The 57,130-nt window shown below is 57.5% G+C and carries 51 protein-coding genes (2 of these 51 only partly in view); 32 read left to right on the top strand and 19 right to left on the bottom strand.

The window, feature by feature from the left end; genetic code table 11:
• The 5 genes from ACYVIT_RS21155 to ACYVIT_RS21135 all read left to right on the top strand — a co-directional run.
• A protein-coding gene (locus ACYVIT_RS21155) for an HpcH/HpaI aldolase/citrate lyase family protein (protein ID WP_415804450.1) crosses the window boundary here: on the top strand, positions 1-307 show its end. The gene continues 563 nt to the left of window position 1, outside the view; only the last 307 of its 870 coding nucleotides appear in the window; the start codon falls outside the window, past its left edge; it ends in the stop codon at positions 305-307.
• A 42-nt stretch (positions 308-349) separates the two neighbouring features.
• Complete coding sequence (locus tag ACYVIT_RS21150; RefSeq protein WP_415804449.1) at positions 350-1,525, top strand: CaiB/BaiF CoA transferase family protein; 1,176 nt, start codon at positions 350-352, stop codon at positions 1,523-1,525.
• 86 nt (positions 1,526-1,611) lie between these two features.
• The gene (locus ACYVIT_RS21145) at positions 1,612-2,604 is read left to right on the top strand and encodes a Bug family tripartite tricarboxylate transporter substrate binding protein (RefSeq protein ID WP_415804448.1); all 993 of its coding nucleotides are present in this window, start codon (positions 1,612-1,614) and stop codon (positions 2,602-2,604) included.
• 185 nt (positions 2,605-2,789) lie between these two features.
• Entirely contained in the window at positions 2,790-4,337 is a 1,548-nt protein-coding gene (locus ACYVIT_RS21140; protein ID WP_415804447.1) for an amidase, read from the top strand.
• Between the two features lie 42 nt (positions 4,338-4,379).
• Positions 4,380-5,075 (top strand): isochorismatase family protein, encoded by a 696-nt coding sequence (locus tag ACYVIT_RS21135; protein WP_415804446.1) that lies wholly within the window; start codon positions 4,380-4,382, stop codon positions 5,073-5,075.
• Positions 5,076-5,094: 19 nt separating this feature from the next.
• Here the strand turns inward: ACYVIT_RS21135 and ACYVIT_RS21130 are convergent, their stop codons facing one another.
• The gene (locus tag ACYVIT_RS21130; protein ID WP_415804825.1) at positions 5,095-6,009 is read right to left on the bottom strand and encodes a tripartite tricarboxylate transporter substrate binding protein; all 915 of its coding nucleotides are present in this window, start codon (positions 6,007-6,009) and stop codon (positions 5,095-5,097) included.
• A 174-nt stretch (positions 6,010-6,183) separates the two neighbouring features.
• Positions 6,184-7,161: a LysR substrate-binding domain-containing protein gene (locus tag ACYVIT_RS21125; protein ID WP_415804445.1), complete on the bottom strand. Its 978-nt coding sequence runs from the start codon at positions 7,159-7,161 to the stop codon at positions 6,184-6,186.
• A gap of 94 nt (positions 7,162-7,255) precedes the next feature.
• Between ACYVIT_RS21125 and ACYVIT_RS21120 the strand changes: the two genes are divergently transcribed.
• From ACYVIT_RS21120 to ACYVIT_RS21105, 4 genes are all read left to right on the top strand, one after another.
• Positions 7,256-8,101 carry a fumarylacetoacetate hydrolase family protein gene (locus ACYVIT_RS21120; RefSeq protein ID WP_415804444.1) on the top strand — a complete coding sequence of 282 codons (846 nt, stop codon included), beginning with the start codon at positions 7,256-7,258 and terminating at the stop codon, positions 8,099-8,101.
• Between the two features lie 105 nt (positions 8,102-8,206).
• Positions 8,207-8,959, top strand: a complete 753-nt coding sequence (locus ACYVIT_RS21115) for an SDR family NAD(P)-dependent oxidoreductase (RefSeq protein ID WP_415804443.1) — start codon at positions 8,207-8,209, stop codon at positions 8,957-8,959.
• Positions 8,960-8,990: 31 nt separating this feature from the next.
• The gene (locus ACYVIT_RS21110) at positions 8,991-10,328 is read left to right on the top strand and encodes an MFS transporter (protein WP_415804442.1); all 1,338 of its coding nucleotides are present in this window, start codon (positions 8,991-8,993) and stop codon (positions 10,326-10,328) included.
• A 191-nt stretch (positions 10,329-10,519) separates the two neighbouring features.
• Entirely contained in the window at positions 10,520-11,545 is a 1,026-nt protein-coding gene (locus ACYVIT_RS21105; RefSeq protein WP_415804441.1) for a Bug family tripartite tricarboxylate transporter substrate binding protein, read from the top strand.
• A 75-nt stretch (positions 11,546-11,620) separates the two neighbouring features.
• On the opposite strand, the gene ACYVIT_RS21100 is transcribed toward ACYVIT_RS21105, so the two are convergent.
• A complete protein-coding gene (locus ACYVIT_RS21100) occupies positions 11,621-12,535 on the bottom strand; it encodes a LysR family transcriptional regulator (protein WP_415804440.1) in 915 nt (304 codons plus the stop codon).
• 115 nt (positions 12,536-12,650) lie between these two features.
• On the opposite strand from ACYVIT_RS21100, the gene ACYVIT_RS21095 reads away from it, so the two are divergent.
• The 6 genes from ACYVIT_RS21095 (at position 12,651) to ACYVIT_RS21070 (ending at position 19,083) form a co-directional block, all read left to right on the top strand.
• Positions 12,651-13,334, top strand: a complete 684-nt coding sequence (locus tag ACYVIT_RS21095; protein WP_415804439.1) for an RraA family protein — start codon at positions 12,651-12,653, stop codon at positions 13,332-13,334.
• Between the two features lie 11 nt (positions 13,335-13,345).
• Positions 13,346-14,728: an amidase gene (locus ACYVIT_RS21090; protein ID WP_415804438.1), complete on the top strand. Its 1,383-nt coding sequence runs from the start codon at positions 13,346-13,348 to the stop codon at positions 14,726-14,728.
• Positions 14,729-14,758: 30 nt separating this feature from the next.
• On the top strand, positions 14,759-15,793 hold the full coding sequence (locus ACYVIT_RS21085; RefSeq protein WP_415804437.1) for a TRAP transporter substrate-binding protein: 1,035 nt from the start codon (positions 14,759-14,761) through the stop codon (positions 15,791-15,793).
• A 23-nt stretch (positions 15,794-15,816) separates the two neighbouring features.
• On the top strand, positions 15,817-16,467 hold the full coding sequence (locus tag ACYVIT_RS21080) for a TRAP transporter small permease subunit (RefSeq protein WP_415804436.1): 651 nt from the start codon (positions 15,817-15,819) through the stop codon (positions 16,465-16,467).
• Positions 16,468-16,476: 9 nt separating this feature from the next.
• Entirely contained in the window at positions 16,477-17,766 is a 1,290-nt protein-coding gene (locus ACYVIT_RS21075) for a TRAP transporter large permease (RefSeq protein ID WP_415804435.1), read from the top strand.
• 135 nt (positions 17,767-17,901) lie between these two features.
• Positions 17,902-19,083: an MFS transporter gene (locus ACYVIT_RS21070; RefSeq protein ID WP_415804434.1), complete on the top strand. Its 1,182-nt coding sequence runs from the start codon at positions 17,902-17,904 to the stop codon at positions 19,081-19,083.
• Positions 19,084-19,087: 4 nt separating this feature from the next.
• On the opposite strand, the gene ACYVIT_RS21065 is transcribed toward ACYVIT_RS21070, so the two are convergent.
• Both ACYVIT_RS21065 and ACYVIT_RS21060 read right to left on the bottom strand, forming a co-directional pair.
• The gene (locus tag ACYVIT_RS21065; RefSeq protein ID WP_415804433.1) at positions 19,088-20,323 is read right to left on the bottom strand and encodes a type II toxin-antitoxin system HipA family toxin; all 1,236 of its coding nucleotides are present in this window, start codon (positions 20,321-20,323) and stop codon (positions 19,088-19,090) included.
• Entirely contained in the window at positions 20,323-20,628 is a 306-nt protein-coding gene (locus ACYVIT_RS21060; RefSeq protein WP_415804432.1) for a helix-turn-helix domain-containing protein, read from the bottom strand. The genes ACYVIT_RS21065 and ACYVIT_RS21060 overlap by 1 nt, the downstream gene beginning before the upstream one ends.
• 145 nt (positions 20,629-20,773) lie before the next feature.
• Here ACYVIT_RS21060 and ACYVIT_RS21055 point away from each other — a divergent pair, with 145 nt between their 5' ends.
• Both ACYVIT_RS21055 and ACYVIT_RS21050 read left to right on the top strand, forming a co-directional pair.
• Positions 20,774-21,583 (top strand): helix-turn-helix domain-containing protein, encoded by an 810-nt coding sequence (locus ACYVIT_RS21055; RefSeq protein WP_415804431.1) that lies wholly within the window; start codon positions 20,774-20,776, stop codon positions 21,581-21,583.
• Between the two features lie 88 nt (positions 21,584-21,671).
• Positions 21,672-22,022 (top strand): DUF1330 domain-containing protein, encoded by a 351-nt coding sequence (locus ACYVIT_RS21050; protein ID WP_415804430.1) that lies wholly within the window; start codon positions 21,672-21,674, stop codon positions 22,020-22,022.
• A 30-nt stretch (positions 22,023-22,052) separates the two neighbouring features.
• Here the strand turns inward: ACYVIT_RS21050 and ACYVIT_RS21045 are convergent, their stop codons facing one another.
• The gene (locus ACYVIT_RS21045) at positions 22,053-22,949 is read right to left on the bottom strand and encodes a LysR family transcriptional regulator (RefSeq protein ID WP_415804429.1); all 897 of its coding nucleotides are present in this window, start codon (positions 22,947-22,949) and stop codon (positions 22,053-22,055) included.
• Positions 22,950-23,052: 103 nt separating this feature from the next.
• On the opposite strand from ACYVIT_RS21045, the gene ACYVIT_RS21040 reads away from it, so the two are divergent.
• Positions 23,053-24,474 (top strand): CoA transferase, encoded by a 1,422-nt coding sequence (locus ACYVIT_RS21040; protein WP_415804428.1) that lies wholly within the window; start codon positions 23,053-23,055, stop codon positions 24,472-24,474.
• Between the two features lie 45 nt (positions 24,475-24,519).
• Positions 24,520-25,506, top strand: coding sequence for a Bug family tripartite tricarboxylate transporter substrate binding protein (locus tag ACYVIT_RS21035; RefSeq protein ID WP_415804427.1), 987 nt, complete (start codon positions 24,520-24,522; stop codon positions 25,504-25,506).
• 38 nt (positions 25,507-25,544) lie between these two features.
• On the opposite strand, the gene ACYVIT_RS21030 is transcribed toward ACYVIT_RS21035, so the two are convergent.
• Positions 25,545-26,621: a tartrate dehydrogenase gene (locus ACYVIT_RS21030; RefSeq protein ID WP_415804426.1), complete on the bottom strand. Its 1,077-nt coding sequence runs from the start codon at positions 26,619-26,621 to the stop codon at positions 25,545-25,547.
• A 97-nt stretch (positions 26,622-26,718) separates the two neighbouring features.
• Between ACYVIT_RS21030 and ACYVIT_RS21025 the strand changes: the two genes are divergently transcribed.
• From ACYVIT_RS21025 to ACYVIT_RS21015, 3 genes are all read left to right on the top strand, one after another.
• The gene (locus tag ACYVIT_RS21025) at positions 26,719-27,630 is read left to right on the top strand and encodes a LysR substrate-binding domain-containing protein (protein WP_415804425.1); all 912 of its coding nucleotides are present in this window, start codon (positions 26,719-26,721) and stop codon (positions 27,628-27,630) included.
• Between the two features lie 138 nt (positions 27,631-27,768).
• Complete coding sequence (locus tag ACYVIT_RS21020; RefSeq protein WP_415804424.1) at positions 27,769-28,755, top strand: ketopantoate reductase family protein; 987 nt, start codon at positions 27,769-27,771, stop codon at positions 28,753-28,755.
• 287 nt (positions 28,756-29,042) lie between these two features.
• Positions 29,043-30,071: a glycosyltransferase family 9 protein gene (locus tag ACYVIT_RS21015; protein ID WP_415804423.1), complete on the top strand. Its 1,029-nt coding sequence runs from the start codon at positions 29,043-29,045 to the stop codon at positions 30,069-30,071.
• On the opposite strand, the gene ACYVIT_RS21010 is transcribed toward ACYVIT_RS21015, so the two are convergent.
• The 4 genes from ACYVIT_RS21010 to ACYVIT_RS20995 all read right to left on the bottom strand — a co-directional run bounded on the left by ACYVIT_RS21010 (position 30,042) and on the right by ACYVIT_RS20995 (position 34,541).
• A complete protein-coding gene (locus ACYVIT_RS21010) occupies positions 30,042-31,559 on the bottom strand; it encodes a tripartite tricarboxylate transporter permease (RefSeq protein ID WP_415804422.1) in 1,518 nt (505 codons plus the stop codon). The genes ACYVIT_RS21015 and ACYVIT_RS21010 overlap by 30 nt on opposite strands.
• 22 nt (positions 31,560-31,581) lie before the next feature.
• Entirely contained in the window at positions 31,582-32,097 is a 516-nt protein-coding gene (locus ACYVIT_RS21005; protein WP_415804421.1) for a tripartite tricarboxylate transporter TctB family protein, read from the bottom strand.
• 15 nt (positions 32,098-32,112) lie between these two features.
• Positions 32,113-33,186: a Bug family tripartite tricarboxylate transporter substrate binding protein gene (locus ACYVIT_RS21000; RefSeq protein ID WP_415804420.1), complete on the bottom strand. Its 1,074-nt coding sequence runs from the start codon at positions 33,184-33,186 to the stop codon at positions 32,113-32,115.
• A gap of 158 nt (positions 33,187-33,344) precedes the next feature.
• Positions 33,345-34,541 carry a pyridoxal-phosphate-dependent aminotransferase family protein gene (locus ACYVIT_RS20995; protein ID WP_415804419.1) on the bottom strand — a complete coding sequence of 399 codons (1,197 nt, stop codon included), beginning with the start codon at positions 34,539-34,541 and terminating at the stop codon, positions 33,345-33,347.
• A 206-nt stretch (positions 34,542-34,747) separates the two neighbouring features.
• Between ACYVIT_RS20995 and ACYVIT_RS20990 the strand changes: the two genes are divergently transcribed.
• From ACYVIT_RS20990 to ACYVIT_RS20970, 5 genes are all read left to right on the top strand, one after another.
• Positions 34,748-35,524 carry a GntR family transcriptional regulator gene (locus tag ACYVIT_RS20990; RefSeq protein WP_415804418.1) on the top strand — a complete coding sequence of 259 codons (777 nt, stop codon included), beginning with the start codon at positions 34,748-34,750 and terminating at the stop codon, positions 35,522-35,524.
• A gap of 31 nt (positions 35,525-35,555) precedes the next feature.
• Positions 35,556-38,585, top strand: coding sequence for an FAD-binding and (Fe-S)-binding domain-containing protein (locus tag ACYVIT_RS20985; protein WP_415804417.1), 3,030 nt, complete (start codon positions 35,556-35,558; stop codon positions 38,583-38,585).
• Entirely contained in the window at positions 38,552-39,136 is a 585-nt protein-coding gene (locus tag ACYVIT_RS20980) for a dihydrodipicolinate synthase family protein (RefSeq protein WP_415804416.1), read from the top strand. Before ACYVIT_RS20985 ends, ACYVIT_RS20980 begins: the two co-directional genes overlap by 34 nt.
• A gap of 15 nt (positions 39,137-39,151) precedes the next feature.
• The gene (locus tag ACYVIT_RS20975) at positions 39,152-39,502 is read left to right on the top strand and encodes a GFA family protein (RefSeq protein WP_415804415.1); all 351 of its coding nucleotides are present in this window, start codon (positions 39,152-39,154) and stop codon (positions 39,500-39,502) included.
• A gap of 84 nt (positions 39,503-39,586) precedes the next feature.
• Positions 39,587-41,260, top strand: coding sequence for an ABC-F family ATP-binding cassette domain-containing protein (locus ACYVIT_RS20970; protein ID WP_415804414.1), 1,674 nt, complete (start codon positions 39,587-39,589; stop codon positions 41,258-41,260).
• Between the two features lie 43 nt (positions 41,261-41,303).
• On the opposite strand, the gene ACYVIT_RS20965 is transcribed toward ACYVIT_RS20970, so the two are convergent.
• Positions 41,304-42,128 carry a TauD/TfdA dioxygenase family protein gene (locus tag ACYVIT_RS20965; RefSeq protein ID WP_415804413.1) on the bottom strand — a complete coding sequence of 275 codons (825 nt, stop codon included), beginning with the start codon at positions 42,126-42,128 and terminating at the stop codon, positions 41,304-41,306.
• Positions 42,129-42,217: 89 nt separating this feature from the next.
• On the opposite strand from ACYVIT_RS20965, the gene ACYVIT_RS20960 reads away from it, so the two are divergent.
• Positions 42,218-43,186: a Bug family tripartite tricarboxylate transporter substrate binding protein gene (locus ACYVIT_RS20960; RefSeq protein WP_415804412.1), complete on the top strand. Its 969-nt coding sequence runs from the start codon at positions 42,218-42,220 to the stop codon at positions 43,184-43,186.
• Positions 43,187-43,275: 89 nt separating this feature from the next.
• Here ACYVIT_RS20960 and ACYVIT_RS20955 read toward each other — a convergent pair whose 3' ends face one another.
• The 5 genes from ACYVIT_RS20955 to ACYVIT_RS20935 all read right to left on the bottom strand — a co-directional run bounded on the left by ACYVIT_RS20955 (position 43,276) and on the right by ACYVIT_RS20935 (position 52,006).
• On the bottom strand, positions 43,276-44,964 hold the full coding sequence (locus ACYVIT_RS20955; RefSeq protein ID WP_415804411.1) for an FAD-binding oxidoreductase: 1,689 nt from the start codon (positions 44,962-44,964) through the stop codon (positions 43,276-43,278).
• A 7-nt stretch (positions 44,965-44,971) separates the two neighbouring features.
• A complete protein-coding gene (locus ACYVIT_RS20950; RefSeq protein ID WP_415804410.1) occupies positions 44,972-48,175 on the bottom strand; it encodes an FHA domain-containing protein in 3,204 nt (1,067 codons plus the stop codon).
• A 29-nt stretch (positions 48,176-48,204) separates the two neighbouring features.
• Positions 48,205-49,185: a response regulator gene (locus ACYVIT_RS20945; protein WP_415804409.1), complete on the bottom strand. Its 981-nt coding sequence runs from the start codon at positions 49,183-49,185 to the stop codon at positions 48,205-48,207.
• Entirely contained in the window at positions 49,182-50,909 is a 1,728-nt protein-coding gene (locus ACYVIT_RS20940) for a DAHL domain-containing protein (protein WP_415804407.1), read from the bottom strand. Before ACYVIT_RS20940 ends, ACYVIT_RS20945 begins: the two co-directional genes overlap by 4 nt.
• A gap of 80 nt (positions 50,910-50,989) precedes the next feature.
• Positions 50,990-52,006, bottom strand: coding sequence for a cytochrome-c peroxidase (locus ACYVIT_RS20935; protein WP_415804406.1), 1,017 nt, complete (start codon positions 52,004-52,006; stop codon positions 50,990-50,992).
• A gap of 455 nt (positions 52,007-52,461) precedes the next feature.
• On the opposite strand from ACYVIT_RS20935, the gene ACYVIT_RS20930 reads away from it, so the two are divergent.
• From ACYVIT_RS20930 to ACYVIT_RS20915, 4 genes are all read left to right on the top strand, one after another.
• Positions 52,462-52,968 (top strand): DUF1097 domain-containing protein, encoded by a 507-nt coding sequence (locus ACYVIT_RS20930; protein WP_415804405.1) that lies wholly within the window; start codon positions 52,462-52,464, stop codon positions 52,966-52,968.
• Positions 52,969-52,977: 9 nt separating this feature from the next.
• Positions 52,978-53,490, top strand: coding sequence for a DoxX family protein (locus tag ACYVIT_RS20925; protein WP_415804404.1), 513 nt, complete (start codon positions 52,978-52,980; stop codon positions 53,488-53,490).
• 91 nt (positions 53,491-53,581) lie between these two features.
• On the top strand, positions 53,582-54,808 hold the full coding sequence (locus ACYVIT_RS20920) for an alpha/beta hydrolase (RefSeq protein WP_415804403.1): 1,227 nt from the start codon (positions 53,582-53,584) through the stop codon (positions 54,806-54,808).
• Positions 54,809-54,840: 32 nt separating this feature from the next.
• Positions 54,841-55,755, top strand: coding sequence for a LysR family transcriptional regulator (locus ACYVIT_RS20915; protein ID WP_415804402.1), 915 nt, complete (start codon positions 54,841-54,843; stop codon positions 55,753-55,755).
• Between the two features lie 20 nt (positions 55,756-55,775).
• On the opposite strand, the gene ACYVIT_RS20910 is transcribed toward ACYVIT_RS20915, so the two are convergent.
• Positions 55,776-56,744 carry a Bug family tripartite tricarboxylate transporter substrate binding protein gene (locus tag ACYVIT_RS20910; protein ID WP_415804401.1) on the bottom strand — a complete coding sequence of 323 codons (969 nt, stop codon included), beginning with the start codon at positions 56,742-56,744 and terminating at the stop codon, positions 55,776-55,778.
• 69 nt (positions 56,745-56,813) lie between these two features.
• Positions 56,814-57,130: the 3' portion of a fumarylacetoacetate hydrolase family protein gene (locus ACYVIT_RS20905; RefSeq protein WP_415804400.1), read on the bottom strand. Its footprint extends 559 nt past the window's final position; the window shows 317 of its 876 coding nt (coding positions 560-876); its start codon lies off the right edge, out of view — the gene reads right to left on this strand; it ends in the stop codon at positions 56,814-56,816.

The raw sequence follows: 57,130 nt of genomic DNA, 5'->3' as shown, positions 1-57,130 counted from the left end.
AGCCGCAGGCAAGATTGCCTACGACACGGCCTACACCAATGTCGCCAATGCCGAAGGTTATCGCCAAGAGGCCTGGCGGGCACGCCAAGCGGGATTTCTAGGCAAGACATGCATCCATCCCAATCAAGTCGCCATTGCCAACGACGTGTTCAGCCCTACGGAGGCGGAGATCCGCTGGGCCGCGAAAGTAGTGGAATCGGCCGAGCAGAACGACGTCAACGGCGCCTACATGTTGGAGGGCAAGATGATCGACGGCCCATTCATTGAACGTGCGCGGGCCATTCTCGCGCAATCGGCTGGCCAGTGAGCATGCATCAATTCGTTGTAGAAAACCGCTGCGAGTATGTCTATGAACAATAGCTTTCCCTTAGCCGGCTTCAAAGTGTTGGACCTCAGCGCGTATATCGCCGGCCCATACGGTTGCAATCTCCTGGCGGACATGGGGGCGGAGATCATCAAGGTCGAACCCCCCGAGGGCGATAATCTGCGCAAATATCCTTCGACCCTCTTGGGAGAAAGCCGCGCTTTCCTGGGTGTAAATAGAGGAAAGCGCGGCGTTTGTCTCGATCTGAAGAGCACATTCGGCTACGAAGTTTTTATCCGCCTGGTCAAGCAAGCAGATGTGGTCGTTCATAATTTTCGGCCTTCTGTTCCCGCGCGCTTGCGTATCGATTACGGCACGCTGCGCGCCCACAATCCAAAGCTGATCTACTGCTCGCTGACAGGCTATGGCCAGAGCGGGCCGTTGGCGAACCGGGCGGGATATGACCAGGTGCTGCAGGCCCGAACAGGTATTTGTTCGTCGCAGGGGACGACGGATGATCCAAAGATCGTTTATGGCTCAGTCGTGGACTACTACGGGGCTGCGATGTTGGCCAACGGTGTGACGGCAGCCTTGTTGCAACGTGAACGTACCGGAGAAGGCCAACACGTTTCAGTCTCCCTGTTGGGCAGCGCATTGGCCATGCAGGCGGCCAGATTGGTCGTGGCCGAGAACGAGCCACGCAGTATCAACCGCGATATGAGATCGGGCGGTGTTACGGGAATTCATCCAACTCGCGCCGGACATCTATATATTTCCGCGAACACGCCGCATTTCTGGCGATCACTGTGCACCTTGGTCGGCCGGCCGGCACTGGCGGACGACGAGCGCTACGACTCTGTCAAGAAGCGTGCAGTCCATGTGGACGAATTATTGCCCATACTGCGCGAAGCCTTGTTGAAGCGGACGGCCGAGGAATGGGAAGTGCTTTTCGGCGATCAGGTGCCATGCTCTGTCGTGCGGAATGTCGAGGACGTTTTTGAGGATGCTCAAGTTCTGGAGCAGGGGTTTATCGGTGAGCATGAGCATCCCGCTCTGGGGCCGTATAAGACCATTGCCAATCCGATTTCGTTCGGGGCAGCACCGAGCCAGCGCGAACTCCGTAGTGCTCCTGGTTTGGGCGAGCACACGAGTGCAATTCTGCGAGAGCTGGGATACTCAGATAGCGAGATCGAGGCGGGCCATGGCAATAAGCCTGCCTGACCTTAGATGAGATAACTCACGCGATGTAAACGGAGCAGTACTTACTTCAATCCTTGTTGTTGGTATTACCTTGCTAGGAGTCCAGCATGTCCAAGCGCCGTACCCTGAAGATACTATCGAGTTTTGTGTTGACCGGCACCTTGGGTGCAACAGCTGGGCTGCCGGTCAGCAGTGTGGCGGCCGCTGCCGATTGGCCGCAACGGCCAGTCCGGCTGATTGTTCCGTTTGCACCGGGCGGCAGTAACGATGTGATTGCCCGCAAGCTGGCCGACAGTATGAGCAAAAATACCGGCCAGTCGTTCATTGTCGAGAACAAGGGCGGCGCGGGCGGCGTGGTGGGATCGGGTTACGTGGCGACGTCTGCGCCCGACGGCTATACATTCCTGTTTGTTTCCGGCTCCCTGGCAACCTCGGCGGCAGTTCAAAAGACACCGTACGATCCCAAGACTGCATTTGATGCCGTCTCCATGGTGGCGAGCGCGCCGTTCGTGGTGCTGACGCGGAAGGACTTTCCGGCACAGGACATGAAAGGGCTGCTGGCCTACGCCAAGGAACACCCTGGCCAGATCAATTTTGGCAGCGCGGGCCTGGGGGATAGCTCCCAGATGGCGACAGAGTTGCTCGCCAATAAAGCAGGCGTAAAAATGCAGACCGTGGGCTACAAGGGTATCTCGCCTGCACAACTAGACCTGGTCGCCGGCCGGCTGGACATGATCATTACCACTATGGCGTCGATCAACGGGACGCCTACGGATCAGCTTCCCAAGCTGGCTTTCACCGGAGCAGAGCGCGAACCTGACTATCCCAATATTCCGACCGTAAAAGAGGCAACGGGACTGGATTACGTGGTGAATGTGTGGTGGGGGGTCTTTGCTCCGAAAGGGGTCGATGGCGCGATCCGTGATCGGCTGAACGCGGAAATCAAAGAAGCCATCTCGACCGAGGAATTTGCCAAATTTCTTCATACTGCAGGCGCTCGTCCGCAAGCCTCGACACCTGAGGAACTGCAAAAATTGCTTGAATCCGATGTGGATCAGTGGACGGAAACGGCGCAAGCCGCAGGCATACGTCCGCAGTAAATCTGCCTTTTGCATATTCCGACTTTATTGGAGCGGTGATGACTACAGTATCAAGGGGCGGGGAGAAGCCAGGGATGCAGAGCGTCAAGCAAGCTATCACACAGTACCTGGCGACTAGTACTGCGCACATGCATGGAACTCCCTCCCGCACCGACCCGGCAATAGTCGCGTCGGAAGTAGAGCGCTTGAACTCCTCGGTCCGAGCGAGTGTGGGCGAGGGTATCAGTCCTTATGGTCAACCGGCAGACTTCCAGGTAGCTCAGCTGCGGGCGAGCGATTCCAGCAATGCGCTACAGCCCAGAGCGGATCGTCATGGATCCAGGTCACCTCAGGCAATCGACAGTTCGCGGCGTTTATCGGCGGGTCAGGAGTTGACCTTGGCGCAAGCGGTACAGAAAATGCAAAACGGCGAACTTAACGCCGAGACATTGACTGCGCAGAGTATCGCCCGCGCCATTGAGAGCCAGCCATCGCTTAACGCTTTCATCGAAATCTGGGCCGATGGCGCGATGGCTCAAGCCCGTGCCGCCGACGTAGAGCGTGCGCAGGGGAAAACCCGCGGCCTGTTGCACGGAATCCCGCTGGCACACAAAGACTGTTTTGAAATTGAAGGGCATGCTGCGACCATAGGCTCCCGAGCACGCCCCGCCGTCACGGCCTCGCGTGACGCCCATGTCATCCAGTGCTTAAAGGCGGCGGGGGCTGTCACAATAGGCGCATTGAATTTGAACGAGATGGTTGCAGGTCCGACGGGCCAGAATCCCTCGTTCGGCGACTGCTGCAATGCCCTGGATCCAGCGCGGATCTCCGGCGGCTCGTCCAGCGGGTCAGGGTCGGCCGTCGCGTCGGGTGCGGTTTTCGCTTCTCTGGGTAGCGATACCGGAGGCTCGATAAGGTTGCCTGCATCCGTGCAAGGGTTGTTCGGATTGAAACCGACGTACGGCCGTATCTCGCGCAGCGGATGTTTTCCCCGAGCCTATTCATTGGACTGCGTCGGTCCATTGACGCGGACCGCAGAAGACTGCGCCATCGTTCTACAGGCAGTGGCTGGACATGATCAAGATGATCCATCTTCCTTGGGGGCGGCGGTGCCCGATTATCCTGCTTTGCTGGACGTTGCAGCAGAAAAGAGCCGAGTCGCCGTCTTGAATCTCCATGGCGCCGAGGCATGCGATCCAGAGATCGAATCGGTCTTCCAGGCTTTCGCCGGCCAGGTCGAACGCCTCTTTGGCAATGTGAGTGCCGTGGATTTTCCGCAACTCTCCGCCTGCTATGCCATGGGTGACGTCATCTCCAAGGTCGAGGCAGCGACATTGCACGGCCAATGGATGCGAAGCCATGCCGACGCCTATTCTCAAGCGGTGTATTCGCGTACAGAGCCAGGACTGCATGTGCCCGCTGTGCGGTATCTGGAAGCCATGATGGTTCGCGCGCGGATACTGCGGGAATTCTTGGACGGTCCGATGGCGAACGTGGATCTGATCCTGTGTCCGACTGTCCCTATTCCTGTCCCGTTGCGTGTCGACGCAGATATGGAGAAAGCGGGCAGTGTCTTCAATGTCGTGAGCGCCATCACTCGGCTAACTCGACCGTTCAGTTATTTAGGCGTGCCGGTACTGACCATGCCTGTGGGGCGAGACGCGAACGGTATGCCGGTTGGCGTCCAGGTCATCGGCAGGCCGCTGGCCGAGGCCAGGTTGTTATCGTTTGCGCATCAGATGTCTGTTGCCTGAGACAACGTCTGGGCTCAATTTACTTCATATGGCGTGAGATCAATGAACAGCAAACCGTGGGAAAAGTATCTGGTTGACAGTGACAGGGCCGTTCTGGAGCGTGGCCGCTTCGCCCGCCGCATGGGCTACGGAGAAAAGCCGGCTGTCGTCGTCATTGACGCGCAACGCTACATGGTCGGCGAAGAAGGGAACGACTCGGCATGGCCTTCCAGCTGCGGCGCTATTGGCCGTGCGGCAGTACGTCAGATTCAGCGAGTGGTCGAGCAGGCACAGAAAAGCGATGTGCCGTGCTTTTTCACTACCTTTGAGCTCGACCCTAATGGGAATGACATAGGCGTCTATGGCCGTAAGCGCGACTTGCTCGACAGTGAGCATTGGTGCTTGGCCGGTACGTTAGGCGCAGAGCTCGTTCCCGAGCTGAAACCCGGAAAAAGCGACGTCACGTTTGTCAAAAAGAAGCCCAGCGGGTTCCATGGGACGCCGCTGCTGGGCTATCTCGTCGAACGAAAAATCGACACGGTGATTGTCGTGGGCGGCGCCACCAGCAACTGCATTCGGGCAACCGTGTTCGATTCGTCTTCCTACAATTTTCGTACCATCGTTCCCCAAGAAGCCGTCTTTGATCGAATCGCGATTTCGCATGCAATCAGCCTCTTTGATATGGACAGACAATTCGCGGATGTCGTGTCCGTCGACGACCTCATCCAGTATTTACAAGGGGCTGGTTGCTCACGCTAAATGGACGTTGCGTACCGTATCAATCGGGCTGCATATGCGCAGCCCTCACCACCTTGCCCAATCTTGTACGCTCGTCTTGAGTAAATTTGGTGAACTCAGCGCGGTCCATCGTGCCGGGTACGATGCTGCTCGCGTTCAATGTATCCAAAACCTCCTTGGATTGCGATGCCTTGCGAACGGCGGCATTCACTTTATCCAGGATATCTGGCGATGTGCCTGCACGGGCATACAGGCCCTCCCAATGGCCGATGCGTATATTGGGGAACCCTAATTCCGCAGTGGATTTGATCTCGGGCGCCGAGGGCATTTTGTCCCAGGTGGTGGCCAGCGCTTTAAGTTTTCCCGCTTTGATCAGTGGCAACGTCACGATGCTGGCTTCGGACGTCATATCAGTCTGCCCGCCGACGACAGCGGTGACACCTTCCGATCCACTCTTGTATGGGATCTGCTGCACGTTGAGGCCGGTTTCCAGCTTGACCATGGCGCCGACAAAGTCAGGCGTACTGCCCATGCCTGCTGTGGAGAAGGTGATACGTTGATTCCCCGCTTTCTTCGCGCGTTCGACCAGATCCTTCAGATCGGTCGCCGGGTTGGACGGGTTTGCAACGATGACGGAGGGTACGATAGACAACAAGGCTACCGGCTCGATTTCCTCGTCTTTATATGGTTGGTCCGAGCGTATCAGACTGTTGGTGACCGTGCCGTTGGAGGCCGCCAAAAACGTATAGCCATCAGGCGGTGTACGCGCTACATAGGCTGCACCCACGATGCCGCCTGCGCCCGCGCGGTTCTCGACGATGACATTGGCGTTGAGATCGTTGGCAATCTGCTTGGCATATAGCCGGGCTACCAAATCGTTGGCGCCTCCTGGGGAGAAGGGAACAACGATGGTGATCGGCTTGCTGGGCCACGCGTCTGCGGCGTGCGCATTCATTGCGCATAGGGCTAACGCGGATAGGGCGAATGTGCCAAGAATTTTCCTGGGCATGGTGTCTCCTTGGTGTTCAGGGCGATGTTGCACCTGCCTAGGATGCCTAGAAATGCTGAACACAAGCTGATAGTGCAAATTCCGAGCCGGGTTTCCCCTGCGGAATCGTGGTGCCCCGGATCAGTCCCGAGCAGACCGCGGCGCGTGCATCCGGATGAATTCACACAATCGATGCACGGTCGGTGTTTGCGTAAAGCCCGCACGCATCACAATGCCGTAAGGTTCGGCCGTTGACTTGATCTTCAGTTTGAGCCGCCGCAATGTCTTGGATTGTTCGAAAAAATCGATGGTTTCGCCCGAGAACAGCGCAATGATCTCGTTGCTCTTATGTAGCAGCAATGCGGTCGCGAACGTAGACGATGTTTCGATGAAGCTGCGTATGGCTACATTCTGGCTGGCCGCTTCTCGCTCCAGCAGCGTACGCAGGGGCATATGGCCAGGAAACAGGATCCATGGGTATTGCGCGGCTTGTGCCAGCGTGACGGTTTGCGCATCGGCCAGTGGATGAGAGGGGGACGCCGCGACTCCCACGACCTCGTCGCACAGCCACTCAAAATGAAACGACCCCGGATGCGTCGCAACGGATGTCCGGCACAGTGCCATATCGATTGCACCGCTCTGTAATTGTTCCAGCAGGTGTGCGCTCGTATCCTCATACAGATCAATGCGCACCGTCGGATAGGCTCGACGAAAGGCGACCAGGGCATCGGCCAACACGGCAGCTAACGCACCTGCCACTGTTCCGACGGCGATACGCAGGCCGCCGCCGCGCGAGAGCGAGCCCAGTTCATCATGCATGTGCGCGAGGCTGGCATACATCAAACGCGCATGACGAATCGCACAGCGGCCCATATCGGTTGCCAGCAGCCCCTGAGGGGAACGGGCAAACAGCGTCGCGCCTATTGCATCTTCGATTTCCTTCAGCGCCTTGCTTACCCCTGGCTGAGACATGTGCAGCAACTCTGCCGCCCGATGGACAGAGCCCATGTCTTCGATGGCGATCAAGAGCTTCAGTTGTCGAAATTTCAGCCGGGAGCCGATTTCATGCAAGCTCGCTAATTCGGGTAAACACTGATGGGGTTTGTCCGGAGATTCCATTTTGTATTCTGAGTCCACCAACTCGCATAACGATAGCGCACCGCAGAGGGATAGACTCCTGCAAGTTCAAATTTGCATCAACCAGGAGACAAGAATGAAGCTGTTGCGCTATGGTCAGCCGGGCCGCGAGGCCCCCGGTGTGTTGGACGCCCAAGGGCAGATCCGTGATATTTCCAGTCTGACCCAGGACGTAGACGGCGCTTTTCTCGCCAGCGACGCTTTCCGCACGCTGCAGAAAACTGATCTGAGCCAATTGCCCTTGGTCTCCGGCCAGCCTCGTCTGGGTCCTTGCGTGGGCGCGATCGGCAAGTTTGTCTGCATTGGCCTGAATTATGCGGACCACGCCGCGGAATCCGGCATGCCCATTCCTGCTGAGCCGGTCGTATTCAACAAATGGACTTCAGCTATTGTCGGTCCGAACGACGACGTCAAGATTCCGCGCGGATCAGAAAAGACCGATTGGGAGGTTGAACTGGGCGTGGTGATCGGCAAAACTGCTTCCTATATCGAGGAAGCCGACGCCTACGACTATGTGGCGGGCTACTGCGTTGTGAACGATGTGTCCGAGCGGGCCTATCAGATCGAGCGTGGCGGCACCTGGGACAAGGGCAAGGGTTGCGACACATTCGGCCCCACCGGCCCTTGGCTCGTGACCAAGGACGAAGTGCCAGACCCCCACAATCTGAAACTTTGGCTCGAAGTCGATGGCAAACGGTACCAGGACGGCAATACCTCGACCATGATTTTCAATGTTCCTCAGATCGTCGCGTATCTCAGCCGGTTCATGACCTTGAATCCTGGCGATGTGATTTCCACCGGCACGCCTCCCGGTGTAGGCATGGGCATCAAACCGCAACCGGTGTATCTGCGCGCTGGGCAAACCATGCGTCTGGGCATTGACGGTCTGGGCGAACAACAGCAGAAAGTCGTCGCGGCCTGACGCACGCGGCAGAGACATCCCCGCGATAGACGTGGCAGGCAGGCCCGGCAGGGCAAGCCTGCTCGTATGCAGGGAACGGTCCAGCAAGAAAAACGGAGACTCAGAATGAATCAGTACGATTTGAAAGGGCGTGTAGCCGTGGTCACCGGCGGCGCACAAGGCATTGGCTATGCAGTTACCCAACGGCTGTTGGCCGGCGGCGCCAAAGTCGCGATCTGGGACATCGACGATGCAGTATTGAACCAGGCAAAGCAGACCCTGGCAGCGGACGATAATGTGCAGACCGTCAAGGTCGATATCGCGGATCTGGAAGCCGTGCAGTCGGCCGTCGAAACGACCACTACCTCGCTGGGCGCTGTCGATATCCTCGTCAACAGCGCTGGCATTGCCGGCGCCAACGCGACCGTTGTTGACTATCCCGAGGCCGAATGGCATCGGGTGATGAACATCAATTTGAACGGGACCTTTAATGTCAACAAGGCATTGCTGCCCGGCATGATTGCCCGCAATTATGGGCGCATCGTGAACGTCGCATCGATCGCGGGTAAAGAAGGCAACCCCAATGCGTCTGCCTACAGCGCGTCCAAGGCCGGTGTGATTGCACTGACAAAGAGTCTGGGCAAGGAAACCGCTGGCAAGAATATCGCCGTCAACGCGGTGACGCCCGCTGCGGCAAGAACCCGGATTTTCGAGCAGATGTCGCAGGAGCATATCGACTACATGCTGTCGAAAATCCCCCGCAATCGATTCGTCGAAGTCAACGAGATCGCATCCATGATTGCATGGCTGGTCAGCGAGGAAAACTCCTTTACTACCGGCGCCGTGTTCGATCTATCGGGTGGCCGGGCCACGTACTGATCGCGATAAATAAGAATAAAGGAGACATTTGATGAGCTACACCGCGCCTGTCGGTGGTATGCCGGCGCCCGCGTCTTTGCCTGCGACGACAGCCGAGAGCATTTATAGCAAGGTCTTTTGGCGGTTCATCCCGCTGCTGGTGATCTGCTGGGTCATTGCCTATCTGGATCGAGTCAATATCAGTTTTGCCAAGCTGCAGATGCAAAGCGAGCTGGGTCTATCCGATGCGGCCTATGGTCTGGGTGCCAGTATTTTCTTCATTGGGTATTTCTTATTTGAAGTGCCCAGCAACATGATTCTGCATCGAGTCGGCGCACGCATATGGATCATGCGCATCATGGTGACGTGGGGGTTGGCATCTGCCAGTGCCATGTTCGTGACAACGGAATTCGGGTTCTACGTGACTCGCTTTCTAGTCGGTGCATTAGAGGCGGGTTTCGTCCCGGGAGCACTGTATTTCTTTACCAAGTGGTTCCCGGCGGACCGGCGTGCACGTATCAATACGATCTTCATGTCCGGCATCGCCTTTTGCGGCATCATCGGCGGCCCGATTTCGGGCGGCATCATGAAGTTCACCGACGGCAGCCTGGGCCTGTCCGGATGGCAATGGCTGTTCCTGCTGGAGGGGCTGCCTGCGGTCGTCCTGGGTTTGATCGTGTGGAAATACCTGGATGACGAGGTACACGATGCCAAATGGTTGACCGACGCAGAGAAAACCACGTGGAAAGCTCTGATCGAGCGCGATGCCAAAGCCGCGGAAACGCATAATTTCGGCGCAGCGTTGCGTGAGCCGGCGACGTATGTGCTGTCAGTGGTGTATCTCTGCCTGGCAGGCGCGATTTATGGCCTGGTGTTCTGGATTCCCCAGTTGATCAAAACGGCTGGTACGCAAGACCCCTTCGTCATTGGCATGATTTCGTCGATCCCCTATATCGTTGCCGGGATCTCCATGATCCTGCTGGGCAAAAGCTCCGATCGCACTGGTGAGCGGCGTTGGCACCTGGCACTGACGACCTTGGCAGGAGGCATAGGGTACTTTATCAGCGGGCTATATAGCGATAACACGGTAGCGTTGCTGATCGGATTGACCATCGCCGCAACGGGCATTATTTCGGCCATCGGTCTTTTCTGGGTGTTCCCGCAACGTTTCCTGGGTGGGATGGCTGCCGCAGGCGGTATTGCCTTGATCAACTCGATTGGCCAATTAGGTGGCGTGATCACGCCGTACATGGTTGGCAAAATCAAAGACGTGACAGGCCAGACGACCTGGGGGTTGTACGCGATTGCTACGGCATGTGTGGTGGCCACCGTCATCATCGCCTGGGGACTGCCGAAGCGTTTCTATCAGCGTTCGGTTACGCATCAATAGGCAGATTTGCTCACGCCTTGGACTGACCCACGAGGCTGCATGAGACCGGCTTTCGTTGGAACGCCGCATCACGCATGATAAGAAAAATCTCTCAATACCCGGACCATTTGTGATTACTTCGTCCGGGTGAGCGCGTGCTAATTTTCCCTTGCAGTTCAACGACTAATTCTTAATGCAAGGGAATCACATTCATGAGCGCTGTTCACAGCAAGCGGCATTTCTTGTCATCGACCAAGCGCCGCCAGATTCTTCTGGCGGCGTCCGTATCCGTATTATGTGCTGGCTTGTTCGGGCAGGGGCAGGTTCACGCTGCAAGTGATTTCCCGGCCGATAAGCCGATCAACCTGGTGGTGCCTTTTCCTGCGGGCGGTGGCACGGACTTTATTGGCCGTTTGCTCGCATCCGAGCTTGGGAAAATCCTGCAGACCACGGTGGTGGTGGAAAACAAGGGCGGCGCCAATAGCAACATCGGCACCGCCTATGTGGCGCAGGCCAAGCCCGATGGCTACACATTATTGCTGTCGGGTGTAGGGATAGCCACCAATCAGTCCTTGTATAGCAAACTGCCATATAGGCTGGACCAACTCGATCAGGTCGCGATCCTGGCCTACGGGGCGGACGTGCTCGTGACCGCGCCTGACTTTCCGGCGAAAACGTTTGCCGAGTTTCTGGAAATGGTGCGGAAGGAACCAGGCAAGTATTCCTATGCTTCGTCAGGGAACGGCACCTCGGGTCACCTGGGTATGGAGATGCTCAAGATGCGTGCCAACCTGGATATGATGCATGTGCCCTACAACGGTGGCTCTGCGGCGATCAACGATGTGTTGGCGGGGCGAGTGGATACTTTGTTCTTGAACCAGGACACCGTGCTGCCACACGTGCGAGCTGGCAAGCTGCGCGCGTTGGCTATCGGCAGCACCGAGCGCAATCCTGTTTACCCGGACACGCCCACATTGGCCGAAAGCGGGCTGCCAGAATTCTCGTCAGAGTATTGGTTCGGCCTGAGTGCGCCGGCGGGTTTGCCAGATGACGTTTTTCAGAAACTATTCGAGGCGACGCGTACGGCGATGCAGTCCCCTGAAATCAAAGAAAAGCTCGGCGCTGTCGGTTTGGTGATTCCGACGTTAACGGACCGGGATCAGTACACCAAGCTGGTCAATAGCGAGGTTGAGAAATGGGGCGAAGTCGTTCGCGCTTCGGGCGCGAGGATTGATTGAACGGTACTGCTTGCTGCAGGAATCACACATTGCTCCACGGTAAATTGACACGGCGGAGCAATGTGGTCGGCCGTTTTAATTCGAATCGTGGTCTGGCGTCAGGAAATTCAATCGCGTTAGCGTGTCCCGCGTGATATCGACCACAGAATCGATGTGTGCCCCATGCGAGGCCGTCAGGTACGAAATATAAAAACGCGCTGGCGGAATCGGCGGGTCGCAGGGCAAGGCTTGCAACATGCCCATGGCCAACATGTCGTGCAATAGTGGCACCGGCAGGATGCCAATGGCGTGGCCCGCACCGATCAGACGAGAGATGAGGGCCAGCGAATTCGTCGTGCTGAGCCCCGCCATATCCACACCACCGGAGGACAGCCATCCCTCTACCACGGTATACAACGTAGAGGGCGGCGAATGCGTCGCGATATGGTGACCGCGCACATGTTCCGGGCGGAAAGGTTCGGCATTGATACGCAGAGAGGGTGACGCCACCCAATAAAAAGGCATCCAGCCTATGAAAATGTCGCTGACGTCGTCTCCTGTCGCGGGATTTGTGAGCAGCGCCATGTCCAGCTCGCCGGCGTTGAGCTTGCTGTTCAGCACTGAGCCAACATCCACGGTCATTTCCAGCGCCAGCGAAGGATAGTGTTCTTTGAGTTGTGCGATGACGGCGGTCAGGCCGACATTTGCGGAACACTCATCGGCCCCCAAGCGCAATTTTCCACCGAGCGTGCGGTCCTTTCCGAAATGCTCCAACTGCCGGCTGCTGTGCAGCGTGGTTTCGGCATGGCGCAGGGCGGACTGTCCCACATCGGTCAACGTGATGCGTTGGCGTGACCGATCGAACAACTGCACGTCCAGGGTGTTTTCCAGTTCTCGGATGCGCGCGGAGACGGCCGGCTGAGTGACGTGCAGGTGCCGCGCGGCAGCATGAATGCTCCCGAGTTTGGCTGCCCAGTAGAACGCCTCGATCTGGCTAAGGGTTATCCGCATGATAAGAATTTGTTGTCAAAATAGGCCGAAATTTTGATTATTTGGTGCTGATAGCCACGTGCTACCTTTTTATTCGTCGGGTTTTCGCCCTTTTTCATTGTAGTGAAACAAGTCGATGTATCAGATCAATCCGTTGCCCGAACAGGTGGCGCCCGAGGATTTGGCGCTATTGCTGCAGGCCGAGCCGGCCACGATTGGGCACTTTCAGGCTAGTGGTATTTTGCGCGCGGATATCCGCGCGCATCAGCAGGACACGCGTGTAGCAGGGACAGCCGTGACGGTGCGTATGCCCGGTGTCGACGGCGGCATTTTGCACTACGCAATGGGGTGCGTGCGTCCTGGGGATGTGTTGGTGATTGATCGTTGCGGTGAGTCCGTGACGGCGGCACTCGGAGGTGCCATGGCGTTTGCGGCACGTCAGGCTGGTGTGGCGGCGATCATCGTCGACGGATTGGTCACGGATCTGGGAGAGCTACGTCAACACGGGGTGCCCGTGTGGTCAAAAGGCCCTTCGGCCGTGACGACCCGTGTGCTGGGGATAGAGGGCGCATTCTGCGACACGATCAGCTGCGGAGGTGTCACTACGCAGCCGGGCGACGCGGTACTGGCAGATGAAAACGGCGTCCTGATCCTGCGTCCGCATGCCTTGCGCGCTGCTGCCCAGCGCGCCATTGCGTTTCAGTTGCAAGAGCAGGCCACTCTGACTCGTCTGCGTAGTGGCGAGAAATTTCCCGATATCGTGGGCTCGCGCGCCGTGCTGGATCAAGCCATTGCCGCAGCCACTGCCGCACAACATTAACGAGATCAGTCATGAGTATTGACTTGAATGTAGCCAAACTGGCGCAGCGTATTGAACGTCGCGAGATCAGCGTCGAATCGGTGGTGCGAGCCTATCTGTCGCGCATCGATGCATTAGACGGCTGGTTGCACGCGTATGTCGATGTCTATGCCGACGAGGCACTGGATGCTGCTCGCGCGGCAGACTTGCAGTTGCGCGCGGGCGTCTATCTGGGGCCTCTGCACGGTGTGCCGATCGCGCTCAAGGACATCATCGACATTGCTGGCCAGCCTACTACGATAGGCTCGCCGATTCATGCACAGAATGTCGCGCAAAAGTCCGCGCGATTGGTCGAGCAACTGCGCCGAGCGGGCGCCATTGTGTTGGGAAAAACACATATGGTGCAGTTCGCGATGGGCGCTTGGGGGCCCAACGAGCACATGGGCACGCCGCGTAATCCTTGGGATGACGAGGTGCATCGTATTCCCGGCGGCTCGAGCAGTGGCTCGGCCGTGGCGGTCGCAGGCTGTCTGGCACCTGTGGCGATCGGCACGGATACTGGCGGCTCGGTGCGCGTGCCGGCCAGCTATTGCGGCATTACGGGATTCAAACCCACCGTGGGTCGTGTTGCGACCGATGGTGTCGTGACCTTGAGTCATACCCTGGATAGCGTGGGCGTGTTTGCACATAGCGCAGCCGATGCGCGTGTTGTGTTTGACTGTTTGGCTTCGGTACGGCCTGGGGAATGGGTTGAGCCCCTGGCCGCGTTACGGGTAGGTGTGGAGGGTTTGACATTGGGTCGCTTGCCCGACGCTTTTCTGGCGGACGTTCAGCCTAGCGTCCGTCAGGCCTACGAAGACGCGCTAGGCGTGTTTCAGTCATTAGGGGCAAAAATTGTCGTCGTGACGCCGCCCGCCAACCTCGATCAATTCAAGGCTGTCACAGGCGACATCATGATGACGGAGGGTGTTTTCTCGTTTGAACGCGAGATCACGGGCCTCGATTTACCGGTAGACAGTTCGGTCCGCCCGCGCTTGCTCGCTGGGCTGGAGGTGCCTGCTGTACGTTATCTCGCGGCATTGCGCGAACGTGATCGGCTCCAGGCCGACATGTTGCAGCGACTGCATGGTATTGCGGGGTTACTCACGCCCACCACGCTGACCACTGCCGTACCCCTGACGTCTGTCGATCACGGCCAGGCGCCTGTACAGTACACGCGCATCGGCAACTTGCTGCAGCTGTGCGGCGTCTCCGTGCCCAATGGCCGTGACGAGGCCGGCTTGCCCACCGGTTTGCAGATATTGTGTCCCGGCGGTGATGACCGATTGGCATTGTTCCTGGCCGAGACTTATCAACATCACACCGATTGGCATTTAGCAAGAGCAGAGCCGCAGCCTCCGGAGACGGCTCGCTGATCTGGCGTACGCAACCAACAAGGGGAAAACATGAAACGGATATTCATGGCGGCGCTGATGGCGGCCGTGGCGACTGCTGCTGTCTCGGCGGACCTGCCCGCGACGCATTTCAGGGTCATCGGCGGTGGCAGCCACAACTACACGTATTCAGCGGTCGAAAAGCCATTCTGGGAAAAGACCTTGCCCGAGGCTTCGCAGGGGCAGGTCACCGCGGAGCTGGCGGGCCTCTCCGAGAGTGGGCTGAAGGGGCCCGAGATCATTCGTCTGATGCGTGCGAACGCGTTGGACATCGGCATGGGTGTGTTCGCCTTTGTGAGCGGTGACGATGCCATGTTCGAGGGCGTCGACCTGCCGGGCATGGCGCCTGATATCGCCACGGCGCGCAAGATGGTACAAGCCTATCGTCCCGTGCTCGAGCAGCGTATGCGAGAGCGTCATGGCGTGCATCTGTTAGCGACGGTGCCCTATACCGCGCAGGTATTTTTCTGCCGTGAGCCTGTGAAGAGCCTCGCAGATCTCAAGGGACGCAAAGTGCGCACCCGAGGCAGCAACATGGCCGAACTTGTCAGTGCATTGGGGGCGGCGCCTGTGATGATCGCGTTTGCCGAGGTGATTCCCGCGCTGCAGACTGGCGTCGTGGATTGTGCCGTCACGGGCATCGGTTCCGGTAACGCGGCCAAGTGGTATGACGTTGCCAAGTATCTCTACAACCTGCCTATCGATTGGTCCATCGGTTTCTACGCCATCGGCGAAAAACGCTGGCAGCAGTTGGATCCGGCAGTACGGCAGCTGTTACAGGATCAAGCCTCGATACTCGAAAATCGGTTGTGGGAGCAGACTGCACTGGAAAACGATTACGCGATGGCGTGCAACACCGGCCAGGGCGAATGCCGCATACATTCACCCGCCGATATGCAGTCGAGCAGTCCCGTAGGGCCGGAGCGTGAGGCACTGCGCGCAGTCGCCTCTCAGGTGGCGGGTCAATGGGGCAAACGCTGCGGGCCAGATTGTGCAAAGGCCTGGAGCGACTCAGTAGGACACGCTTTGGGCGTCACGTTGCCTTGATGTCCGTCAAACAGGGAAATTCCATGTCATCTTCATCTCATGCTTCGGTGCGCTTGCTAGAGTGCATCGCCCGCGGTGGTGCCTGGATCAGCGGGCTGGGTCTGTTGGGCGCTTCGTGGTTGATTGTGGTCGATTTGATTGCGCGCAAACTATTGGGCGTATCGCTGGGCGGTGCTGACGAGATCGCCGGCTATGTGCTGGCTGTGGCGAGCGCCTGGGCCTTTCCGATTACGCTGCTGCGGCGCTCTCATATACGGGTCGACGTGCTCTATACCCATCTGTCATCCAAGGCACGTGTGGCGATCGACTTTTTCGCGTTGGCTTGCTTGAGCGTATTCGTCGGCGTGTTGACGTTTCACGCGTGGACGGTGCTGTCCGACTCGATCAGCTTTCACTCCGTTTCCAATACGCCATTGCGAATCCCTCAGTGGATTCCGCAATCTTTATGGTTCGCCGGCTATGCCTTTTTCTCGCTGACGGTAGTCGTTTTGGGAGCTTGCGCGTTGGCACGTGCCTTGGCTGGGCGTTGGCAAGACGTCAATGGACTGATTGGTATTCATTCGCTGGACGAGGAAATCGAAGCCGAAATGAAATCATCCGATCTGCACGTTATTCCCGCGGCCACCACCGCGGTCAGCGACGAACGCGCTATCCCCTTACAACCCCAACGCTAAGAACCTGCCATGTTGACTGTGACGATTTCGATGTTGTTAGGCCTGCTGGCGCTGAGCGTGACCGCCGCGGCTACGGTCGCCTTGTTGGGCCTGACATTGGCCGAGGCCTACTCTCCGCTGTCGCTCGCCAATGCCATGGGCGAACTGGCGTGGGGAACCAGTGCCGAGTTTCTGCTAGTCGCCATTCCCCTCTACGTACTGATGGGAGAGCTTTTGGTCAGCTCCGGCGTCGCCGGACGCATGTATGGCGCTGTCACGAAATGGGTCTCGTGGCTGCCCGGGGGATTAATGAACGCCAATATTGGCGCATCCGCGTTGTTTTCAGCGACCAGTGGATCCAGTGTTGCGACGGCGGCGACCATTTCGACATTAGCCCTGCCGGAGCAGCGTAAGGCTGGCTACAACGCGCCGCTTTTCCTTGGATCTATCGCGGCCGGCGGGACGTTGGGAATTCTGATACCGCCATCAATCAATATGATTGTGTACGCGCTGATCGCCAATGTCTCGGTACCGAAACTCTATCTGGCCGCCACGGTGCCCGGCGTTGTGCTGGTGATCCTGTTCATTGCGCTGATCGTCGGCCTATGCCTGTGGCGTCCCAGCTTGGCCGGCAGACGGCCATCAGTCAGCTGGGCAGAGCGGATTGCCGTATTGCCTCATTTGTTGCCGCCGCTGGCGATCTTTGCGTTGGTGATCGGCGTCATCTACGGCGGTGTCGCGACCGCCAGTGAATCCGCTGCACTGGGCGTGGTCGCCGCGACATTGTTGTGCTGGGCCAAAGGCGCCATGAGCTGGGAAATGCTGAGCCGCGCGTTTGAGGCCACATTGCGCACCACCGGCATGATCATCTTGATTACGTTGGCTGCCTTTTTTCTGAATTTTGTTCTGTCCTCTATCGGTCTCACCACGCTCCTGGTGGATCAGGTGACCGGGCTGGATCTGCCACCGCTGGGCATGATGTTGGCGATCATCGCGTTCTATATCTTGCTGGGTTGCTTCATGGATACCCTGGCGATGTTGGTGACGACTGCGCCGCTGACCGTTCCCATTGTGGTTGCGCTGGGCTATGACCCTGTCTGGTTCGGCGTCGTGTTGATTGTGTTGTGCGAAATGGGCCAGTTGACTCCTCCTTTTGGCATGAATCTGTTCGTGGTTCATAGTGTGCGAGGTGAGGGGAAGTTCATGGACGTGGTAGTGGGAGTGCTACCTTTTCTGCTGATGTTGCTGATGATGATTGCGCTGCTGCTGGCTGTTCCCGAGCTCGCGATGTGGTTGCCATCGGTGGTATCCGGCAAATAAGGACCGGGCTGGTCGATAGACCGGCCTTTTCTTTAAAGGACGCGTTCCTAAATCTCTACTGGTAATATGTATAGATTGAAAATGCATATTAGGTAATGCCCGGGCCATCTTCCGGGCATCGCTGCCTCCAGATCCATGAATCGCAATCTCTGGCTGTTATCCATCCTGCAGGGCTTGTTCCTGACCAATAACGTCACGTTCATGGCCATCAACGGCCTGGTGGGATTCTCATTGGCGCCCTACGGATGGTTGGCGACCTTGCCCGTGATGGGGTATGTCGTTGGGGGCGCGATCTGCACCGGCCCGGTGGCGTGGACGCAGCGGCGCTTCGGGCGCAAGACCAGTTTTGTGTTGGGACTGGTTGTGGCGGCAGGGTCCGCGTTGCTGTGTGCTTTTGCTGCCTACATCGAGAGTTTCTGGCTGTTGTGCACCGCTACGATGATCGCGGGTTATTACTCCGCCAATGGTCAGCTGTATCGTTTCGCATCTGCCGAGTTCGCAGCGCCAGAGGCGCGCGAGAAGGCTGTTTCGATGGTGATGGCCGGCGGTTTGCTGGGTGCTGTCTTGGGGCCTAACCTGGCCTCATATTCAAAAGCCTGGCTCGCGACCCCGTTCATGGGGGCGTATCTCGCGTTGGTGGTGGTCGCGTTGGTCGCGATGGTGCTGCTGTTCTGCATGGATTTTCCCGAGGCGCCCAAACGCGCGTCGGTATCCGGCGGGCGTCCTATGTCGGTGATCGCGCGGCAACCTACATTTCTCGTTGCGGCCGGGGCGGGTGCATTGAGCTATGGCGTCATGAACCTGTTGATGGCGGCGACGCCATTGGCCATGCAGCATCATGGCATGCCATTTGACGATGCGGCATTTGTGCTCGAATGGCACGTCATCGGGATGTTTGCGCCAGGCTTTTTCACGGGATATCTGATCAAACGATTCGGCGCGCTGTCCGTGATGGCCTGCGGCGGTTTGCTGAATCTCCTGTGCATTGCCGTAGCGCTCGCAGGTACTGACCTGCATCATTTCACCGCGTCGCTGTTCATGCTCGGTGTCGGTTGGAATTTCCTGTTCACTGGCAGCACGACTTTGTCCCTGTCGACCTACACAGCCGAGGAAAAAGACAGAGCGCAAGGCACGATGAATTTTTGCGTATTCGCAGTGATGGCCTTGAGTTCGTTGACGTCGGGAATGTTGGTCACCACGCAGGGGTGGACGATACTGAACGTCGGGTCCCTCGTTCCCATGCTTGCGATTTTGGTTGGGTTGGCGTGGTTGGGATATCGCCATAAAAAAGAGCCTAGAGCGGCGACCGTGGGCTGAGGGCTTATATCGCAGTAGAAAGTATCGGCAACGCTGCCAGATGCGTGTCTATGGTCGTTCTGACATGTTGGTCCATCGGAAGATGTTTTTTTTCCTTGCCCCAATGTTCTGTGAACAAGGCGATTGTCTCTTGTACGACATCCAAAACCAGCTTGCGCGGTAGGGCGGCTTTGGCTACGAAATGATTTAACTCGTCGATGGTGTAGCCTGAGAACTCTTTTGTTCGACTGAATTTGAGCGCAGATCTGTCTCCCGGGATATAAGCAATCGTGGAGACAAAGTCATAAGCCGGTGATAAACGCGCATGCCGTCGATCAGGATAGATGAGGGACCAGTTCTTTAAATGCATGTCGCCATTGCCGATCAGGACGTTGAACGTGATTCTGCGGATAAGCTCCGCTATGTCTTCAAGACCGGACTCGGCGGCGATCACAGTGGCCAAGTTACGGTAGTTGGCCTTGCTGTATTTTTCGGTGGGGTATACGTCGAATACCTGTGCAAAGTCTTCGATATGAACGGCGCCGTTATCTTCTTTCCGATCAAATCGTCTGATGACGAATGCTTTGCCCTCCAGGCGTTCAATACCTCGTGGCAGGTTGTCGATCGCGCGGACATCCACGAGATCTATGTCCGGCACATTGATTCCGATAGATTTGGCCAGGGTCATCATGGAAAACTCGTTCTCTGGCACATGGCTGAATTCTCGGGATGGCAGCTTTACGATCCAGTGTCCGCCGACGCCATGGGCTGGAATCGTCATGCCACCGCGTACATTCATCATCGCGGAAAATTTTAATTGCACACCCGCCAATGAGAAGTGCAACGCATGATCTTCTGTTGATTGTCGCGGCGTTCGGCTGGGAAGCGTGGTGGCCTCAGTGGGCCAGGGCTGCGTATCCGAGGGTACGACCGTGATGGCACCAGGCAAGTCCTGGCCCAATGCCCACAGCAGAGAAAACTCGCGTTCTGCGTGCACACCAACCGATGATGCAAGATACCGTCGTAGAGGACCTTCTGGTAGCAGATTGGAAAAGAACGGCATCAGCTTCATGCGATGCGGCTTGAAGTCGATCAGCAGTTGGTCAAAGGCGTCTTTGAAACGCAGCCCTAGCGTTGGCCTGTTTGAGTCATGAATGTATGACTCGTTGAATGAAAATAGTGTTTGATCATGGCCTACATGGCTTAGTGTGCCGATAGGTTGACCGTATAAGAGGACGGTTAGAAAAGAGATATCGTGCATCAGTCGTCATCCTCGTCCAAAGAGTAGGCAGGCTTTGGTTCGGAGAGCGATGATGCACTAGTCATCTGGCGTGCAATTGACTGCACCGCGGGAATGGCCTGCCGAGGGATGAGCATGACCTCCAGGCCTAACGTATTGGCGAGGGCCGCCAGGCTGGAGAGCCGCAGATCCACCTGCTTGTTTTCAATTTTGGATATGTGCGCTTGAGGCACGCCAGCGAGCTGACTGAGTTCACGTTGGCTCAGGTTTTGGGCTATGCGAACGCGCTGCAATTGCTCGGCGATCTGTTCTAGCTCGTAACGCATATTGATATCCAATAGCTAATAAAAAATCCTATATGATTAGCTAATATACATCAAAAGCTCGAAGGTGGCAGGGAGTTTGATGTTGTTTTATATATCAAATTGGGTGCTTGATGCATAAATACACATTAATAAGAGGGCTGCATAAATGGCCGATTCTTTTGCTTCGCCAGGCACTCAGCAGGTCGGTCAACTCATTCGCTTCTGGCGTCGTCGGCGTAATCTCAGTCAACTGGCGCTAGCGCTGGACGTAGGCGTTTCCACGCGTCATTTGAGCTTCGTTGAGACCGCTCGCTCCAGACCCAGCGCCGATATGCTGCTGGCCCTTACTGAGCGGTTGGATGTTCCTCTGCGAGAGCGCAATCAAATACTCGTGGCGGCCGGATATGCCCCGACGTTTACGCAACGCACGCTGCAATCCCGGGATATGCAGGCCGTGCAGGCCGCATTGAGCCGATTGCTGGATGCTCATCACCCCTATCCCGGGTTTGCGCTCGATCGGCAATGGAACGTGGTGCAAGCCAACCGCGCGGGCATGGCATTGGCTGAGTTGCTGCCGTCTTCGCTGCGAGAGCCATCGTTGAACGTCTATCGCGCGTCGCTACATCCGGAGGGGCTCGCACGGTTCACCGTCAATTTCTCTGACTGGGCTCGTCATCTGCTGCACAATCTGCGCACTGCAGTTGAAAGCAGCCACGATACGGGTTTACAGCAGTTGGAAGCCGACGTCCTCAGCTACCCCAATGTACAGGCCGTCCTGGCCTCGCGCAGCGAAAACAAAAGCACCGGTATCCACGCGCTCTTAGTTCCCTGTGTTCTCGACCTGCCCATGGGGCGTTTGTCTTTGTTTACTACGTTGACGACATTTGGCACGCCGCAGGATATTACGCTGCAGGAACTGTGTATTGAGTTGTTCTATCCGGCAGATGCCGAGACAGAGGCTCTGCTGCGTCCGTAGACCATTACCTGAGAGGTAATCGACCGCGCAATCAGGCTTCCGTATTCTGAGTATGTACTCAACATTCACGCTCACTACGGAGAATAGTATGCCTGCGTATGCCATAGGATTGCTCACCGATGTTGATTTCAACGCCGAAATCATCGAATACATCAGCACCATAGAAAGCACGATGAAGCCCTTCGATGGGCGATTTATCGTGCATGGCGCCCACGCCGAAGTCCTGGAAGGGGCCATGAACATGGATTGCATCATCATCGAGTTTCCGTCGATCGACCATGCTCGCCGATGGTATGCGTCGGACGCGTATGGCAAGTTGATCCCTTTGCGAGCACGCAATTCGAAAGGCGCGATTTTTCTGATCGACGGCGTGCCGGCAGATTATTCGTCGGTGACGCTGATCGAGAAAATGGCAGTGGGCACGGTTATTCCAACGTGACATGTCTGACGGCGACGCCGTTGCGAGCCCTTAGTGGCGCATTGCCTTCGCCACGCTCAAAAACGCCGCCAATGCCGGATTCGCATCATCGCGGCGCCATGCCAGGCCCACCTCTTGGCTCAGAAATTCGGTGGTATCCGATAAGGAGACATAACGGACTTTTGGGTGAATCAAGGATCGCAGGTTGCTGGGCACCAAAGCCACGGATAGTCCGGCAGCGACCAAACCAATGACGCTGCCGACTTGCGCACTTTCCTGATCGATGCGGGGATAAAACCCGGCGGTGGCGCAGGCCGATATCAACTGGGCGTGCGCTGCCGGTACGTGCTGCCGCGCAAACGCTACGAAAGATTCATGCTCCAAATCCCGCAATGAGATGGCTTTCCGTCGAGCCAGGCGATGATTGTGAGGCAGGGCCGCCATGAGCCGGTCATGTTGATAGGGCGTCGACGCGAGCAACGTTTCGTCGTTGGACAAAGGCGTGCGCAACATGCCCACATCCAGATATCGCCCTTTCAACCGTTCTAGTTGATCGCGTGTTGTCATCTCGAAAACGCGCAGTTTGACCTGCGGAAACTCGCGACGGAATCGCCCGATCAGTTCGGGCATGAATCCGTAGCCCGCACTGCCGATATATCCCATCGACAGCTGGCCAATCTCACCACTGGTGGCGTGTTGCGCACGCTCGATGGCCACGCGCTCGTATGCCAGCCATTGATAGGCTTCCTCCAGGAATACCTTGCCGGCCGGGGTGAGGGCCACGCTACGTTTATTGCGAATGAACAGCGGGGTGCCTACATGTGCCTCCAGTTTCTGTATGGCCTGGCTTAACGGCGATTGCGCGATGCCTGCGCGCAGCGCTGCACGGCCGTAGTGCAATTCCTCGGCCACGGCGATGAATTGGCGCAGTAATCGGCTATTCAGCATAAAGATATTTTTTGTCTCACAGAGTGCTGAATTATATGTTGGACATGAAGAAAACGTGTTCTTAGACTGAGTATCTGGATCAACACCCTAGTGGACAGACTCAATGAGCGAGACAGCTTCTTCAACCCAAGACACTTATCGCGCTATTGCTGCGTTGCTCGGAAATGATTGGGTCAAGCAGGACGCTCCGGAACGCCGGCTGCGTTTGCATGGGGTTTGTCCCACGTTCGATTCCCCGCACAAGCTGACAGTTGCGGCTGCTAGTGCCATCGGCGCCTATGCGCTCGCTGTCGAGCGTTGGCATCATTTGGCCACAGGTGTGCACCAGACCGTCGCCATTGATTGGATGCAGGCAGCCTGCTCATTGAATCCCGGGCATTTTCAGACGCAGAGTGGATTTGCCCTGCCTGCGTTGTCCTTGTTGACAGAGCTGAAGGCCGATTTCTATCAGACGGCCGACGATAAATGGTTTTTCCCCATCGGCTCGTATCCGCATTTGCGCGACGGCGTACTGGAACTGCTCGATTGCGCCAACACGGCGTCGGCACTGGCCAAGGCCATATCGCATTGGAAAGGCGACGACTTGGAGGACGCCTTCGCCGAACACAAGTTGCCGGGCATCTATGCCCGATCGCAGGATGATTGGCTAAGTCACCCTCAAGGCAGACGTCTGGCACAGTTGCCTGCCGTCGAGGTCATCAAGATCGATGATAGTGAGCCAGAGCCTGCGCGAGCGAGCCTTCGGCCCTTGGACCACTTGCGCGTGCTGGATCTAGGGCATGTGATTGCCGGACCTGTCGTGGCGCGCTCATTGGCCGAGCACGGTGCAGACGTGTTGCGCATCACCTCGCCGGCCATGCAAGACCCATTTCGTCAGACGGTCGATACCAATATTGGAAAACGGTCCGCGTTCCTCGATTTTGATACCCAACAGGGGTTGCAGACTGTGAGGGAATTAATGAGCGGCGCCGATGTTGTGGTGCAATCATGGAGGCCCGGCAGCATGAGCAGGCGCGGTCTGGGCCCGCAAGACGCAGCATTGATACGGCCTGGCATTATCTATGTGTCGGTGACAGCGTTCGGCGATGAGGGGCCGTGGGGCCAGCGTGGCGGATTCGAACAACTAGGCCAAGCGGTAAGCGGCGTCTCTGTGAGAGAAGGCGCGCAGGGAAAACCTCGCGTTGTGCCTCCCTATCTACTGAATGATTACCTGACCGGTTATCTAGGAGCTACCGGCGTGATGCAGGCATTGATCCGCCGCGCGCAAGAAGGAGGTAGCTATCACGTCAAAGTGTCATTGGCGCGCACATCGATGTGGGTGCAAGAGTTGGGGCTGTTAAGTGGCTTTGATCCCATGCAACCTCGCCGGCATTTTGCCCAAGCGTTGAATCCGGTGCTGGAAACACGGGAATCTGCTTACGGCACATTGCAGCAATTGCCGCCGGTTGCACAGTTTTCGCGTACACGTGCGCAGTGGTCGCTGCCACCTGCTCCCAATGGTGCGCACAATGCCGCATGGCAATAGCTTCCATGGTCTTGCTATACCAATAATCAGGGCGAAGGAGACATTATGAAGATCGGACGATGGGCGTGCGCACTCGCTGCCGCCACAACCACCAGCTTGGCCGGCGTGGCGTATGCCGAGTCAGCTTATCCCACCAAACCCATCACATTGATCATCGGCTTTGCCCCGGGAGGCCCGACTGATGCGATCGGGAGGGTGTTATTCAAGACCGTGTCGCAAAAGCTGAACGTTCCTATCATCATCGAAAACAAACCTGGTGCCGGCGGCAACATCGGGACGCAAGAATTGATGCGTGCCAAACCGGACGGCTATACCCTGTTGTATGGCACCTCGTCGATTACGACAGCCCCGCCTTTGTTTGGGCGGGATGATCTGAATCCCACGAAAGCGTTCGTGACAGCCAGCTGCTCAGTCAGCGTTCCGCTCATTCTTTTGACGAATAAAGCGATGAACATGACATCGGCGCCTCAGTTCTATGAGGCAATCAAAGAGAATCCCGGAAAATATTTCCAAGGTTCGTCCGGTAACGGATCGATCGATCACCTGGTGTCGATGGATATCGCGAATCGTCTGGGTCTGGATTTCCAGCATGTTCCTTATAAAGGCAATGGCCCTGCATTGACCGATCTCGTCAGTGGGAACGTGAATTTCATGTATTCGGGTTCCTTCAATAGTGCGATGCCATTCATCCAGAATGGCCAAGCCAAGGCGCTTGCCGTGACCTCGGAAAAACGATCCGTCAGTTTGACTGATGTGCCCAGCCTCAGTGAGGTCGTACCCGCGCTGAAAGGGTTCGACGCGGGTACGTGGCAAGTGCTGATCGCGCCCAAAGGCACGGATCCTGAGATACTGAAGAAACTGGACCTTGCATTGCAAGCAGCCTTGAAGGATCCTGATGTGCAGAAGAGCCTGCGGTTTCAGGGGGCGGAGCTGATGAACAAAGATCCGAAGGCCTGCCAGGATTATGTGGCGTCCGAGTATTCCCGATGGAGCGAGACGATCAAACGGCTCGGCTTGAAAGCGGGAGGCTAGCGATACCGTTGGCATCGTCAGCGCCCCGGCCAGCCAGATCAGGATCTGGCTGCAACATGCTCCGCAATCGCACGCCCGATGTCCTCGGTCCGCGCATCGCCGCCCAGGTCCGGTGTCCGCGGACCTGATTTCAAGCAGTCTTCGATCGCACGCAAAATGGCATCATGGGCGTCGTCGCTGCCCAGGAACTGCAACATCAATGCGCCCGACCAGATCATGGCGATGGGGTTGGCGATGCCTTTGCCATAGATGTCCGGCGCAGAGCCGTGCACGGGCTCGAACAGCGACGGAAACTTGCGCTCCGGGTTCAGGTTCGCCGACGGTGCGATACCGATCGTGCCTGCGCAGGCAGGGCCCAGATCCGACAAGATATCGCCAAACAGATTCGACGCCACCACCACATCAAAACGCTGTGGTTGCAACACAAAACGCGCTGCCAGGATATCGATGTGCTGCTTGTCCACCGTGATGTCGGGATAGTTTGCCGACATGGCGTTGGCGCGGCCATCCCACCAGGGCATGCTGACCGCGATGCCATTGCTCTTGGTCGCGACCGTCAGATGTTTGCGATCGCGGCTTTGGGCCAGATCGAACGCATAGCGCAGCACGCGATCCGTACCGTGGCGCGTGAATACCGATTCCTGGATCACAATCTCACGATCGGTGTCGGGGAACAGGCAGCCGCCCAGATTGGTGTATTCACCCTCGGTGTTTTCGCGCACGATATAGAAATCGATGTCGCCTGCCTTGCGGCCGGCCAAGGGGCAGGGCACACCGTCAAACAGGCGCACATGGCGCAGATTGATGTATTGATCGAACTCACGCCGGAATTTCAGCAGCGATCCCCACAGTGAGACATGATCGGGCACCGTTGCGGGCCAGCCCACCGCGCCAAAGAAAATCGCGTCAAACTCCTGCAACTGCGCTTTCCAGTCTGCCGGCATCATTTCGCCATGCTTTTCGTAATAGTCGCAGTTGGCCCAGTCGAAATGGACGATCTCCAGCGGCAGGCCGAAACGTTTCGCGGCGGCTTCGACGACGCGCAGGCCTTCGGGCAGGACTTCGTTGCCGATGCCGTCACCGGCAATGGCGGCAATTTTGAATGATTGGGTCATGGGGGCGTACTCGATAGAAGTGAAAAGCGAGCCCCATGGTAGAAGGTGCACGAAGTATCTACAATGGCCAATATTGTGAAATTAATATGCACGAATCATGAATAATGATGTTCTGCCCGCTGATCTGCGCGTATTCTGTGCGGTCGTGCGTTCGTCCAGTTTCTCCGCCGCCGCCGCAGGCCTGGGCATGTCACCGGCCTATGTCACCAAGCGGATCCGGGTGCTGGAGGAGGCGCTGGCGACTTCGCTGTTTCATCGCACCACCCGCCGCGTGGTGACGAGTGAGGCGGGCGAGCGCATCTACCACTGGGCGCAGCGCATTCTGGATGATGTCGACCATTTGATCGAAGAGGTGGGCGTGACGCGCGGCGAACCTCAAGGTTCGTTACGCGTGTGCAGCAGCTTCGGATTCGCGCGGCGCGTGGTCGCGCCTGCGTTATCCGCATTCTCGGCACAGCATCCCTCCGTCCAGGTACACCTGGAGGCATTCGACCGATTGATCGATGTCGCGGCAGAGGGCTATGACCTGGACGTTCGTGTGGGCGACGAGATCGCCCCGCATCTGATTGCGCGGCTGTTGGCTGACAACCATCGCGTGCTATGCGCATCGCCAGCGTATCTGCAGGCTCATGGTATGCCCAGGAATCTGGATGACTTGGCGGCACACGATTGTCTCGTGATCAAAGAGCGCGATCATCCCTTCGGAGTGTGGCGGCTGCAGCGTGGACGGCGCGAACACACAGTAAAGGTGCGTGGCCCTTTGTCGACCAACAATGGAGAGATGGCGGTGAACTGGGCTGTGGATGGGCGCGGCATCATCCTGCGTTCGACCTGGGATGTGAATCCGCTGATCGAGCAAGGGCGTTTAGTGCATGTGCTGCCGCAGTATCGGCAGCAAGCCAACATCTGGGCAGTGTATCCGTCGCGGTTGAACGCATCGGCCAAGGTGCGGGTATGTGTGGAATTTTTGGAGACCTATCTGCGAGAGCAGGGGATATCAGGCCGGTAGCGCTCGATAGATAGGGGTGATGCTGACGTCGGTGTGCAATCCGGCAATCGTCATGCAAGCGCGGCATCTCTACAATCGGAGATCGATTTCCCGCGACTGTAGGCGATTCCGCCATGCGGGCTTCAGCTTGAGGACGACATGAAGATTTGCGTATTCGGCGCCGGTGCGGTCGGCAGCAATGTGGCAGTGCGACTCGCTAGTGCAGGGGTGGGAGAGGTAAGTATCGTGGCGCGGGGCCCGCATTTGGCGGCTATCCGTTCGCATGGTTTGTCATTGCGCCATATCGATGGAGAGCAATGGCATGCCCATTTTGATCACGCCACTGATGACCCTGCGACGCTGCCGCCTCAGGATATCGTGCTCGTCGCGCTAAAGGCCGCGAGTGTGCCTGCACAGGCCGACGCATTGCGCCAGCTATTGACGCCTGATGGTGTCGTCGCCTTTCTGTCGAACGGCATTCCTTGGTGGTGGAACTATGGCTGGAACAAGGGGGACGGGGCGCTGCCTTTACTCGATCCCGACGGCGCGCTCTGGAATCGTCTTGGCCCAGAACGTGCGTTGGGGACCGTGATTTATTCGGCCAACGAGGTCGAGGCGCCGGGGCGTGCGCTGCATCGCGGCGTGAATCGCTATATTTTCGGCGAGCCGGATGGCCGTTTGCCGGGACGGGCGGGCAGGCTGGCCGAGTTGTTCAGCAGCGCTGGACTGGGTGGCGAGACGACTGCCGATATCCGCTACGAAATATGGCGAAAACTGCTGCGCAACGCGGTGGGCAGCCCGTTTTGTGCGTTGACGAGGCTGGCATCGGCTCATTGCTCTCAAATTCCAGGTCTACCCGACATTCAGCGCGGGCTGGCGCTTGAGGTAGCCAACATCGCGCGTACGCTCGGATCGCCAATTACCGATGAGCACGCTCTGGGGGCAGTCAATACCCAATTGGCATCCAACGGCCGGCCGTCGATGCTGCAAGACGTGCTGCTGGGCCGGCGGATCGAGGCGGAGGCGCTATTGGGGCAACCACAGCAGTTCGCCCGGGAACTAGGTATTGCGTCCCCATATCTGGATACCGTGGTGGGGCTGTTGCGCGGCCTGGATCAGGCGCTCGCATTGGGTGTGCAGAAATAGCAAAAAATCGCGAGGCGGTTATCGAACGCCGTTGCGTTCGTAACCGTCCTGCCCGATATCTTCCGTAGTGAACCCGCGATCTGGCAGAAATACATTACCGTTTGTTCATAATTGGTGCGGTGCGATCACTCGTAGATACTCAGTTCTCCTATGAAATTTCATATTTCATGCTTCGGGTAAGAACGTAAAAAATCTAACCATTTATTCATAATTCAGCAGACTTTCTGGGCTGCCCACAGCTAAAATCGGCCGCGTGATGTTCCCCGCACAGGGGTTATTCGGTACGTATGAAAGATATCGCTGTCTATATTCGCAGCCGGGCCAAGTTCGGTGATCAGATCGCCTCGTTCCCAGCGCTTTATCAACTAAAGCAATGGTGGCCGCAGGCCAGGCTGCGAGTGGTTGGACAGCATGCCGTGTCTGGCTACTATTTGCCTTTGCCCTGGGTGGACGAGTTTGTGCAGGTCGATAGCCTGTACGCCGCCGCGCGCGCAATGCCGTGGCGGGCGGACATCGCGGTGTGTCTGCACCATAGCAGCGAGCGCTACGCCATCGTCAATATGCTGCGCATGCCCAAAGTGCGGCTAGGGTTCCAAAATAACCGCCTGCTGGATTTCATCTGGACGCACGGCTGGCGCAAAGACATCAATGAATACATCGGTCTGGCTAATTTGTCCCTCCTAGGGACTTATCGGCCTGTGCAGCCCGAAATCACGGCGCGTGATTGTTTTGCGAGCATCGCCGCGCTGGCTCCGCAGCCTGGTGCCTCAGCGGATATCGTCCTGATCCCCGGTGGCGGCGATGGGGAGTTCAAGCGCTGGGGTGTAGCCAATTTCGTCGCCCTGGCCGACATGCTCAAGGCGACGTTAGGAAGCGATACCCGCTTCAGCTTTGTCCTAGGCCCTGCCGAGGCCGCCGAGCGGACTGCTCTTCAGGCATTGAATCGGCCGGATTTTGAACTCGTCGTTGGCCGTACCGTGCCGGAATTAGCCGCGCTGATGCTCAACGCACGGCTGATTGTCGCCAATGACTGCGGCCCGTCGCACATTGGGCAGGGCGTATGCGTGCCTTATGTCGGTGTGTTCAACGAAGCCAATCCCGAGTGGTTCTGGGCACGATCCTATACCGAGGCGGTGTGCCCTGAACCGGGGCGTGTCGACATTCAATTAGTCTCGCCGGGCCAAGTGGCCGCGGCGTGTTCTCGAGTGTTGCAGACGCCGCGCCCTCTTTGGCTAAGTGCCCAGGAGCGCTCCACGGAGGGACAAGCCGGCGCTTTGACGTCCGGGTCAATGCTGCGCGACCGTGTCGCGGCCTGATTTACGGACCACGCGCCACAGCAGGGATACCAACGGCCATAACAGCATGATCAGCGCCAGCGTGGTGATCGTTCCGACCAGGCCGTTGGACCAGAATACGTGCAGGCCAGTACCCGGGCCCAGCATGGATTGCCGGAAAGCGTCCTCCATGCGATCTCCCAGGACCAGCGCCAGGATCATGGGCGCCAGCGGGTACGACAGCTTTTTCAGCACATAGCCTATTACCCCGAACAGCAGCATGAACCACACATCGAGCATGGCGTTATTGACCGAATACGCGCCAATGGCGCATACGACGATGATGATGGGGGCAACGATGGCAAAGGGGATGCGCAGTATCGCGGCAAACAATGGGACAGTGCTCAGCACAATGATCAGGCCCACGAAATTGCCCAGATACATGCTGGCGATCAAGCCCCAGACGAAATCTTTTTGTTCGGTGAACAACAGCGGGCCGGGCTGCAGGCCCCAGATCATCAGACCGCCCAATAACACGGCTGCCGTGGCCGAGCCCGGGATACCCAATGCCAGCATGGGCAGCAAGGCAGATGTACCCGACGCGTGAGCGGCGGTCTCGGGTGCAATGACGCCCTCAATCTCGCCGGTGCCGAATTTATGGCCATTGCGCGAAAACCGCTGAGCCAATCCATAGCCCATGAATGACGCTGCCGTGGCGCCGCCGGGCGTCACGCCCATCCAGCAGCCGACTATCGTGCTGCGTATCAGCGTCATCCAGTATCTGGGCATTTCCTTCCAGGTTTGCAGCACCACTTTGAGATTGATGCGCCCGCTTTTGCCCTCGAATTTCAGGCCTTCTTCCATGCTGACCAGGATTTCGCCGATACCGAAAAGTCCGATCACGACGACCAGGAAATCCACGCCACGCAGCAATTCCGACCAGCCGAACGTCATGCGCAATTCGCCGCTGACAGTGTCCATGCCTATTGCCGCCAAACCAAAGCCCAACATCATGGAAATGATGGTCTTGAACGGCGTCTTTTTATCTGTGCCTACGAAACTGCAGAATGTCAGCAGAAATACGGCAAAGAATTCCGGCGGGCCAAAGCGCAAAGCGAACTTGGACACCAGGGGCGCCAGAAAAGTGATCAGCAACACGCCTGACAGCGCGCCCACAAACGAACCCGTGAACGACGCGGTCAGCGCGTTGCCGGCACGGCCCTGTTGCGCCAGCGGATAGCCATCGAAGGTGGTAGCCACCGAAGACGTTTCCCCTGGAATGTTGAAGAGAATCGATGTAATCGCGCCCGCGAATAACGATCCCCAATAGATACACGACAGCATGATGATGGCTGAGGTGGGCGGCATGGTAAAGGTCAGCGGCAGCAGGATCGCCACGCCGTTCGGGCCGCCCAGGCCGGGCAGCACGCCGATGATGACGCCTAGCACCAGGCCGATGAACATCATGCCCAGGTTGTACCAGCTGAGCACTGTAGAAAAGCCATGGAATAACGCGGTCAGTTCATCCACTTGAGGTCTCCTGTTCCTGGTTTCAGTAGCCGAACAAGGCTTCTAGCGGGCCTTTAGGCAGGGGAACCATGAACTGAACTTCGAACATCCAGAACAGCACCGCGTTTACACCAACGCTGACCAGTACCGTCTTGAGCCAGCTGATCTTGCCGAGCAGTCGCATGAAGGCAGCGATGAACAGCGCCGACGCTACGTAAATCCCCAACAATTGAATGAGCAGGATGTACAAGGCGGTAGGCAGGAGCACCAGCAGCACCAGGCGAAAGCGCGCCCAACTGACAAAAATTTCCTGATTACGATGCTTGCCGAACATTGCCTTCAGGAACACCGCAACACTGGCAATGCAGATGATGAGCCCGATGTGAAACGGGAAGTACCCAGACTCAGGTCCGTCAGCGGCCCAAGTGATGCCTATGCGGTAGTTATCCACCATCATGACTACGCCCACGGCAAAAAATACGACCGCGGTTATTGCGTCGACGGCACTATGCGACAGCCCGCCTCCCGACGGGCGTTCCTGTGTTTGCGGTTGATCCATCCTGATTCCTCGGGCTTATTTTTTGGCAGCCAGACCGGCCTCTTGCATCAAGGCTTTGTGCTTGGCCTCATCCTGCTGCAGGAACTTCACGAAATCTTCGCCGGTCCGGTAGTCACCCTTGAGCGCCTGTTTGGCCAGGTAGTCCTTCCATTCCGGTGTTTCGCTGACTTTCTTGAGCAGGTCGGCGTAGTACGCGGCCTGTTCGGCTGTGCTGTCCGGCGGCAGGAAGAACGCGCGCAGCATTTGATATTGCACGTCGTAACCGGCTTCTTTGCAGGTCGGGATGTCGGCCCAGGATTGGGTCTTGGTGACCTTTTCGGTGTAGACCATGCGCTTGTCCGAGAACACGCACAAGGCGTTGAGCTGATCCGCACGCCACTGCGCAATGTTTTCGCTGGGGTTGTTTACGTTGGACTCGGTATGCTTGCCCACGAGTTGCGTGGCGGCCTCACCGCCGCTTTTATAGGGCACGTAGGTGAATTTCACGCCAGCCGCTTTTTCCAGCGCTACGGTGATGATCTGGTCTTCGCGCTTGGCGCCTGTGCCGCCCATCTTGAACTGTCCGGGCGGCGCGGCTTTTACGGCTTTCAGATAATCGGCAGCGGTTTTGTAGGGCGCTTCGGCGTTGGTCCACAACAGAAACTCATCTTGCGCAATCATGGCCACGGGAGTCAGGTCGCGCCAATTGAACGGCAGATTCACCGCGAGAGGCAGTGTGTAGATCGCTGAAAACGCCACCATCAGCTTGTGTGGATTCTTGGGCGAAGCCTTGGTATCCATGATGCCTTCGGCTCCGCTGGCACCGCCTTTGTTCAGCACCAGCGTGGTCTGCTTCATCAGCTTATGCTTCAGGATGATGCTCTGAATCGTGCGCGCCATTTGATCGGACGCACCGCCCGCGCCTGCAGGCACGATGATCTCCACGGGACGTGTGGGTTCCCATGCGTGGGCTGGTAGCGCAGACAGGCCGGCCAGCGCACCCAGCGAGGCGATGAAAAGCGTTTTTTGGGCCAGCCGGCTCCGGGCGGTATCAGCCGCCGGTACGGTGTGAGAATGGGGCGTAGATGGTCTGTGAGTCAGGTGCTTCATGATGTCTCCTCCGGGTCATACCGCGGGAGCGTCCTGTATCGGTACGCTTAGTTTGTGAGCCTTCCTGTCTGTACAGCGAGTCCTGTTTTTATTCCCCTGTGTCGGACTTTGAATTCGATGGCGCTGCTTTATCTGTCGCCTTGCATGGCGGTCTCGGCCTACGCCGGGTACGGTTTGCTGGTTTGGGACAGATAATCCAGCGCTGCCTGCACACCGCCTGGTTTGTGCGGTACGCCGGCTTTGTTCAATCCCATTTCCACGCCCGACAGCGTGCCGCACAGCGTCAAATCATTGAAATCGCCCAAGTGGCCGATACGGAAAATCTTGTCCGAAACTTTGCTCAGGCCCTGACCCAACGACATGTTGAAGTGCGTCAGCACCGTCTTGCGGAATGCGTCCGCACTATGCCCCTCCGGCATCATCACGGCCGTCAATGCCGGACTGTATTCTTCGGGCTTGCGGCACAGAATCTCCAGCCCCCACGCTTGCACGGCGCGGCGGGTAGCTTCTCCATGCCGCTTGTGCCGCGCAAACACATTCTCCAGTCCCTCGGCGAACAGCATCTGCAATGCTTCGTACAAGCCATAAAGCAAGTTGGTCGCAGGGGTGTAGGGAAAATATCCGCTGGGATTGATTGCCAGCATTTCCTTCCAGTCCCAGTAGGAACGCAGCAGCGCGGCAGTCTCGGAGGCCTTCAAGGCCTTGGCGCTGATCGCGTTGAACGACAGTCCCGCTGGCAACATCAGGCCTTTTTGCGAGCCCGCTACGGTGACGTCGACACCCCATTCGTCGTGCCGGTAGTCGATCGATGCCAAGGAGGATATCGTGTCCACCATCAATAGTGCAGGATGCTTGGCGTCGTCGATAGCCTTGCGCACGGCGGCGACGTTGCTGACGACGCCAGTGGCCGTTTCGTTGTGCACTACGCATACCGCCTTGATCTCATGACCGCTGTCGGCAGCCAGCCGCTTGCCGATCTGTTCGGCGTCCGCGCCGTGCCGCCAATCGCCTTCCTGGAACTCCACGCGCAGCTTCAACCTTTCTGCGACCTTTTTCCACAACGTCGCAAAATGGCCGGTTTCTGCCATCAAGACTTTGTCGCCTGGCGACATCGTATTGACCAGCGCGGCTTCCCAACTGCCGGTGCCCGACGCCGGGTAGATGATCACATCCGACTCGGTCTGAAATACTTTTTTCATGCCTGCCAACACGGCTTTGCCCAGCTCACCGAATTCCGGGCCGCGATGATCGATGGTGGGATTATCGATGGCACGCAGCACACGATCAGGCACATTCGTCGGGCCCGGGATCTGCAGAAAATGACGACCGGAGGGGTGTGAATGCAATGGCAGCATGTGTAGAGCTCCTCAGGAACTTGTATACAAAATACAAATCTTGATGAAGAATACGCATCAAGGCTGCAATTTCGCAAGCAAAACTTATGCGGCACCACAGCATTTTCAGGAGGCATGAGGCCAGTAAAATAGGAAGCTCATCCGACCAGCTCCGTATGGCAACGGGCAACGCCGATGACATGCATGCCTTTTAAATTTGTATACAAATGAAAATCGACTCTGTGAGCCTACCTAATCATTCATCCTCGCCGACGGCGGAGCCCGCGCAGGCATCGGAAGCCGTGGACCGACGCACGCTGCCAGCGACCATCGCGGACCGGCTGCGCGAGATGATCATCGAGGGTGAACTGGCCGCAGGCGCGCGTCTGAATGAACGAGAACTATGTGATCGGCTGCAGGTGTCGCGTACGCCGTTACGCGAAGCTTTTCGCTTGCTATCGGCAGAGGGGCTGGTCCGCATTCAGCCTAATCGTGGCGCGCATGTGGTGGCCTTGTCGGAGAAAGACATCCGGGAAAGCTTTGAAGTTATGGGTGCGCTTGAGGCCTTGTCCGGCGAATTGGCCTGCCAACACATCACCGAGCAGGAAATTGCAGAGATCCGGGCGCTGACCTTTGAAATGCAGGCCTGCCATGCCAGGCAGAATCTCTCGTCGTACTACCACGTCAATCGAGCGATTCATGATCGCATCAATGCCGCCGGCCAGAATCATCTGCTGTCGCAGGTCTATCAGAACATAAACCTGCGCCTGCAGAACTTGCGGTTTCGCTCCAATCTGAACCACGAAAAATGGGACAGGGCCATGCGAGAGCATCTGGAAATGGTCGATGCGTTGGCGTCACGCGATGGCCCCCGGCTCGCGCAGATCATGCGCGACCATTTGCGACGCAAGGGCGAGGCCGTCCTCGAGAGTCTGAGGCTGCACGCCGATACCTTGAGCACTACCCATAACGCGGATATCCCTGACGACCCAGGCGAATCCTGATATTCCTCAATCGATCTGATGCAGGACAACCATGAACGCGCCGTTATCCTCACAAGCACAAGCCGAATTGAATCCATTGCATCTAGAGCTGGCCGCTCGCCTGCGTCGTGAAACGCAAGGTGAGGTGTTATTCGAGCGTGGCGCACGTGGACGTTATTCCACCGATGCATCCATTTATCAGATCGAACCTGTTGGGGTATTGATTCCCAGAACGAGCGCTGATGCTGCAACGGCGCTGAACGTGTGCCGTGAGCTGTCTGTGCCTGTGCTGGCGCGCGGTGCTGGTACCTCGCAATGTGGCCAGACTGTCGGGGCAGCGCTGGTCATCGACAACAGTAAATATCTCAATCGCGTCCTCGATTTCGATCTGGCGGCCATGACCGTCACAGTAGAGCCGGGCATCGTGTTGGATCATCTCAATGCATGGTTGAAGCCGCATGGCGTGTGGTTTCCGGTAGACGTCAGCACGTCGGCCCAATGCACACTGGGTGGCATGGCAGGCAACAATTCCTGTGGTTCGCGATCGATCGCCTACGGCAATATGGTGCATAACGTGCAGAGCATCGATGCATTGCTGTTGGACGGCACGGCTGCGACGTTTACTGAAGCCAGCCGCATGGGTAATGCGCCGCCACGCATACGGGCTCTCATGGAAATGCTGCAGGAGATCGCTGCACGCGAGCGCGACGAGATCGAGCGTATGGTGCCGAATGTGTTGCGTCGCGTGGGCGGCTACAACCTGGATATCTTTCATCCGCAAAGCTCGCGCCCCTATACGGCCGACGGTCAGGTCAATCTCGCTCATATGCTGGTGGGCAGCGAAGGTACGCTGGCCTATACCCGCAGCATCACGCTCAAGCTGTCGCCGTTACCCGCCGCCAAAGCGCTGGGTGTGGTGAACTTTCCCACCTTTTATCAGGCCATGGATTCGGCTCGCCACATTGTCGGGCTTGGCCCATGCGCGGTGGAGCTGGTCGACAGAACCATGATCGACCTGGCCCGCAGTAATCCCGCTTTTCGTCCTGTCATCGAGAAAGCACTGATCGGTGAACCCGAAGCCATTCTGTTGGTCGAGTTCGCAGGTGAATCGCAAGATGAACAATTGGCCAGCTTGGCAAAATTGGTCGAACTGATGGGCGATCTCGGGCTGCCAGGTTCGGTGGTGGAAATGCCGGAGGCCGCAGCCCAGAAAGCACTATGGGACGTCCGCAAGGCAGGGCTCAACATCATGATGAGCATGCGCGGAGACGGCAAGCCGGTTTCCTTTATCGAAGACTGTGCGGTACCGCTGGAGCACCTGGCCGAATACACCAGTCAGTTGACCGATGTGTTTTCCAAGCACGGCACGAAAGGGACCTGGTATGCGCACGCCTCAGTGGGCACGCTGCATGTCAGGCCCATTCTGGACATGCGCCGGGACGGCGCGGCAAAGATGCGCGCGATTGCCGAAGAGGCCGGAGAGTTGGTGCGGCGATACAAGGGCGCCTTTTCCGGCGAGCATGGCGATGGCCTGGTGCGTAGCGAATGGGTGGCATGGCAGTTCGGGCCTCAGCTCACGCGTGCGTTCGAAGCCATCAAGGACGCTTTTGATCCGGACAGATTGATGAATCCGGGCAAGATCGTGCGCAGCACAAAGATGGATGATCGGCCCCTGTTTCGCTTCAAACCCGATTATCGCGTCATCCCGCTCACACCCGTACTGGATTGGTCCGCCTGGAACGTGAACAACGATCCTGCCTCGGATACGGTCAGCGATCCTGGCACCGGAGGTGATCCCGCGCAGGGCCTGGCCAAGGCAGTGGAGATGTGCAACAACAATGGACACTGCCGCAAGTTCGATGCGGGCACCATGTGCCCCAGCTATCGCGTCACGCGTGACGAACAGCACCTGACCCGCGGCCGCGCCAACACGTTGCGACTGGCTTTGTCGGGCCAACTCGGACAGGATGCGTTCACCTCTGATGAGATGCGCGCCACTATGGATCTATGTGTCAGTTGCAAAGGCTGCAAGCGCGATTGCCCCACTGGCATCGACATGGCGCGCATGAAAATCGAATTCATGAGCCAATGGCGGCAGAAAAGAGGACTGGCGCTGAAAGACAAACTCATTGCCACGCTGCCGCGCTGGGCGCCCTGGGCTGCCCGTTTTTCGTTCGTGTTTAATTTGCGCAATACCATGCCGGGGGCGGCCTGTCTATCCGAGCGCCTGTTGGGATTTTCCTCGAAGCGGACGCTGCCGACCTGGCGCAATGACGTCTTCACCGATCGGGCTGCGTCGGTGGATGCGGACACGGCCGACGTCGTGCTGTTTGCCGATACGTTTAACAACTACTTTGAATCCGAGAACGCCCGTGCCGCGCTTGCCGTCCTGCAAGCCGCTGGCTATCGAGTTCATGTCGCAAGTCCAGCGGTAGATGATGCCGAGCCAAATCGTCCGTTATGTTGCGGCCGGACCTACCTGTCGGCAGGCATGGTCGATCACGCGAAAGCCGAAGCACGCCGTGTCGTGAATGCACTGCAACCGTTCGTCGCCCGAGGCGTGCCCATCGTGGGCCTGGAACCCTCCTGTCTGCTGTCGCTGCGCGATGAGTTTCTGGTCATGGGGTTGGGTGATGATGCGCAGGCGCTGTCTCAGCAAGCCTATCTATTCGAAGAATTCCTGGCCAACGAACTCAAGGCGGGCCGTCTCGACCTGAAACTGAATCCGTTGCCGCAAAAGCGCGCATTGCTGCATGGCCATTGTCACCAAAAGGCCTTCGACGCCGTCAAACCGGTTCAGCAGATACTGGCATTGATTCCCGAGCTAAAGGTGGAATTGATCGAATCGAGTTGCTGCGGAATGGCTGGCAGCTTTGGCTACGAGGCGTCGCACTATGAGACCTCTATGAAAATGGCCGAGCTCTCGTTGTTGCCTGCCGTGCGTCAGGCGGGCGCTGACACTTTGCTGGTTGCTGATGGCACCAGTTGCCGTCATCAGATTGCCGATGGCACTCAAAAGGAAGGTGGCTTGCGGGCTGAGCATGTGGCATGCGTATTGCAGAGGGCATTGACTGTACCGTGACCGAGCCGGTCATATCCCGGCCTCAGGGGGCGGGTGCTGTCGATACGCGAACCATGTGTTTGGGTATTCGGAAACTGGACCGATTAAAAATCAATGCGCTCTGTGGGGAAGACATTGCCTTTTTCGATCACTGTCTGCTAGGCGGAAGTGGCGCCATTTCCGCATCTGCCCATATACGGCCGGATATATTTGTGGCGGTGATGGCTCTCACGAAATTGGGCCATCATGACGAAGCTGCGATGCTGTTTGCGTCGTTAAAGCCGATGATCAGACTGCTGTTCCAAGAGCCTAACCCAAGTCCTATTAAACAGGTCTTGTCCTCTTTGGGCGTCTGCGCGAACGAGTTGCGCTTGCCGATGACGCCAGTCAGTGAGGTGTTAGCCAAGAGATTGGGGCTGGCTTTAGCGAGATTGCCGTCCATAGAGGACGTCGCTGCGCATTTGGCGCGCAGCCGGACGGATGCACGCCTCCCACATGTAGACTCACCCAAGCGGCAAGAGAATTCATGCGCACGCTATTTGCTACAGTATCGGCAAGCACATCCCCAATGATCCGGAGGAACGGTCATGTCATTCGAAGGAAGCTGCCATTGCGGCGCAGTCAGATTTGAAGTCCAGGCCCCCATTCCGACGCAGGCGATCAGTTGTAACTGTTCGCACTGCCGGCGCAAGGGCTTCCTGCTGTCTTTCTTTCCTGAGGCACAATTTACCCTGTTACAGGGCGAGTCGTCGTTAGGCTCGTACCGATTCAACACCCACAAGATCAACCATCGTTTTTGCCAGGCCTGCGGCACTCAGGCTTTTGCCGAGGGAGCGAATCCGGATGGCTCCGCTGTACGCGCCGTGAATCTGCGGTGTGTGCCGTCGATCGATCTGGATGCGTTGTCATTGCAGAAATATGATGGGGCAAAGGCCTAGGGTTCGCGCCACTTTCGTCACGCAGTACCGTTTAAAATAAAAAAAGATTCGCGTGCCACGCGTGTAAGAAAAGACCCAGCCTCAATGATCATCCTCAAGAACGTGACCTTGCGTCGCGGCAGCAAAGTATTGCTCGACAAAACCTCAGTTACGCTCAATCCCGGGGAAAAAGTGGGTTTGGTTGGCCGTAACGGTGCAGGAAAATCTTCATTATTTGCAGTCCTCAACGGCACTTTGCACGAGGATAGCGGCGAGTTTTCCATTCCCGCGCAATGGCGCATGTCGCAGGTCGCGCAAGATATGCCGGAAACCGAACAGAGCGCAACGGACTTCGTCGTGGAGGGCGACACCCTCCTGATGGCGGCGCAAGCCGAAGTCGCCGCCTCCGAGGCCAGCGAGGATGGCATGCGCATGGCATATGCCTATACTGCGTTGCACGACGCCGGGGCGCACGATGCGCCGGCTCGCGCGCAGGCGCTTATTTTGGGGCTGGGTTTCAGCGTGGCTGAGCTCGATCGACCCGTGAATAGCTTTTCGGGCGGGTGGCGTATGCGCCTGCAACTGGCGCGCGCGTTGATGTGCCCGTCGGATTTGCTGCTGCTTGACGAGCCCACCAACCACCTGGATTTGGACGCCTTGGTGTGGCTGGAAGCCTGGCTCAAGAATTATGCGGGGACGATGGTGGTGATCAGCCATGATCGTGAGTTCCTCGATGCCGTCACTGGCGTCACGCTACATATCGATCACGGCAAACTGGTGCGCTATGGCGGCAATTACAGCAAGTTCGAGGACATGCGAGCCGAGCAAATGCTGCTGCAACAGGCCGCGCATGCCAAGCAGCTGGAAAAAGCCGCGCATCTGCAGAAATTCATCGACCGCTTCAAGGCAAAAGCCAGCAAGGCCAAGCAGGCACAGAGCCGTGTCAAGGCGCTCGAGCGCATGGAAAAGATCGCACCCGTCCTGGCAGATGCCGAATTCCAGTTCGAATTCAAAGAGCCCTTTAGCCGGCCCAACCCTATGCTGGCCATGTCCGCGACGAGCTGTGGTTACCCGCCGCCGCCAGACACGCCGGATGGCGCAAAGCCCATCGTCATCGTGCAGAATATCAATCGTTCTGTGTTGGCGGGGCAGCGCATCGGTATTCTGGGCGCCAACGGACAGGGCAAATCCACACTCGTGAAAACCATCGCCGGCGCATTGCAGCCGATCGCGGGCGAGATCATTACGGGCAAGGGCTTGAATATCGGCTATTTCTCGCAACAAGAGCTGGATGTCTTGCGGCCTGCCGATAACCCGTTGGAGCACATGATCCGTCTCGTGCGAGACACCCCGGCCAGCGTACGCCCCAGCGCCATGGATTGTCGCGAGCAAGGGCTACGTAATTTTCTGGGGACGTTCAATTTCAGCGGCGATATGGTCAAGCAGCCTGTCGGCAGCATGAGCGGAGGCGAGAAAGCCCGTCTGGTTTTATGCATGATCGTTTGGCAGCGGCCCAATCTGCTGCTGCTCGACGAGCCGACCAACCACCTGGATCTGGCGACCCGCGAGGCACTGGGCGTCGCCTTGAATGAATTCGAAGGCTCCGTGATGCTGGTCAGCCATGATCGTGCGTTGCTGCGTTCCGTTTGCGACGAATTCTGGATGGTGTCGCGTGGCGGCGTGACGGACTTCGACGGGGATCTGGATGATTACCAGGTTTATCTGCTGGAGGAGGCCAAGCGTCAACGAGAAGCAGCCAGCTCGGTACGACCGCGCTAGGCTTTTGTTGTTAATCGCACGTTCGGGCCGGGCCGCTACCTCGTCAGCTGGGCCGGTCGCCTTTTAGCGTGATGCGGTGCATGACACGGCGAAACCCGTGATAGTCATTGATGGGATTGTGCATGGTGCAGCGATTGTCCCAGAACGCGATCGCGTTGGGCGACCAGACAAATCGACAGGTGAATTCCGGCTTGACCTGGTGCTCGAACAGGAACGCGAGCAGCGACGCGCTTTCCTGATCGCTCATGCCTTTGATCCCCGCGGTGTGTGCCACGTTCAGATATAGCGATTTGCGGCCCGTTTCCGGGTGCGTACGCACAATGGGATGCTCGGCGGTATAGTTTTGAGGGGCTTCTTTTTTGCCATCGGACTTGATGCGGTCTTCGCGGGTGCGGGACACGTCTGCCTTGGCAGATGTACTGATGCCTTGCAATCCATCCAGTAGACGTTTCATCGTGTCCGATAGGGTCTCGTAGGCCAGGTATTGATTGGCAAACAGCGTATCGCCACCATAGGGCGGGATCTCGCGCGACAGAAGCATGGAGCCCATTGGGGGCTCTTCCAGATAGGTGGTGTCAGAGTGCCAGATCCCACCGAAATTCGACCGCTCGTCTTCCAGTTTTTTGACTTCGATGATTTGGGGAAACCCATCCAGCCCGTTGACAAAGGGATATTCGATCGGCGTTCCCATGGCGTTGGCGAAGTCCAGAAACTGCTGTTGAGTCAGGTCTTGGTTCCGCAGAAAGATGACCTGATGATCAAGCAGCGCTTGGCGCACAGCGCGGGCTTGCGAGCTGTCGAGCTTCTGGCGCAAGTCGATTCCGCTGATCTCTGCTCCCAATGCGCCTGCAATTTTCCGGGTTTCCATAGTGTCTCCGTATTTGGCGTGCGGGTTCCGAACGACCGCCTGCCATGTGTATGATTGATAGACACAACGATAAATCATACGGAGACAAGATGCGAGTGATCCTGAAAATGGCGAGTTCAGTTGTGGCTGCCGCCTGTATGCTGGGGCCGGCCATCGCCGCCGAGACCTTTCCCGACAAACCTGTCCATCTGGTCGTGCCGCAAGCGCCCGGTGGTGCATCGGATACGCTGGCCCGCATCATGGCACAAGCGTTGGGACAGAAATGGAAACAACCGGTGGTTGTGGAAAATCGGGCAGGCGCTGGCGGCAATATCGGTATGGAATATGTGGTGAACGCCGGCGATGACGGGTACACCTTGTTGATGAGCTATGAGGGTTCGCACGCGATCAATCCGGCGCTGTACAAGAGCCTGCCGTTTGATGTGAAGAAAGACTTCACGCCCGTTGCGACCCTGGCGACCTTGCCATTCGTTGCCGTGACCAGTCCCAAATCCGGCATCAAGAGTCTGCCCGACCTGGTCGAGGCCGCTAAAAAAGGCCGTGTGACTTATGGCTCGGCCGGCAACGGGTCGGTCAATCACCTGCTCGGAGAAATGTTCAATTCCGCCGCCGATGTCAAAATGGCGCACGTACCGTATCGAGGCGCGGCACCGGCGATTCAGGACTTGCTGGGCGGCCAGATCGACGTGGTGTTCACCAGTCTGCCTTCAGTCAAGGGCTATATCGATTCGAAGACGCTGGTGCCGTTGGCCGTGACCAGTGCGAAGCGATCCGCCAACGCTCCCGATATTCCCACGATTGCGGAACAGGGCTATCCCTCATTCGATGTGAACCCTTGGTTTGGATTGTTCACGGCGTCTGGGGTCAGTGCGGACAAGATTCAGTTCATGAACCGCGATATCGGTGCGTTGTTGAATACCCCGGAGATCCAGCAAAAATTCGCGGCGCAAGGCGCTGTCGTATATATCACCGCACCAGAGGATTTTGGCCGGCAGGTCGATGTGGCATTGGCGCGCTGGGCAGAGGTCGTAAAGGCCTCGGGTGCGCGCGTCGAGTGATATGTGAATGATCGGACTGGCATCGGGGTTTGCTGGGTAACGGCGGGTGCGGCTACGGGAAAGTCGAACATAGGAAGAGCGGTGGTCGCTCAGCAGTCCAGCACGACGCGGCCATAGGCGCGCCCCGTGCATGCCAGGATATAGCCTTCTTCGATATGGCTGCTGCTCAGCACGGTGCCCTCGGGCATGCGGATGTCGCCGTCGAGTTTGCGTATCCGGCACGCGCCGCAAATGCCCGCGCGGCATCCGCTGGTGAGCGGGATGCCGTTTTGCTCGGCGGCTTCCAGCACGACGATTCCATCGTCGCAAAGCACTTCCGTGCCACTTTGCTCGAAGATCAGGCGGCACGCTCCCTCTTTGCTGGCGGGCGATATCGTCTGAGGTGCCGGTGTGCCACGGGGTTCATCGCTTCGGGGCGTCGCGACGGGGGCAGGAGCCTTTTGCGCCGTTGGTTTGGCGGGCGCCCCCCCGAAGCTTTCTTGGAAAAATTGCGAGGCCGGCAGGCCCAGGCCGGCAGTGATCCGCTGGGCTTCTTTCATGTAGCCATCAGGTCCGCACACGAACACGTCCCGTTCGCTCAGGTCGGGCGCCAATGTCTGCAACGCCGATTGTCCAAGCCTGCCTGTGGGTCCTACCCAGTCTGTACCTTGGGCCGAAGCCGGCACAATGATGATGCGCGAACTGGGGAGCTGCGTGGCCAGCAAACGCAGCTCGGCGCCGAAAATGACGTCGGCTGGCGTGCGTACGTGGTTGATCATGATGACGTCGCGCGCGTCGCCGGTATCGGCCATCCAGCGCATCATGGACATGATGGGAGTAATGCCACTGCCTGCTGCCAACAGGAGTAAGCGAGAGTTGTCGGATCGCCCCAAGTGGAACTCGCCATGAGGCCCGCTGAGCTTGACTTCCGTGCCTGGGGCCATGTTATCGAACAGCCAGTTGGACATCCACCCCTTGGGCACGCGTTTGACGGTGATCGCCAGTGTTCTGGGGCGCGATGGCGAGGACGAAATGGTGTAGCTGCGGCGTAAGACGCGCTCACCGACGTCGACGTCGATCAACACGAACTGTCCAGGGAGATAGTTGTAGAACGCTACCTCTTCGCTGGCATAGATATAGGTCTTGGTATCGTGAGTCTCTTGGCGCACAGCGAGACAGTATGCAGTTACGGAGCGCTGATCCCACGGCGAGGGGACTCCCGCCGCAACGCTGCTTATCTTCGGTCTTTGTGCCGGAGCGAGCTGCGGCAGGTTATCCTGCGCGGACGCCGTGTTGAGAGGTGTCGGAAGCGATGCGGCGGCGGACTCGCTATTGGCCGGCGTGTTCCCTATGGCGGATTTGCGTTCGCCGTGCCGCAACAGGTCGTCGATTTGGCGCCGATTCTGTTCGCGCGCTGTGTCCGAACCGCTCCGTCCCAGTCTTCCCAGCGCAAGGGTGTTTATGTTCTCGAACTTATCGACAAAGGTCGATAATGCCTGCTTTATTTCAGCCGTGCGCTCCGATCCTGCGTGTTGCAGTACGTCGTCAAGCAGGCGCGCGACGACCTCGACGTCTATCTGTAGCTTGCTGCTGCTGTATTCGGTCCACAACGTCGAGTAACCATGGCGCAGCGCACCCAGGCTTTGTATAGCGTAGTGACTATCGCACCAGCGCGTATCCGACATCAAGTCGTGAAGCCGTTCGATATCGGCGGGAGTGACGTTCTTACGGGTATCTGTCAGGAACGCGAACGTAACGAAGAAAAGGCGGGCTAGAGGGGGAAGATGGAGGGGCGTCATATGTATCTCAACCGAGCATTGCGGGCCATACCAACACGTCGGCATGCGCCGAGTGCACGCGATATCCGGAAATCGTTTCGCCAGTGGCGGGATCTTCTTCTAGCGCCAGCTGTGTGGGCCAAGTGATTTCCAGCCAATCCTCATGGCTTTCGCCGGGTGCGGGGGACAGCGCGGAATCGCCGTCGTGGAGGACATGCGCTGGGATACGCACGGGGACAAGGTGGCCGGCGAGCGCTGCGCAGATATCGCCGGCCGGAAGGCTGCGCTTGGTGATAAGTGCGCCGCGAGTGTAGCGCCTGACCGAGGCCTGACGAGCGAGCTCGGACATGCCGGGCAAAGCGCGCGCGTCGCTTGATGTGGCCAACTGGCAGGCGTTGAGTGCCGCCAGCTTTTCCACCGTCGACACGGGGAGTTCGGCATAGGGAGCATTGGTGTCAGGTACGGTGAGCACCAATTCGTAGCGCGCCGGAGATTCCGCCGTCAACGCCAGGATATCGCCTGACTGGATAATGGTGTCAGTCTGGATCTGGTTACCGTTGATCCAGGCACGACCAGCACCCAGCGGTCCGCCCACGACACGATGGTTCTGTATACGGATAAGAAAATGTAGAGATTCGATCATGTCGTCTTCCAGACACAGGTCGCATTCCGGCGAAGAGCCAATGCGAAGTAGCGCGTCATGGAAGGTATGGCGGGTCTCGGCCCATTCGGCGTAGACACCCTCCCGCGTTGCGTCCTGTTCAGTGCGACGCGTACGCAACGCAACGATGATAGGCGCGCTTGGCACGGCCGACGCATGGCTTGCTTTGGGCAGTTCAGTTGCCGAGATGTCTTTTGTCACGTCGGCGACCAGCCAGTGATGCGCCAGATCAAAGCGATGGACCAGAACGTCATCGCATAGTGATCGGGCGCTTTGAGGCTCGATACGAGATAACGCGAATACGGCGATCGCATAGGACAGAGGGCCACCCTCCGACGCGAGCATGTAAAGCGCGCGCTCGGCATCGCACGTAGCTGCAGCGGCCGCCGTCCCCTCGATGCGCTGGCTCATGCCCGATGCCACGGCCTCGACCAGTGAGGCATCCAGCACATTCTTCCAGACCAAGTCGGACTGCGTCCCTGCAGGCATCATCATGACGTCAACGAGGCGATCCGCGCAGAGGCCGGCGCTCTCGCTTGCCGCGCGCAGCGACGCAGGGTTCGCGCCTACCGCGTGCAGCAGGGCCAGCATGGCCCGGCATAACGAGAGAATGCGCTCGTTTATCACAATGCGCAGCAAGACCATCAATGGCCCTGATAACGATTGGACGGCCGAGGCATGCTGCAGAATTCCAAATTTCAACGCGGTGAGCATACGCATCTGGTCGAGCACATCATCAATGCGCTTTGTCCACATGCCATCGAGGGCGGCGAGGTTTTCCAACACCGATTTATGTTCGAGCTCATCGATCTGAAAACTGGCGCGTAGCGTTGAGACCAGGGAGTCCACTTCCGGCTCGGTTAATACGGCGGCTAGCAAATTGCCTTCTTCCAAGCGCTTGGTCAGCGCTCGCCCCACCAGTTCCGAATAGCTCGCCAGACTCTGTTCTCGTTCGCGCGCGCTGACGACGGAAGGGTCCAGTTCCATCGCGTGGTCGTGTCCCAACGCATCGACGAGGCGTTGATGTTCATCGTTAGTGACCCCCATTTCCGCGCGCAAGTCTTTCAGTATGCTCAGCCCTTCGGCAGATCTGGTTTTGCGCTGTGCAATCATCTCGTCAAGCATGTTCGAGTAGACCTGCACTTTTTGCTCGCGGGTGTAGGCAGGCAGGACCTTGGACAGGACGTAGACCTCGTCAGGTTGCAGATCGTCGATAGTGCGGCCCTCCATGTACCGGGAAACGTCCACATTCAACTTCTTGAGCTGGCCGAGCAAACTGGCGGCCAGACCCTCGCGCCGGTATTTGAACGGCGTGCGATTCACAGCGGTAAAGAGCCACAATGCGCTGAGTGCGACGATCAAAAAATCCACGAAATGCAACGCAGCAGATGGCAGCATCAGCAGATTGGGACGTCCGCCGAACAGGTAGAACGTGTTGATCGAAAGAAATGCCGTAAAGCTCAGACAGTGGTTGATAATCTCAACTTCGGAGACGCGGCGCTTTCGATTTCGGATCCACCGGTAAATTTGCTCCATGACTTTGCCGAGTCCGAGCGACAGCGCGCCGAACAGCAAGAGCGTCAGGGGCGCTGCCACCAGCTTGGGTATCGGTACTGCGTAACCGCCTATGTAATAACCGGGCGCCATCAGGTGGGAAATCTGATCTATCTCTCGGGTCCAGTAACCGGAAAAGTAATAGCCCCAAGAGCCCGCATACAGGTAGTAGTACGTGTAGAAACCCCAGATCAAGCCATAGAAAATGTAGTAGACGTTGCGCTTTGACGGACGCAGCAGTGTTTCCCAGTAAGCCCCTTCCAGGTCAATGTCGCCGCATGGCGCGGTACACCCGACGCACGCGAGTTTGTCGCCGCCTTTGGCAGGCGTGCGGCAACTGGACTGGCCCAGCGATGCGCTCTCCAAATGAGGGGTGCTCTCCAGCAGACCACGAGGCTCCGTATAGATCTTCTGAACGACGTTGACCGGACAGAAGTAGTTGCACCACGTCTTGCCCCCCCACAGCGTACCGACGAGCAGCGCCGCTGCCATGACGGACAAGAGGAAAATCGCCAACCCGAGCCGGTCTCCATTGGCAAAGAGCAGCCGTACCGCGAGGCCCACGCCCAATAGGCCAATTTGCACATACGACGCATTGCGATCGAGCCAGCTTCCTGCTTTGATGCGCGCCACTCGTTTCTCGACTTGGCCGGATGCGCGCTGCACGAACGCCGTTTTGCGCACCAGGCCGAGATAGCGCGGGATCTGAGATAACAACGATAGCGGACAAATACGCCGCCATGCTTCATGGCCGAACACCATGAGGAACAGGGGTACCAGCGGCACCAGCATCGTCCACCAGATTCGCGGTCCCATGGCATAGGCTCGATCATCCGCCGTTACGTGTCCTTGAATGTCCGGCCCCACCCCCTTGGGGATAAAAGGGCTGTCCGACGCAGGGTCGGTCCACTGCGGTGTCAGGGGATCCCAGAACAGAGATAGCACGAGCACCAGCCAGCCCAATAGCAAGATCGCACGCACGATGCGCATGGTGCGTTCCGAGGTTTTTGCAAACATATTCTGTTTCCTAGAGGGGGCTCAGCCGTTTACAACGGCTTCTGGTCTCTGACCTCAGTGAATCGCTCCAGACTTTCGATGATGCGCTTAGTCATATCCACGCCCAAGCCCGCGTCGGTAGCTGTCGGCAGGTCCGTTTCTACCGGCCTGGCGCACAGCCGGTGATGTTCGCGCATGGCGGCGGAAACGGCGAGTCGGAAAACATTGGGTTGAATGGGCTTGATGGCGATTCGGTAGATTTGTGCATAGTTGATCATGCTGATGACCATATCGGAGTCTGCCACGTCGGTCAGTACGACAATGACGATGGACGGTGCATGCAACTTCAGGGCTGTCAACAAGTCCGCAGTGCGTTCACCGTTGACGAAAGTATTGGCGACCACGACGCCGATATTGTGATGTTCGATGATTTGCAAGGCTTCGGTGATGGACGAAGCGCCTAGCACATCGTAGTCGTCGGTAAACATCTCCATGAGATCGTGACGGTCGGTGGCCATGCTTTCGAGCGCAAGAAGTTTGGCTGCCGAAGCCAGTGGCTTGACGCCGCTGATTGGTGCGACGTGATCGGATACGGTCTCGGGGTGGGCAAGGGATGGCGCCGGGGCTCCGCTTGGTTGAGGCGGACTGCGCCGCTTTCTGGACAAGTCTACGCATTCGGCCAGCGTGTTCGTCAGGTCTTCTTTGCGCCAAGGCTTGTTCAGAAACCGATAGACTTCACCGTCATTGACCGCGCCGATGATCGAGACGAGGTCAGAGTAGCCCGTTAGCAGCACCCGGATGGAGTCGGGAGACACCTTGCGGACTTCCGAGAGCAGCTCAATTCCCGTCATTTCGGGCATGCGCTGATCGCTGACCACCACGTCGACATGGCCCGCTGACTGGATGATTCCCAGCGCCTGATGGCCGCTGGTGGCTGTCAGAACACGATACTTGTCCTGGAACATGAGCTTGAGCAGCTTTACGATACGTTCTTCGTCGTCGACGAAAAGGACGGTGGCGATTGGCTTCATGATGGGTTGGCGGCTGGGAAAGGGTTGTGATCGATCGAGTGCGCGGCGTCGGCGCTCGGCGGAAAGGATGTGTTTGATTCTGCATCGGTGGTGCCCGAGTTTTGACGGGTGCGCACAGGCAGGTAAATAGAAAATGTCGTACCGCTGCCTACAACAGACGTGACTTCGATTCGCCCGTCGTGGTTTTTGATGATGCGATAGCAGATGGCTAATCCGACCCCGGAGCCCTCACCCTGGGGCTTGGTCGTGAAATAGAGGTCGAAGATGCGAGGCAGGACATCCTCCGGAATGCCAGGGCCGTTGTCGCGAATGACTATCGCTATCAGGTTGTCGCCAGCCATGCGCGTTGTGATGTCGAGACGGCCTCGCTTGGCCATGGGCTGCATGGCTTGCGCGGCGTTCATGATGATGTTCAGGAAAACCTGGTTGATATGCGAAGGAGAGCCTGTGATACGGGGCACATTGCCGAAATCGGTGTGCACATCGGCTACGTTCTTCAGAGAATACCGGGCGATGTACAGTGAGCTGGTCAGGCCTTCTTCCACCGAAAATTCGGAAAGCTTGCCATGATCAAGACGGCTGAAATTCTTCAGCGACAGGATTAACTTTGATATCTGGTCGATCCCATGAATACCGTCGGCGAGTAACGTCTGGATATCATCTATATAAGCGCGTCGAGCCTCCTGAGGGTCTTCGTCGGTGAGGTGCGCTCGCCGGTCGGCTGCAGGGCCGAGAATATCAGGGACATCAATGATTTGATCGTTTAGAAACTCGAAGGTCGCTTTGACATAGGCGAGCGGCGTGTTTATCTCGTGCACGATGCCAGCCACCATTTGTCCGATTGCAGACATCTTGGCTGCCTGGATGAGCTGGGTTTCGGCTTCCGCCTTGGATATGATGAGCTCGGCGTTGGACTGGCTGAGTGAACGATTGCGGCGCGCACCATGCACGATGACATAGGTAAGCAGCGCGAGACCAATCCCTCCAAGAATGATGGACCATAGCAGCTGCATTTGCTGTTGGTTGGCATTTTCTTGCCGTTGCTTCTCGCGTTCGTTCAGGACCCGTTGTAGTGCCGGCCCAGAGAGTATGTTGCTGAAGGAGTGTGCCGAGAAACTCAAGACATCCGTGCTGCGCAACAACACGTCGACGTGTGATATGAAGAGTGCCAGATCTCCGGCGGCGTCGCCCACGACATTTGCAGCAGCGAGTGCACCAACTTGCTGTCGCAACGCCTGAGCGGCGCCAGGCAGTGGTTGTGCCTGATAGGCAATCATGCCGCTGGTTACGTTACCGACGCGCGTGATCAAATTAGCAGCCCCGCCTGCCACGGCGGCATCATTCGCCCAGAGACTGTCTTCCAGTTGTTTGAGAGCCAAGGGTAGATATGAGGCTGAATTCTGAAGTACGGCGCGGGCCGACTTCATGCGCTCGGCGAGTTGTCGCTTTTCATCCAGATGGGCCAGATAGGCGGCTGCAGCGCTTGTTTGAACTCCCGTCTTTGCAGATCCAGCCAGGCCGGCATGCTGGATCGCTCGGGACAAGGCGTCGTACGCGCTGTTGATGGTATCGTAGTTGCGGTTATAGCCAAAGGCCGCCAACATCACTTGGGCGTTCCATTGGGTCTCCAATTGTTGAACGTCACGGATAGCTTGCAGCGGTGCGTCCGGATTTTCATGCTGCGAAATGGAATTCCAGTAGCACACGCCACAGGCTACCAGCATCAAAATCGCAATGCCGAGTTGTACGTATAGGGTCGGGATGGTTCGAAAAGGCGTCACGGAGGCCCTGCTTATACGAGTGTTCATGGATGCTTGCCGCTCTCGTCCAAAGGCACTCCCCGGTGTGATCCCGTCAAGGTACCGAGGAACTTAACAATGAGCTTCACGTCGTTGTCGTCTAGCGATCTCCCCAACTGATAACGGCCCATTAGCTGCACTGCGAGATCCAGCGTAGGAACCGATCCATCGTTAAAGTAGGGCGGCCGCAATGCAACGTTGCGTAAACTGGGCACTCTGAAGACGAACTTGTCAGCGACGTCGCCGGTGACTTCGAAGCGCCCTTGATCCAGCGATGTCGCGCCGGGATTTTCCCGGAAATATGCCCCTGGCTCTCCGATGATGCCCAGCGGCTGGAACATGTTGCCGCCGACATTCACACCTTGATGGCAGGAGGCGCAACCGTACTGCTTGAACAGCTGGTAGCCGCGCAGCTCATCGAGGGTGATGGCAGTATCGTCGCCCTCCAGATAGCGGTCGAAACGTGAGCCGGGTGTCGTCAGAGTGCGCTCGTAGGCAGCGATACTGTCTTTCACGTTCTCCGCGTTGGCTTCAGCGCCATAGGCGGAATCGAATAGAGCGCGTAGCGCGGGATCGGTATTCAGGCGTTCTAAGACAGTCTTCCAGTCCGAGTTCATCACACTTTTGTCATAAATCGCCGATTCAATCTGGTCTTCTAGCGTGGCTGCACGGCCATCCCAGAGTTGAACAAAATTGTTCGATACATTGAAGATTGACGGCGTACGGCGTCGACCAGGATGACCCGGCGTGCCGATGGATTTGGGCCTGCCATCTGAGCCGCCGAGGTGTTTCATGTCATGGCAGCTGGCGCAAGATTGATCCATATTTCCGGATAGCAGCGTGCTGTTGAACAGTTTTTCCCCCAGCTCGACGATGGGCATATCGGCCGGGGAAATAGGCTCTGCAACGATGGGGCTAATGGGTTCGGACAGTTGAGAAGCCGCGCAGGCGCTCGCAATCAAAAATAAGACCGCAGTTCCAAATGAGCCACGAACACTGCCATGCAATCTGAACAGGCGCACACTGATCCTTCTCGAGTTTTGATGCACAGTAGGGGAGGGAGCCGCTGTGCTACGACATATGCCGCAACATACAGAGAGAGTGAGTCTGGTTGATGCGTGCGTCGCAGCTTACCGTTGTGTGCTGAGCGCGTAGCGACGTTTCGACGCAGTCATGAGCGCATACGCGAAGTATTTTGGTGAGCTGTCTGAGGTTCGATCGAAAGGGTGCGCACAGACCCCTCTTCGATATATACGGAACGATCCAGCTTCGGTCACATTGAAGATAAAGAATAGGGAATTACATAGCGTCGGCGCGGCCTGGGACGACGCTACTGTTGATTATTCTTGAATTAATAAGCCAATTTTGGCCTATTTATTCATTGGAGATGGAGAGCCATCATGCTTCCTATAGTTCAGATGTCGTTCGCTCCCGTCGCGTTACGCAGAGCGTGTCGATCCTTCTACTGGAGGTATCCATGGCAGGTAACTCTGCATCCACCCATTTGAAAATCGTGATTGGCGAGGCCGTCATCGCGTCGTCTGCAGCAACACTCAGCACGGCAGCGCTGGAAGTGCCGGTATGGGCCATGTTCGTAGGTTGGATTTCTTTTTTCACGCGCGGCGTGAACTTGAAGCAAGGCGCGATCAATCTGGCTTGCGTGTTGATAGGCTTGGCCCTGGGTATTGGTGCCGCACATGCAATGGCCGTACTCACTCCACTGCTGGGCGGCTACGCAATCAGTGCCGTCGTTTTCGCGGTCACCGGCGTTGCCCTCTCGTTGGCAAAGGTGCCCGTGTTCAACAATCTGCTGGGTTTCTTTCTCGGCTTGGTTGCCTATTTCGCCTCGCATCAGCCGCCGTCGATATCGGCATTCACCATGCTGACCGTGGCAGCCACTCTTGGGGCGACAGCAGCCTTTCTCGCGCATGCACTGCAAAAACGCATCCACCAGAGTGCAGGTCAACCGAAATTCGTTCCTTAGGAAGGCGGCATGCAAATCTCTCATCCCACTGCCCCAGTTTCTGCCGAAGATCCGTCGCCATCTGCCGAGCGATTGTTGTTTCCCGCACTGGGTTCGCTCTACAGCCGCGCAGAACCTGCGCTGTACGCATTACTGCGGGTGGTCTTTGGCATCGTGATGTTCACGCATGGGCTGCCCAAGGCCCTGGGTACCTCTCATGGATCCATGACTGATCCGATGGCGGGCTCCATCAACCTCATCCAGAACGTAATGGGGCTGCCGTTTGCGCCGCAATTGGCGTTTCTCGTCATGTTGCTTGAGACGGTCGGTGCGGTGATGCTGGCCATCGGGCTATGGGCACGCCTTGTAGCATTGGCCATCGCCGTGCAGATGGCCGGAATCAGCTATGCGCTGGGACCTACCTGGCCATGGATAGACCGTGGCATAGAGTTTCCCATACTGATGTTGTTTCTAGCGCTGTATATTGCAGTACGTGGCAGTGGCGATTTTGCCGTGGATCGCAAGCTCAAGGTTTCAATTTGAATCGTGTGACATTCGGCTTGCGGCTGGTCAGGGTCATGCGAGTGGCTTGGCCGCCTCCGTCGAGCGCCCTGAAAGCATAGGGAATGTCATCTTGAAAACAATCCGTCGTCTGATATACATGCCCAGCCGTGGCGCACTCGGTATTGCCGCTTTGCTGCTCACTGCCGCATGTGCTGTGACAGAGCATCAGGAGAGCTCCTCGCGTCATGTCTCCTTCGATGCATATCGGCAGGATACCGTCCAACTGTTACAGCAGCGTCGCAGCTTTCAAGGGGTGGACCACGCTGCGGAAATCGCGTGGAATGCGCCCTACGAATGGCGTCCAACTGGGCAACCCCGCAAAGGCGTGCTGCTGGTTCATGGATTGGGCGATTCTCCTTGGTCTTTTCACGATATCGGTCAGCAACTGGCCGATCAAGGCTTTCTGGTGCGCACGGTATTGCTGCCAGGCCATGGCACGCGTCCAGAGGACATGCTGGATGTGACGCTCGAGGATTGGCGCCGTGTGGTGGCAGAGCAAGTACAGGCGCTAAGCGACGATGTCGATCAGGTCTATCTGGGCGGGTTCTCGACCGGCGCTAATCTGGTCCTCGATTATGCCTATGCCCACCCCGACGTCGAAGGACTGCTGCTGTTTTCGCCCGCCTTTATGTCGAACAGTTCCTTTGACTGGTTGGCACCGCTGATCAGTTGGGCTCGCCCCTGGTTGCTGGCACCGGATAGCGGCCGGCCAATGCAGACCACTGTACGGTACATGACCGTGCCAACGAATGGCTTTGCGCAGTTCTATCGCAGCAGCCGTTCGGTACGGCAGGCGATGCATAGCGCGCCTTATGACAAGCCTGTCCTGATGGTCGTCGCCGAGAATGACTCGGTGCTCGATAGCAATTATTTGTCGAACGTATTCACCACGCATTTCACCCATCCGTCGAGTCGTCTGATCTGGTATGGAAACGAGCGCGACCTGTTTCAACAAGACCCACGGGTGTTGGTCAGGTCGGACTATCTGCCAGAATTGCAGATCAGCCAGTTTTCCCATATGGGTGTATTGTTCTCCCCAGGCAATGATTTGTATGGCGCCAACGGCAGCTTGCGTATGTGCTGGAATGGGCAGGCCGAAGCGGCGCGAGCCGAATGCGAGCAAGGGGCACCTGTCTGGTTCTCTGACTGGGGCTATATTGAGCCGGGAAAGATTCACGCGCGGCTTACCTTCAATCCTTATTTCGATTGGCAGAATCAGATCATGGCCCAAGTTCTGGACGAGTCTGCCAACGAGTTGGCTCAGCAACGTCCATCGGTGCGCACGGCGCTGGATTAGCGTGCTTTTACTAACGTAACGACTGACGCCCCATGGATCGATTTCTCACTTTGCAACTGTTCAATCGAATCGTCGAACTCGGCAGCTTTACCGAAGCCGCGGAAATGCTGAATCTGCCTCGTGCGACTGCGACACACGCCATCAAGCAGATGGAGAGCCGATTAGGGGCACGATTGCTTGATCGCACGACGCGTCACGTCAAGCCGACCCTGGATGGGCAAGCCTTCTATGAGCGGAGCAAGCGTGTCTTGGCCGAGCTCGAGGATGCCGAAGCCTCGCTGAGTACACACATTGCCAATCCGCGTGGCACACTGCGGCTTGACGTGCACGGTGTACATGCGACGATGATTCTGTTGCCGCGTATCGCCGAGTTTCGAGCGCGCTATCCGAATATCGATGTGGTGCTCAGCAGCGGTGATCGCCTGGTCGACTTGGTCAAAGAGGGTATCGACTGCGTAGTGCGGGCGGGCCAGCCGCGCGACTCTACGCTGGTCGCCAGGAAATTGGCGGACCTGCCAGAGATCATCTGCGCCAGTCCGGAATATTTGGATCAGTATGGGACGCCGAAACATCCCAGCGATCTGGAACAGCATCAAGGAATCGGTTTTTTCTCTCGCGGAAATAACTACCGTTACCCGTTCTCGGTGATCATGGACGGAGAGGTGCAAGAATTCGAAGCCAGTGGCTGGATCTCGGTCAGTGATGCCGAATGCTATACGACTGCTGCGCTGGCCGGCTGCGGATTGATCCAGGTGCCTCGGTTTCGATTGGAAGAGCACCTGAAGACCGGCAGGCTGGTCCAAGTCCTGCCGGAATGGCGTTGCCCCGATTTGCCAATTTCCGCCCTCTATCCGTTTCACCGTCAGCTTTCGCCGAGGGTGCGGGTCTTTATCGACTGGGTTCGCGAACTATATGAAGAGAGGTTCGGTGCAGTCCGTGCTCAATGACCTCAGGCAGCGTCGTCGCGTTATTCCAATTTCCCGATATCCTGTACCGCTTTTCTCAATAACGCATCGTCCTCATCCCAATACTTCTGGAATGCATCGGCGTCCAGATAGTCAATAGGGCTGCCTGCCGCCAGGATTTTTGCCTGCACGTCAGGGTCATTTGCCACAGTCTTGGCTGCATCGCGCAATCGTTTGATCACCTCGGCAGGCACATCTTTCGGCACAAAGATGCCTGACCACTGGACGAACTTCACGTCATATCCCTTGTCGGCCAAACTCGGCGTATCGGGCAATGCGTCCAGCGGCTTGTCGCCCCAATGTGCCAAGGGTCGTACCGTGCCTGCCTTGACATGCTGCAGAATGCTGGAGGGGCCGGTGGATATGGCATCGACCTGACCGCCCAGCAATGCCGCTACGGCCGGGCCCGCCCCGGTGTAGGGAACGTGGGTCATCTTGATGTTCGCGTTTTTCTCCAGCATGGCCATGGGCACGTGCATGGAGCCATAGATTCCCGAGCTGCCGTAGTCGACTTTGCCCGGCGCCTGACGGGCGGCTGCGACAAATTCATCGACGGTTTTCCAGGGGGATTTGGCAGACACTACCAGCACGGTTGGGTCCGCGGTGATACGCGCAATGGGCTTGAAGTCCGTGGTGTTGTATGCCGCTTTACGTCCCAGTATCTTGTCGGCCTCGGGCAAAATCGAGATAGACGAAAGCATCAGCAAAATGGTGTAGCCATCCGGTTTGGCGCGTGCCGCCTCTCCGGTGCCAATGGCGCCACCGGCCCCTGCCTTGTTCTCGACGACGACCTGTTGCCCTAGCGCTTTGCCGAGTGCATCGGCAATGGGGCGTGCGACCGTATCGGTCACGCCGCCAGGGGGAAATGGCACGATCATGGTGATCGGGCGTGTTGGGTAGTCGGCCCAGGCCATGCTGGAGGCCATCAGGGTCATGCCGACTGCGAGTGTTTTTAATGTAGTCGTTTTCAATGTTGTCTCCTTCACCGAATGACAAGCCTGCTGCGGGCTTTTTTTCTAATACACTGCCACTCGCACGGCCTATCTAAAGGTATTTTCGAGTGTGCCGATGCCATCGATCTGAATGCGAACGCGGTCACCGGATTTCAAGTAGCGAGGCGGATTGAACCCCATGCCCACGCCGGCAGGTGTGCCAGTCGCGATGATGTCGCCCGGGTAAAGCGATATCCCGCGCGAGCAGGTTTCGATCAACGTAGGCAAGTCGAAAATCAGGTCGCGTGTCTGACCGTCTTGCCGCAATTCGTCATTGACCCAGCAACGCACACGCGTATTGGTGGCATCGAACGCGTCAGCCGTGATCAACCATGGCCCCATGGGACAAAAGGTGTCGAACGACT

Source organism: Bordetella muralis, assembly GCF_054781015.1.
The sequence above is the reverse complement of the archived record's forward strand: the minus strand, read 5'-3'. Positions and strand labels throughout refer to the sequence as shown.

What these genes read in the sequence shown, in the direction of transcription:
- ACYVIT_RS20960 (WP_415804412.1), top strand. Translation starts at nt 42,218, where the DNA reads ATGCGAGTGATCCTGAAAATGGCGAGTTCAGTTGTGGCTGCCGCCTGT.
- ACYVIT_RS20980 (WP_415804416.1), top strand. Translation starts at nt 38,552, where the DNA reads ATGCGTATTGCAGAGGGCATTGACTGTACCGTGACCGAGCCGGTCATA.
- ACYVIT_RS20950 (WP_415804410.1), bottom strand. Translation starts at nt 48,175, where the DNA reads ATGTTTGCAAAAACCTCGGAACGCACCATGCGCATCGTGCGTGCGATC.
- ACYVIT_RS21085 (WP_415804437.1), top strand. Translation starts at nt 14,759, where the DNA reads ATGAAACGGATATTCATGGCGGCGCTGATGGCGGCCGTGGCGACTGCT.
- ACYVIT_RS21130 (WP_415804825.1), bottom strand. Translation starts at nt 6,009, where the DNA reads ATGAATGCGCACGCCGCAGACGCGTGGCCCAGCAAGCCGATCACCATC.
- ACYVIT_RS21030 (WP_415804426.1), bottom strand. Translation starts at nt 26,621, where the DNA reads ATGACCCAATCATTCAAAATTGCCGCCATTGCCGGTGACGGCATCGGC.
- ACYVIT_RS21035 (WP_415804427.1), top strand. Translation starts at nt 24,520, where the DNA reads ATGAAGATCGGACGATGGGCGTGCGCACTCGCTGCCGCCACAACCACC.
- ACYVIT_RS21145 (WP_415804448.1), top strand. Translation starts at nt 1,612, where the DNA reads ATGTCCAAGCGCCGTACCCTGAAGATACTATCGAGTTTTGTGTTGACC.
- ACYVIT_RS21040 (WP_415804428.1), top strand. Translation starts at nt 23,053, where the DNA reads ATGAGCGAGACAGCTTCTTCAACCCAAGACACTTATCGCGCTATTGCT.
- ACYVIT_RS21090 (WP_415804438.1), top strand. Translation starts at nt 13,346, where the DNA reads ATGAGTATTGACTTGAATGTAGCCAAACTGGCGCAGCGTATTGAACGT.
- ACYVIT_RS21065 (WP_415804433.1), bottom strand. Translation starts at nt 20,323, where the DNA reads ATGCACGATATCTCTTTTCTAACCGTCCTCTTATACGGTCAACCTATC.
- ACYVIT_RS20990 (WP_415804418.1), top strand. Translation starts at nt 34,748, where the DNA reads ATGAAAATCGACTCTGTGAGCCTACCTAATCATTCATCCTCGCCGACG.
- ACYVIT_RS21075 (WP_415804435.1), top strand. Translation starts at nt 16,477, where the DNA reads ATGTTGACTGTGACGATTTCGATGTTGTTAGGCCTGCTGGCGCTGAGC.
- ACYVIT_RS21045 (WP_415804429.1), bottom strand. Translation starts at nt 22,949, where the DNA reads ATGCTGAATAGCCGATTACTGCGCCAATTCATCGCCGTGGCCGAGGAA.
- ACYVIT_RS20995 (WP_415804419.1), bottom strand. Translation starts at nt 34,541, where the DNA reads ATGCTGCCATTGCATTCACACCCCTCCGGTCGTCATTTTCTGCAGATC.
- ACYVIT_RS21105 (WP_415804441.1), top strand. Translation starts at nt 10,520, where the DNA reads ATGAGCGCTGTTCACAGCAAGCGGCATTTCTTGTCATCGACCAAGCGC.
- ACYVIT_RS20985 (WP_415804417.1), top strand. Translation starts at nt 35,556, where the DNA reads ATGAACGCGCCGTTATCCTCACAAGCACAAGCCGAATTGAATCCATTG.
- ACYVIT_RS21020 (WP_415804424.1), top strand. Translation starts at nt 27,769, where the DNA reads ATGAAGATTTGCGTATTCGGCGCCGGTGCGGTCGGCAGCAATGTGGCA.
- ACYVIT_RS21070 (WP_415804434.1), top strand. Translation starts at nt 17,902, where the DNA reads ATGAATCGCAATCTCTGGCTGTTATCCATCCTGCAGGGCTTGTTCCTG.
- ACYVIT_RS20955 (WP_415804411.1), bottom strand. Translation starts at nt 44,964, where the DNA reads ATGACGCCCCTCCATCTTCCCCCTCTAGCCCGCCTTTTCTTCGTTACG.
- ACYVIT_RS21110 (WP_415804442.1), top strand. Translation starts at nt 8,991, where the DNA reads ATGAGCTACACCGCGCCTGTCGGTGGTATGCCGGCGCCCGCGTCTTTG.
- ACYVIT_RS21120 (WP_415804444.1), top strand. Translation starts at nt 7,256, where the DNA reads ATGAAGCTGTTGCGCTATGGTCAGCCGGGCCGCGAGGCCCCCGGTGTG.
- ACYVIT_RS20930 (WP_415804405.1), top strand. Translation starts at nt 52,462, where the DNA reads ATGGCAGGTAACTCTGCATCCACCCATTTGAAAATCGTGATTGGCGAG.
- ACYVIT_RS21100 (WP_415804440.1), bottom strand. Translation starts at nt 12,535, where the DNA reads ATGCGGATAACCCTTAGCCAGATCGAGGCGTTCTACTGGGCAGCCAAA.
- ACYVIT_RS20925 (WP_415804404.1), top strand. Translation starts at nt 52,978, where the DNA reads ATGCAAATCTCTCATCCCACTGCCCCAGTTTCTGCCGAAGATCCGTCG.
- ACYVIT_RS21015 (WP_415804423.1), top strand. Translation starts at nt 29,043, where the DNA reads ATGAAAGATATCGCTGTCTATATTCGCAGCCGGGCCAAGTTCGGTGAT.
- ACYVIT_RS20965 (WP_415804413.1), bottom strand. Translation starts at nt 42,128, where the DNA reads ATGGAAACCCGGAAAATTGCAGGCGCATTGGGAGCAGAGATCAGCGGA.
- ACYVIT_RS21000 (WP_415804420.1), bottom strand. Translation starts at nt 33,186, where the DNA reads ATGAAGCACCTGACTCACAGACCATCTACGCCCCATTCTCACACCGTA.
- ACYVIT_RS20945 (WP_415804409.1), bottom strand. Translation starts at nt 49,185, where the DNA reads ATGAAGCCAATCGCCACCGTCCTTTTCGTCGACGACGAAGAACGTATC.
- ACYVIT_RS21095 (WP_415804439.1), top strand. Translation starts at nt 12,651, where the DNA reads ATGTATCAGATCAATCCGTTGCCCGAACAGGTGGCGCCCGAGGATTTG.
- ACYVIT_RS21060 (WP_415804432.1), bottom strand. Translation starts at nt 20,628, where the DNA reads ATGCGTTACGAGCTAGAACAGATCGCCGAGCAATTGCAGCGCGTTCGC.
- ACYVIT_RS21055 (WP_415804431.1), top strand. Translation starts at nt 20,774, where the DNA reads ATGGCCGATTCTTTTGCTTCGCCAGGCACTCAGCAGGTCGGTCAACTC.
- ACYVIT_RS20940 (WP_415804407.1), bottom strand. Translation starts at nt 50,909, where the DNA reads ATGCTGGTAGCCTGTGGCGTGTGCTACTGGAATTCCATTTCGCAGCAT.
- ACYVIT_RS21115 (WP_415804443.1), top strand. Translation starts at nt 8,207, where the DNA reads ATGAATCAGTACGATTTGAAAGGGCGTGTAGCCGTGGTCACCGGCGGC.
- ACYVIT_RS20970 (WP_415804414.1), top strand. Translation starts at nt 39,587, where the DNA reads ATGATCATCCTCAAGAACGTGACCTTGCGTCGCGGCAGCAAAGTATTG.
- ACYVIT_RS21005 (WP_415804421.1), bottom strand. Translation starts at nt 32,097, where the DNA reads ATGGATCAACCGCAAACACAGGAACGCCCGTCGGGAGGCGGGCTGTCG.
- ACYVIT_RS21025 (WP_415804425.1), top strand. Translation starts at nt 26,719, where the DNA reads ATGAATAATGATGTTCTGCCCGCTGATCTGCGCGTATTCTGTGCGGTC.
- ACYVIT_RS21080 (WP_415804436.1), top strand. Translation starts at nt 15,817, where the DNA reads ATGTCATCTTCATCTCATGCTTCGGTGCGCTTGCTAGAGTGCATCGCC.
- ACYVIT_RS21135 (WP_415804446.1), top strand. Translation starts at nt 4,380, where the DNA reads ATGAACAGCAAACCGTGGGAAAAGTATCTGGTTGACAGTGACAGGGCC.
- ACYVIT_RS21050 (WP_415804430.1), top strand. Translation starts at nt 21,672, where the DNA reads ATGCCTGCGTATGCCATAGGATTGCTCACCGATGTTGATTTCAACGCC.
- ACYVIT_RS21150 (WP_415804449.1), top strand. Translation starts at nt 350, where the DNA reads ATGAACAATAGCTTTCCCTTAGCCGGCTTCAAAGTGTTGGACCTCAGC.
- ACYVIT_RS20975 (WP_415804415.1), top strand. Translation starts at nt 39,152, where the DNA reads ATGTCATTCGAAGGAAGCTGCCATTGCGGCGCAGTCAGATTTGAAGTC.
- ACYVIT_RS21125 (WP_415804445.1), bottom strand. Translation starts at nt 7,161, where the DNA reads ATGGAATCTCCGGACAAACCCCATCAGTGTTTACCCGAATTAGCGAGC.
- ACYVIT_RS20915 (WP_415804402.1), top strand. Translation starts at nt 54,841, where the DNA reads ATGGATCGATTTCTCACTTTGCAACTGTTCAATCGAATCGTCGAACTC.